Genomic DNA, 57671 nt, shown 5'->3' with positions numbered 1-57671 from the left:
AGTGCTTTTCCCAGCGTGCCGGTGATGATGTCGACACGGCCCATCACCTCACAATACTCATGGGTCCCGCGTCCGGCATTGCCCACAAAACCCACCGCATGCGAATCATCCACCATTACCAGCGCGGAGAATTCATCGGCCAGATCGCAGATCGCCGGCAGGTTAGCAATCACGCCATCCATAGAGAACACGCCATCGGTCGCGATCACAATGTGACGAGCACCGTTAGCACGCGCCTCCTGTAAACGCGCCCGCAGCTGTTCCATATCGTTATTGGCGTAACGATAGCGCTGCGCTTTACACAGCCGGACACCGTCAATGATCGAGGCATGATTCAGGGCGTCAGAAATGATGGCGTCCTGCGCATCAAACAGAGTTTCAAACAGTCCGCCATTGGCGTCGAAACAGGAGGAGTAGAGGATCGCATCTTCCATTCCCAGAAATTCCGCCAGCCGTTTTTCCAGCAGCTTATGGCTATCCTGGGTGCCGCAGATGAAGCGCACTGATGCCATGCCAAATCCGTGCGAGTCCATCCCCTCTTTTGCCGCCTGGATCAGGGCGGGATGGTTAGCCAGCCCCAGATAGTTGTTGGCGCAGAAGTTGATCACCGCCGGATCGCTGCCGACGGCGATTTCCGTCTGCTGGGCAGATGTGATAATCCGCTCCTGTTTAAACAGGCCTTCCTGACGGGCAGTATCGAGTTGCTGACGAAGTTGTTGATAAAATTGCGCGGGCATTATTGCTCTCCTCAGATGGCAAAAATTTGGCACATCTTACTGAACAGCGAGCCTGACCACGATAAATCACCCAACAGAATGTCATTTTTGCAGCATAGTTCACGCCTTGGCGCATACCGCACAAATCGTTACAGAGTCATCTGGCTGTCTGCACCCTGATGAAATGTTATGATGTGAAGTATTCGTGTGTGAAACCTCCTGTTTCACCCCACAACGTTGAAGGTAACAACATGATTATCGTAACTGGCGGCGCAGGAATGATTGGCAGCAACATCGTCAAAGCGCTGAACGATCGCGGTCACACCGACATTCTGGTGGTGGATAATCTGAAGGATGGCACCAAGTTTGCCAACTTAGTCGACCTGGATATCGTCGATTACATGGACAAAGAAGAGTTCCTGATGAGCGTGATGGCGGGCGATGATTTAGGCCCGATCGAAGCGGTGTTTCATCAGGGTGCCTGCTCCTCCACCACCGAGTGGGATGGCAAGTACATGATGGAGAACAACTATCAGTACTCCAAAGAGCTGCTGCACTTCTGTCTTGAGCGCGAGATCCCGTTCCTTTATGCCTCTTCAGCAGCCACCTATGGCGGCCGCAACGAAAATTTCATTGAAGAGCGCCAGTATGAGCAGCCGCTTAACGTCTACGGCTACTCGAAGATGCTGTTCGATCACTACGTCCGTCAGATGCTGCCGGAAGCGAACTCTCCGGTGTGTGGTTTCCGCTACTTTAACGTCTACGGACCGCGTGAAGGCCACAAAGGCAGCATGGCGAGCGTCGCTTTCCATCTCAACACCCAAATCAGCAACGATGAAAATCCAAAACTGTTTGAAGGCAGCGACGGTTTCAAACGCGATTTCATCCACGTGGATGATGTGGCCGCAGTGAACCTGTGGTGCTGGGAGAACGGCGTCTCCGGCATTTATAACTGTGGTACCGGCCGCGCAGAATCCTTCCAGGAAGTGGCAGATGCGGTACTGAAATTCCATCAGAAAGGCCAGATTGAGTACATTCCGTTCCCGGAAAAACTCAAAGGACGCTATCAGGCATATACCCAGGCCGATCTGACCCGGCTGCGTGCCGCAGGCTATGACAAGCCGTTCAAAACCGTGGCGCAGGGCGTCGCTGAATATATGGCCTGGCTTAACCGTAACGCATAAAGGAAGCTGCTCCGGCGATGAAAATTCTGGTAATCGGCCCGTCGTGGGTCGGCGATATGATGATGTCGCAAAGTCTCTATCGCACGCTCAAGGCCGAGCATCCCGATGCGGTGATTGATGTGATGGCACCGGCCTGGTGTCGTCCCCTGTTGTCACGCATGCCGGAAGTAAATCAGGCGCTGGCGATGCCGCTTGGCCATGGCGCGCTGGAAATTGGCGAGCGTCGCCGGTTAGGCAAAACGCTGCGCGCCAGCCACTATGACCGCGCCTATGTGCTGCCGAATTCGTTTAAGTCGGCGCTGGTGCCGTTCTTCGCCGGGATCAAACGTCGCGTCGGCTGGCGCGGCGAAATGCGCTATGGCTTGCTGAACGATCTGCGGGTGCTGGATAAAGCCGCTTTCCCGCTGATGGTCGAACGCTACGTCGCGCTGGCCTATGACACGCCGGTCGCGTCGGCGCAGCAGCTGCCGCAACCGCTGCTGTGGCCGAAGCTGCAGGTCGGGGAGCAGGAGAAAATTGAAACCGCCGCGCAGTTTCAGCTGTCGGCGACGCGTCCGATCATCGGTTTTTGTCCCGGCGCCGAATTTGGTCCGGCAAAACGCTGGCCGCACTACCACTACGCTGCGCTGGCGCGACAGCTGATCGCAGAAGGATTCCAGATTGTGCTGTTTGGCTCGGCAAAAGATCGGCCGACCGGTGAGGAGATTATCGCCGCACTGCCGCAAGAAGCCCGCATTCACTGCCGTAATCTGGCCGGTGAAACCCAGCTGGAGCAGGCGGTAATACTGCTGGCACAGTGCCGGGCAGTGGTCAGTAACGACTCCGGGCTGATGCATATCGCCGCCGCGCTGGACCGTCCGCTGGTCGCGCTCTATGGGCCAAGCAGCCCCGACTTTACGCCACCGCTGGCTCGCCAGGCGCGGGTTATTCGCCTGATTAGCGGCTATCACAAAGTACGCAAAGGCGATGCCGAACAGGGATATCATCAGAGCCTGATCGACATTCAACCTGAGCGCGTGCATCAGACCCTTACCGAATTACTCGACGCGCCGCAGGAGGTGCCATGCACGTCCTGATCGTTAAAACCTCCTCAATGGGCGACGTGCTGCATTCGCTGCCAGCGCTGACCGATGCGATGCACGCTATTCCTGGCATCCGTTTTGACTGGGTGGTGGAAGAGAACTTTGCCCAGATCCCCGGCTGGCATCCTGCGGTGGATAAGGTGCTGCCGGTAGCGATCCGCCGCTGGCGCAAACACTGGTTTGGCAGCCAGCAACGTGAAGAGCGCGTGCTGTTTAAGCGCGCGTTACAGTCACGTCAGTACGATATTGTGATTGATGCGCAGGGGCTGATCAAAAGCGCGGCCCTGGTGACGCGGTTGTCAAAAGGCGTTAAGCATGGCCAGGATAGCCGCAGCGCCCGTGAACCGTTTGCCAGCTGGTGGTATGACGTGCGGCACGAGGTCAACAAGCAACAGCACGCCGTCGAGCGGACGCGCGAACTGTTTGCTAAAAGTCTCGGCTATGAGAAACCGCACGGCCAGGGCGACTATGCGATTGCCGGACATTTCCTGCATCACCTGCCTGCCGATGCCCAGCACTATCTGGTGTTTCTGCACGCCACGACGCGTGACAATAAGCACTGGCCAGAGTCGCACTGGCGACAGCTGATTGAACGGGTGCAACCAAGCGGATTGCGGGTTAAGTTGCCGTGGGGCGCAGAACATGAGCACCAGCGTGCGCAGCGCCTGGCTGAAGGATTTGACCACGTCGATGTGCTGCCGAAACTGACGCTGGAGGCGATTGCCCGGCAACTGGCTGGCGCGCGTGCGGTAGTGTCAGTCGATACCGGATTAAGTCACCTGACCGCCGCGCTGGATCGCCCTAACCTGACGCTGTATGGCCCGACCGACCCAGGCCTGATCGGCGGTTACGGTCAAAATCAACAGGCGCTGAGCGCCCCGAATCATAATCTGGCGGAGCTGACTGCCGACGCGGTGGCAGAGAAACTGCAGGCCGTTATTACGGAAAACAGGCCATGAACTATGTGTTGATCTATCTGCTGCTGGTGCCGTTTCGCACGCTGATGCGGCTGTTTTACCGGCCGACCGGGCGCAATCTAATCATCCAGACGGCAAAAATCGGTGATTTCATTAATATCACACCGATGCTGCGCGCGCTGGGTCAGTCCGAATTATTGATCAGTAAGGCGGTAGAACCGCTGGTGCGCCATGATGATACCGTCAGCCGCTATTTTCTGATCGAAGAGGCGAAGCGCAGCTTCTTTGCCAAGCTTAAACTGGCGTTCATCCTGATGAACCGCTATGACAATGTTTATCTGGTGCAGCCCAACAGCGTAAACCTGTTTTTTGCATCGCTGTGTAACGCGCCGAACAAACAGTTTCTGCGCACCTATGTGCGTAAGTCCTACCACGCGGTGTTCTATCGCAGCGCCAGCGGCATTGTGGATCATGCTAAAACCGATTTAACCCTCGACAGCTACCTGAAACTGATTAATCGCGAGTACCGCTATACCGATTTTCCTAAGCACGCCACGTCGCCGCTATGGCAGCCGCCCGCGCCGCCCGCTGCGCTGCTGACTCCGCGTGAAGGCATTAAAATCGGCATCAGTATTTCCGCTGGCAACCGGGCGAAAACTATTCCCGCCAGTGTCTGGCAGCAGCTGATGGAAGCGCTGGCCGACCTGCCCTGTACCTTTTATGTGTTCGGGCCGCCTGCTGAACAGCCGTGGCTGGATGAATTGCTGAGCTTAACCGGACCGAAAGAAAATATCGTGAGCCTGATTGGTGAGCTAAAACTAGAAGAGGTGCCCTGGGCCATCGCGCAGATGGATTTCTATATCTCATCTGACTCCGGCAATGCCTATATTGCCGATGCGCAACAGATACCGGTGATCATGCTTTATGGCCCTTGTGAAGTCAGGGAACAGCGTCCGGTCAACAATGTGCTGTTTATCGGGCCCGATAATGTTGCTGCGTCGACATTCGTTTTTGCCACGCGTTTTCGCTTTGATCAGCCTGCTGAAAAATTATTTGGGCTGGATCACGATAAACTGACTAGAATACAAGCGTTTATTACTCATAACCTGGAATAGTGAAGCGTAATGGCAATTACCCCTGTTGCTGATGCTGTTCAGCAAAGTAAGCTCCTGGTCAACACGCTCTCTGATACGGATGCAAATCCCGTGCACGTTGCCTTTGGCATCAACCACGCCTACGCGCGTGGTCTGGGCATTACGTTATTTTCACTACTCAGCCATCATCCTGATACCGCTTTCCACGCTCATATCTTTTCAGACTCGCTAAGCGAGCAGGATGTCGAAAAATTACGCTCGCTGGCGGCCGGTCATCGGCTGGCGATTACGCTACACATTTTCAACAGTGCCTGGGTCGATCAGTTGCCGGCGGTCGGACGCTATCCAAAAAGCATCCATTATCGTTTTTTGATCCCCGAAACCGTGGCGCGCTTCAGCGATCGGGTGATCTACATCGACGCCGATACGCTGGTGGTGGGTGACTATTCGCCGTTATTCACCCTGGATATTGCCGATTACACGCTGTGTGCCTGTAACGACACGCCACGGGCGCGTCAGAATCAGTGTCCGAAGCTCGGTCTCAAGGGCAACAACTACTTCAACTCCGGCTTTATGCTGATCAATATTCCACGCTGGATGGCGCGTCAGACCACGGCCCGCATTACCGAGGTGCTCGTCACCCGCGGAGCGGAGTTTGGTTTTCCCGATCAGGATGCGTTGAACATTGTGCTGGAAGATGAAGTACTGATCCTGCCGGAGCGTTACAACCACATTTACGACATCATCGCGAACAAGGTTTGGCACCGCTTCCAGGTTCCGAACGATACCGTGATGATTCACTACACCGGTAAATGCAAACCCTGGCATGCCTGGGGCGGTAGCGATCTTTCGTTGCTCTATTACGACTACTATCAGCGATCGCCGTGGGCCGCTCAGTCACTGGATTTACCGCAGCATTATAAAGAGATGAAGCGCTTCGCCCGGATTAAGTGGTATCAGAAGCAATATGCGGAAAGCGTCAGCTGGATGATGAACTATGTCCGACACAAGTTTTTCGGTTAGCGCGGCGCGGACAATTTTTGCTACCGGTTGTGTCACCTGACGTATCTGTGGCGTGACGGGCGTTCGCTATTCCACGTTTCAGGCATACCGCTTCAGGAAAAAGGGACTCTGCGTGCGTTTTTGTTAACAATTCCGGTGATTTACTTCAGCCTGGGCCAGAGTCAGTTTTATAATCATCAGTCACCCTATTTTATTTTGCTGGCCTGGACCTGGTTTATGATGATGAGGCAAACCCCTTTCGCTTTTCACTCTGCACAGGTGCAAACGTTGTCATGAGTGCCCTTCCCCTGTTGAGTATCATTACGCCTATGTACAACGCGGGCAGCATGTTTGATGAATTCATGCAGTCGCTGCTGGCGCAAACGCTGACGTCTCTGGAGATCATCATTGTCGATGACGGTTCAACCGACGGTTCCGGTGAGCGCGCCGACTATTACGCCCAACATCACTCCCACGTTCGGGTCATTCATCAGGAAAACGGCGGCGTCTCACGCGCGCGTAATGCTGGCCTGGCGATCGCGCAGGGGAAATATGTCACCTTTCCGGATGCTGATGACACCATGCAACCGGAAATGTACCAGACGCTGGTGACGCTGGCGGAACAGGACGATCTGGATGCGGCACAGTGCAATGCCGAATGGTATTTCAAACATAGCCAGCGGGTGAAGCCGCTGATTCCGCTGGACCGCCTGCGCAGTACCGGCGTACTGAGCGGTCCCGACTGGCTGAATACCGCGTTAAAAACCCACCGCTACATGCATGTGGTCTGGCTGGGCATTTACCGTCGTGCGCTGATTGAACAGCATCAGTTGCTGTTTGAGCCAGGGCTGCACCATCAGGACATTCCGTGGACCACTGAATTCATGTTGCTGGCGAAACGCGTGCGCTATACCGATGCGGTGCTGTACCGCTACTACATGCATGACGCCTCAATCAGCAACCGCAAGCGCACCGGCCAGCGTAATGTCGAATACCAGCGTCACTATCTGAAGATTGCCGCTATGCTGGAAGCGCTGAATCATCGCTACCGCGGCAAGGTAAAAATCTATCCTTCGTTCCATTATCAGGTGACGCATGAAGCGCTCAGCGTCTGTCATAGCGTACGTCGGGAGCCGGATAATGACGCACGCCGGGCGATTATCGCCGACCTGTTTGCCAGCCAGACGCATCGCCGAATGCTACGCAATGCCCGCGGGATTAAGCAGTGGTATCAGCTACTGCTGTGGCTGAGTCGTCTCTATCGCTGGCGTTACAAATAACCCTTGAGGCTGGCTTTATCCTAAAAAGGGTTTGCCCTACAATCGGTTCACTAAAATTTGAGAACAATTGTTTATGGCCAGTCCGATTCCAGCAAACGTCTCTCCGCAAAATATATTGCTCATCAAGCTGCGCCATCATGGCGACATGCTGCTGACGACGCCGGCGATCAACGCCCTTCGCCAGCGTTATCCGCAGGCCAGTATCGACGTGTTGCTTTATCAGGAAACGCGTCCGATGCTGGAAGCGCATCCGGATATCCGCCATCTGCACGTGATTGACCGTAAGTGGAAGCAGCAAGGTGGCTGGCGCAAGCTGGGCCATGAATATGCCTTGATTCGTGCGGTACGGGGTTGCCATTACGACCTGGTGATTAATCTGGCCGATCAATGGCGTGCCGCCCTGATCACCCTGCTCTCCGCCGCGCCGATACGCATCGGCTTCGCGTTTAAAAAGCGCGACAACCTGTTCTGGCGGCTGTGCCATAACCAGCTGGTGCCCACTCTCAATCACAGCAAACTGCATACCGTGGAGCAGAATATGTCCGCGCTGGCCCCGCTCGGCATCAGCAGCGAGGGCGCGCGGGTTTCGATGCACTACAGCGAAGCCGATCGTCAACACGTGCTCGCCAGACTGGCGGAGAAGCAGATCGCCTCGCCGTTTATCGTGGTGCAGCCGACCTCCCGCTGGGGCTTTAAATGCTGGGAAGAGGAGAGCGTTGCCGCCACCATCGACCAGCTGGCGCAGCCAGAACGTCCGGTGGTGCTGACCGCCGGACCGGATAAACACGAACTGGCGATGATCGAGCGCATTCAGGCCCTGTGCACCTCGCCGTATGTGGTGTCATTAGCAGGCCAGTTCACACTGCCGCAGCTGGCGGCGCTGATCGATCATGCCAGGCTGTTTATTGGCGTCGACTCCGCCCCGATGCATATGGCGGCCGCGCTGAACACACCCTGTATTGCGCTATTTGGCCCGACCAAGCTGCAGCACTGGCGGCCGTGGGGCGACAATAATCACGTCATCTGGGCGGGCGATTATGGTCCGCTGCCGTCACCGGACTCGATTGATACCAAAACTGACCAGCGTTATCTGTCTGCCATCCCGGTTAAGGATGTGGTCGCGGCGGCAAGGAGCTATCTGAATGAGTAAGTTACGGCTGGCGATTGTCCGGCAGAAATACCGACCTGATGGCGGTGCTGAGCGTTTTATCTCGCGAGCGCTGGAAGCGCTGGGCAGCGAACAGCTGGATCTCAACATCATCACGCGCAGCTGGCAGGGCACGCCGAATCCTGACTGGCACCTGCACATCTGTAACCCACCTAAACTGGGACGGGTCTCTCGCGAACGTGGATTTGCCCGTGCGGCCCGCGCCTGCTGGGAACGGGAAAAATTCGACATTGTGCAAAGCCATGAGCGCATCGCCGGTTGTAATATTTTTCGGGCCGGCGATGGTGTCCACCGCGTCTGGCTGGAACAGCGTGCGCGTATCGTTTCGTCCTGGCAGCGCCTGAGCGCCAGCCTCAGCCCTTACCATCGCTATGTGCTGCAGGCGGAAGCGGAGATGTTTAATTCGCCCACGCTGAAAGCGGTCATTTGTAACTCTGAGATGGTAAAACGCGACATCCTGCGCTGCTTCTCACTCGGTGCCGAAAAAATCCACGTCATCCATAACGCCATCGACAGCAGCCGTTTTCAGCCCGCAACTGACGCCACCCGCCACGCGACCCGTCAGCAGTTATCGCTGCCCGATAGCGCGACTGTGCTGATCTATGTTGGATCTGGTTTTGAGCGTAAAGGGCTGAAAGCGGCGATTGAAGCGCTGGCCGGCAGCAATCGCTATCTGATTGTGGTCGGTCAGGATAAACAGCTGCAGCGCTATCAGCAGCTGGCGAATCAGCTTAACTGTCTGGATCGCCTGCGTTTTGTCGGCGTACAGCAGGATGTGCAGCCGTTCTATCATGCGGCCGATGGTTTACTGCTGCCCACGCTCTACGATCCTTTCCCGAATGTGGTGCTGGAGGCGATGGCCTGTGGCCTGCCGGTAATTACCAGCACCGGCTGCGGCGGCGCGGAATTTATTACTGCCGGTCAGCAAGGTTTCGTCTGTGATGCGCTGGATATCAATGGACTGAATCAGGCGATTCAGGCGATACCGTCGCTTTCAGTCGACTCACGCATGGGCGAAGCGGCACGGCGCAGAATTGAACCTTATGGGCCGCAGCGACTGGCCAGCTCGCTGACTTCGCTGTATCAACAGGTGCTGCGAAGCAACTGACAATGTGGGATGAGTGGATGCAGGGTTTCTGATAACATGCCGCCATCTGATTTTAATCTGGTTTTAGACGCGAACGTGTCGTAACGGTAACTATGACGACCATTTACACCGCACTGCTCTATCTTATTCAGCCACTGATTTGGCTGCGCCTGTGGCTGCGCGGTCGTAAAGCGCCGGCCTATCGCAAACGCTGGGCAGAGCGCTATGGCTATTGTGTCGGCAAAGTTAAGCCAGACGGTATTGTGCTGCACTCGGTGTCGGTCGGCGAAACGCTGGCGGCGATCCCCCTGGTGCGTGCGTTGCGTCATCGTTATCCTACCCTGCCGATTACCGTCACCACCATGACACCAACCGGTTCAGAGCGGGCGCAATCGGCGTTTGGCAAAGATGTGCATCACGTTTATCTGCCTTATGACCTGCCAGGCTCGATTAATCGTTTCCTCGATACGGTCAACCCACGGCTGGTGATCATCATGGAAACCGAGCTGTGGCCCAATATCATCCGCATTCTGCATCAGCGCAATATTCCGCTGGTGATCGCCAACGCCCGTCTTTCGGCGCGTTCGGCAAAAGGCTACCGCAAGCTGGGCAAATTCATGCGCCAGCTGCTGCAGAGCATCACGCTGATTGCGGCGCAGAATAGTGAAGATGGCGACCGGTTCCTTGAGCTGGGCCTGAAGCGCTCGCAACTGGCGATTACCGGCAGCCTGAAATTTGATATCTCAGTGACGCCAGAGCTGGCGGCCAGAGCCGTCACGCTGCGCCGTCAGTGGGCACCGCGGCGTCCGGTGTGGATTGCCACCAGCACCCATGAAGGCGAAGAGGCGATCGTGCTCGATGCGCATCGCCGACTGCTGCAATCCTTCCCGGATTTACTGCTGATTCTGGTTCCCCGCCATCCCGAACGTTTCAACGATGCGCGCGAACTGACCCAGCAGCGTAACTTCAGCTTTATCCTGCGCAGCAGCGGTGAGATCCCTTCTGGCTCGACTCAGGTGGTGATTGGTGACTCGATGGGTGAACTGATGCTGCTGTACGGTATTGCCGATCTGGCATTTGTCGGTGGCAGCCTGGTTGAACGGGGCGGACATAACCCACTGGAGCCTGCTGCACATGCGATTCCGGTTCTGATGGGGCCGCACACCTGGAACTTCAAAGATATCTGCAGCAAACTGCAACAGGGCCAGGGCCTGATTACCGTCACCGACGTGATTTCGCTGGAAAAAGAGGTCACCAACCTGTTGCAGGATGATGACTATCGTCGTTATTACGGACGCCACGCGGTGGACGTGCTGCATCAGAACCAGGGCGCGCTGCAACGTCTGCTGCAGTTACTCGAACCCCATTTACCGCCACGGGCCCACTGATGCCAACACGCCAACGTCTTTCAGTGGTGATGATCGCCAAAAACGAAGCGGAACTGCTGCCTGACTGTCTGGCCTCCGTCAGCTGGGCCGATGAGATTATCCTGCTGGATTCCGGTAGCGAAGATAACAGCGTGGAAATTGCCACCCAGGCGGGCGCGCAGGTGTTTCGCAGCGATAACTGGCAGGGTTACGGCATACAACGCCAGCGCGCGCAGCGTTACGCCAGCGGCGACATGATTTTGATGATCGATGCCGATGAGCGCGTGACGCCAGAGCTGCGCGCCGCCATTGAGCAGGTATTGATCGCCCCACCCAGCCGCACGGTTTACAGCCTTGGCCGCAGCAACCTGTTTCTGGGCCGCTTTATGCGCCACAGCGGCTGGTATCCTGACCGCGTCATGCGGCTTTATCCCCCGACGTTGCACTACAATGACAACCTGGTGCATGAATCGCTGAACGCCGAAGACGCGCCGGTGGTGGCACTGAAGGGAGATCTGCAACACCTGACCTGTCGTGATTTGATCGCCTTTCAGCGCAAGCAACTGGCGTATGCCGAAGCCTGGGCGACGGAACGTTATCAGCGCGGTAAACGCTGCGGCCTGTTTTCTATCTTCAGCCATACGCTGGGTGCATTTGTAAAAACCCTGCTGTTACGCGCGGGCTTTCTGGATGGCAAACAGGGCTGGATCCTGGCGGTGGTTAACGCACAATATACCTTTAACAAGTATTCGGCGCTGTGGGCGCTGAATCACGCATCGGCAAAAGGGCGAGTATGAGTACTAAAGCCATTTATCCCGGCACCTTCGATCCCATTACGCTGGGACATCTCGATATTGTGACGCGGGCCGCGCAGATGTTTGATCGGGTAGTGCTGGCGATTGCCGCCAGTCCCAGCAAGAAGCCGATGTTCAGTCTGGACGAGCGTGTGGCGTTGGCGAGCCAGGTAGTGGCACATCTGCCTAACGTTGAGGTGGTCGGATTCAGCGATTTAATGGCAAATTTCGCCCGCTCTCAGCAGGCTAACGTGCTGGTTCGTGGACTGCGCGCGGTGTCGGACTTTGAATATGAAATGCAGCTGGCGCACATGAATCGTCACCTGCTGCCGACGCTGGAGAGCGTGTTTCTGATGCCGTCGGAAGGCTTCTCTTTTGTCTCCTCTTCGCTGGTCAAAGAGGTGGCGCGTCACGGTGGCGATGTTACCGCCTTCCTGCCCGCGCCAGTCTATCAGGCGTTACTGGCTAAATTAGCTTAGTGCTGGCAATTCGGGCACCAGTAAGTGCTGCGTTGCCCGTGTCTGCCGCTGATAATCGGCGTACCACATGCCCGGCACGGTTCCCCGGCCCGGCCATAAACCTGCAGCTGCTGCGCAAAATACCCCGGCTTACCGTCACTCTGTAAGAAGTCACGCAGCGTGGTTCCGCCCTGCTCGATGGAACGCAGTAGCACCGCTTTGATAGTATTGACCAGCACTCCGGCCTCTGACTGCGACAGACTGCCGGCAGGTCGATCGGGCAGGATCCCGGCAGTAAACAGCGACTCGCTGGCGTAAATATTGCCGACGCCGACCACCACTTTGTTATCCATCAGCCACTGTTTAATCAGCGTCCGTCTGCCGCGCGACTTTTCGAACAGATAAGCGCCATCAAATTGGTCGCTGAGCGGCTCCGGTCCCAGATGCGCCAGCACGCTGCTGCCGGCCAGATCGCTGCTCCAGAGCCAGGCGCCAAAGCGACGCGGATCGGTGTAGCGCAGCACTTTGCCATTGCTCATCACTAAATCAACATGGTCATGGGTGGCGGCCGGCAACTCTTCTGGCAGCACACGTAAACTGCCGGACATCCCGAGATGGATGATGATCCAGCCATGCGGCAGCTCCAGCAGCAGATATTTTGCCCGACGCTGCACGCTGAGTACCGGCTGATCGCTCAGCGACAGGATCTCCTGCGAAACTGGCCAGCGCAGACGTGAATTACGCACCACGGCGTGAAGGATGGTTTCACCGACCAAATGCGGTTCGATACCGCGACGGCTGGTTTCAACCTCTGGCAACTCTGGCATAACCTCTCCTCAGCGGATTGCACAAACAAAAAACCCGGCCGGAGCCGGGTTTTTAGCAGAACACTAAAATTACTTAATTTTAGCTTCTTTGTAGATCACATGCTGACGTACAACCGGATCGAACTTTTTCAGTTCCAGCTTCTCTGGTTTAGTACGTTTGTTCTTCGTGGTGGTATAGAAGTGACCTGTACCAGCAGAGGAAACCAGCTTGATCTTCTCACGAATACCTTTAGCCATGATTCAGTTCCTTAGTACTCTTAGTACTTCTCACCACGGGCACGCATGTCGGCTAACACCGTATCAATGCCCTTTTTATCAATAATACGCATACCTTTTACAGATACACGCAGAGTAACGAAGCGCTTCTCGCTCTCAACCCAAAAACGGTGTGAGTGCAGGTTCGGAAGGAAACGGCGTTTCGTCGCGTTCATTGCGTGGGAACGGTTGTTACCGGTCACCGGACGCTTTCCAGTTACCTGGCAGACTCGTGACATGTCTATTCTCCAAAAATCAAATCAGCTCGAGCTTTAAAAATTAGGTTTTGGCCGCCTCGTCAGGCTTGCAGCCCGCCAGGCGAGTTCCATGGAACCCGCTAAGCTGGCCTAACCGCCAAACCCGAGATTCTCAAAGGTGGCGTAGTATACGCCGCTCAGCCCAAGTGCTCAAGTCCCGAACAGATAAAGATCCCGAATGATCGGGTAAAAAGCCGCCACCTGGCGCGAATTTTTGCTGTGTTAAAGCCAGCCTCGCTCAGCAAACGAGACATATTCGCCATGACCTATCACCAGATGATCGAGCAAACGGATGTCGAGCAACTGGCAGGCTTCGCTGACTTTTCGCGTCACATCGCGGTCAGCCCGGCTCGGTTCCGCCATCCCGGAAGGGTGGTTATGCGCCAGAATCAGTGCGGCTGCATTGACCTTAAGCGCCTCCCGTACGATCTCGCGCGGGTGGACCTCTACGCTGTTGATGGAACCCGAAAACATCTTTTGCGCCACCAGCACCCGGTGCTGATTATCAAGAAACAGCACCATAAAGATCTCACGCTCCTGACGGGCTAACAGACTTTGCAGGTAATGCCGCGTGACCTGAGGATTTTCCATCGCACTTTCGCGGGCCAGCTGGCTGGCAAAAAAGCGCTTCGCCAGTTCCGCAATCGCGTGCAGCTGTGCCAGCTTGGCATCACCGACGCCCTTGATGCCGCTGAAAGCGGCTTTGCTGGCGGTCATAATGTGATAGAGCGAGCCAAACTCCTGCACGATCTGCTGCGCCAGCGCCATCACGTTCTGTCCCGGCGTGCCGGTTCGCAGAAACAGGGCCAGCAGCTCGACGTCACTCAGCGCCTGTGCGCCCTGCTGCTTTAGCTTCTCCCGCGGTGCCATACTTTTCATCTGCATTCTCCCTGTGGCGAACGTCAGAGTGACCCATCTGGCGCAACGCCACCATCAGCAGCGTGACTTTTTACGAGATGGCTCGCAAACGCAGGCAGTGAAAAGGCGCGTCGCTGCTTTTGTGATAAAGTCCGTGCATTCGCCGCGGCAGGCGGCAGACAGTTTAGTGAGGCCAACATCATGATGGGATTAGCCGGTAAAAAAATTCTTCTTGGCGTGAGTGGCGGGATTGCCGCCTACAAAGCACCTGAGCTGGTGCGGCGCCTGCGCGATCGCGGTGCCGATGTCCGCGTGATGATGACGGACGGCGCTAAAGCGTTTATTACGCCGCTCAGCCTGCAGGCGGTTTCCGGTTATCCGGTATTTAACGATCTGCTCGACCCGGCGGCAGAAGCGGCAATGGGGCATATTGAGCTGGCCAAATGGGCTGATTTAATTGTGCTGGCCCCGGCAACCGCCGACCTGATTGCCCGAATTACCGCCGGCATGGCCAACGATCTGGTCACCACCGCCGTACTGGCCACCGCATCGCCGGTGGCAGTGGTGCCGGCGATGAATCAACAGATGTATCGCACGGCAGTGACCCAGCAAAATCTGCAGGCGCTGCAGCAGCGCGGCGTACTGATTTGGGGACCTGACAGCGGCAGCCAGGCCTGTGGCGACGTCGGACCGGGCCGGATGCTCGATCCGCTGGCAATCGTCGACCATGCAATACAGTGGGCCACGCCCGTCAACGATCTGCAACATCTCAACATTATGATTACCGCCGGTCCCACCCGCGAGGCACTGGACCCGGTGCGTTACATCACCAATCACAGCTCCGGCAAAATGGGTTTTGCTATCGCAGCCGCAGCGGCCCGACGCGGTGCCACCGTTACGCTGGTCAGCGGGCCGGTGACGCTGCCTGCGCCTGCGGGGGTAAAACGGGTCGATGTCACCAGCGCGCTGGAAATGCAGGCGGCGGTGATGGCCGAGATAGATAAACAACATATTTTCATTGCAAGCGCAGCCGTGGCAGACTACCGGGCGGCCGACATTGCGGCCGAAAAAATCAAGAAACAGGGCGGTGATGATAACGTCACGCTGCAACTGATAAAAAATCCCGATATTGTTGCCGGCGTCGCCGCGTTACAGGAGCACCGGCCTTTCGTGGTTGGATTTGCTGCTGAAACCCAGAATGTGGAAGAATACGCCCGGCAAAAACGGGTGCGCAAGAATCTGGACCTGATCTGCGCTAACGACGTTGCTAAAGCCGGACAAGGGTTCAATAGCGACACCAATGCTCTTCACCTTTTTTGGCAGGATGGAGAAAAGCGCTTACCGCTCAGCGATAAGTCTCTCCTTGGCCAACAATTATTAGACGAGATTGTCAGCCGTTATGATGAAAAAAATAGACGTTAAAATCCTTGATGCGCGCGTCGGTAAAGAATTTCCGCTGCCGACCTACGCCACCTCGGGTTCCGCTGGGTTAGATTTACGCGCCTGCATCGACGATGTTCTCGACATCGCACCAGGCACCACCACGCTGGTTCCGACCGGCCTGGCGATTCACATTGCCGATCCTGATCTGGCTGCGGTCATCCTGCCGCGCTCGGGCCTCGGCCATAAACACGGCATCGTGCTGGGTAATCTGGTGGGACTGATCGACTCCGACTATCAGGGACAGTTGATGGTCTCAGTATGGAACCGTGGCCAGGAAAGCTTCTCGCTGCAGCCGGGCGACCGCATGGCACAGCTGGTTTTTGTCCCGGTGGTGCAGGCCGAGTTTAATCTGGTGGAAGACTTCGACGCCAGCTTGCGCGGCGAAGGCGGCTTCGGTCACTCAGGCCGTCAATAACCAACGCTACCGACTTTCACTTACGCCAATTATTTTTTCTCATCGCCATGAGACGTGTGCTTGTGGCAGATGCGTAGGTGTTGCCTGTTTAAGGTGAATTTCAGGGGTCTTTTAGGTCATGGCAGAAAAAAAAGTCGCGAAGCGAAATCGTCGCGAAGAGATTTTGCAGGCGCTGGCGCAAATGCTGGAGTCAGGTGATGGCAGTCAACGGATTACCACTGCCAAACTGGCAGCCACGGTCGGCGTGTCAGAAGCGGCGCTCTATCGTCACTTCCCCAGTAAGACACGGATGTTCGACAGCCTGATTGAGTTTATCGAAGACAGTCTGATTACCCGCATCAATCTGATCCTGAAAGATGAGAAAGAGACCATGACGCGCCTGCGTCTGATCGTGCAATTGATTCTGGGATTTGGTGAGCGTAATCCGGGGCTGACGCGTATTCTGACCGGTCATGCGCTGATGTTTGAGCAGGATCGCCTGCAGGGGCGCATCAATCAACTGTTTGAGCGGATTGAAGTGCAGCTGCGCCAGGTGATGCGTGAGCGCAAAATGCGTGAGGGTGAAGGCTTTCAGTCTGATGAGACGCTGCTGGCGAGCCAGCTACTGGCGTTTTGTGAAGGTTTACTGTCGCGTTATGTCCGCTCGGAGTTTCGCTTTAGTCCGACCGCAGACTTTGAAGCTCGCTGGCCGCTGATTGCTGCCCAGATGGTATAACGGGAAGGCGGGCATCACGCCCGCCTTCTGTTTAAATGCCGTAGGCTTTTTGATACGCCCGCACCTGGGCTAAATGATCCGCCATCTCAGGCTTCTCTTCCAGCCACACAATCAGATCAGCCAGCGTAATGATTGCGGTCACGGTGCAACGATAATCACGTTCCACTTCCTGAATCGCCGACATGTCACCCCGTCCACGCTCCTGGCGATCAAGCGAAACCAGCACGCCAGCCAGCGTCGCGTTGTGCGCACCGATGATATCCATCGACTCACGAATCGCGGTACCCGCGGTGATCACATCATCCACCAGCATCACTTTGCCCTGCAGGGGACTGCCAACCAGTAATCCGCCTTCGCCGTGATCTTTGGCCTCTTTACGGTTAAAGCAGTAAGGCACATCGCGGTCGTGGTGATCGGCGAGTGCGACCGCAGTGGTGGTCGCAATCGGAATACCTTTGTAGGCCGGACCGAACAGCAGGTCGAAATCGACGCCGCCATCCACCAGTGCCTGCGCGTAGAAGCGTCCCAGCAGCGCTAAATCCCGTCCACTGTTAAACAGACCGGCGTTAAAGAAATAGGGGCTTTTACGCCCGGACTTTAAAGTGAACTCACCGAACTTCAGCACCTGCTTGTTCAGGGCGAAGTCAATAAACTGACGCTGCCAGGCTTTCATTTCTCACTCCTCAAATAAAGAAAAGGCGACTCTGTGGTCGCCTGTTACATCAATTTTCCAGCGCTGCTTTCTGCGCCTGAATTAACTCTTCAATTCCGCCGCGTGCCAGCGCCAGTAGCGTCAGCAGCTCTTCATGGCTGAACGGCTCGCCTTCGGCAGTGCCCTGCACCTCGATCATGCGGCCATCTTCCATCATCACCACGTTCATGTCGGTTTCTGCTGCAGAGTCTTCAACGTATTCCAGATCGCACAGCGCTTCGCCCTTAACGATGCCGACCGAAATTGCCGCCACCATCCCTTTCATCGGGTTAGCTTTCAGCTTGCCGCTGGCGACCAGCTTGTTCAGCGCATCGGCCAGCGCCACGCAGGCTCCGGTGATTGATGCGGTGCGCGTGCCGCCATCGGCCTGGATCACGTCACAGTCGAGCGTAATGGTAAATTCACCCAGCGCTTTCAAATCCACCGCGGCGCGCAGTGAACGGGCGATCAGACGCTGAATCTCCAGCGTACGTCCGCCCTGCTTGCCTTTTGCGGCTTCACGCGCCATGCGGCTGTGGGTTGAACGCGGTAGCATGCCATATTCGGCGGTAATCCAGCCCTGGCCCTGGCCTTTAAGGAAACGCGGAACCCCTTCGTCTACGGAGGCAGTGCAGAGCACTTTGGTTTCACCGAATTCCACCAGAACGGAACCCTCTGCGTGTTTGGTGTAATTGCGGGTCAATGTGACTGGACGCACCTGTTGTGCGCTACGGCCTGCTGGACGCATGGGTAATCTCCGGCTTGCTAATGATTGGCTGCGCATTATACGGACTTCCTTGCCCGCTGTCTCTTGCGCTGGTCCGCCGCATCATCAGATGAAATTCCCGGCTGACTGTGGCTAAATGCGCGTTCCTTTCTCTCTGATTAAATAAATTATGGCCGCCATTCTTCATTTCCTGCTGGCGCTGGGGGTGATCTTTGCCCTTGCGCTGCTGGTCAGTCATGACCGTAAACAGATTCGCCTGCGCTATATCGTTCAGCTGATTGTGGCAGAAGCCGCACTCGGCTGGTTCTTTCTTCATTCAGCCAGTGGCCTGGCGCTGGTCGGATCGGTGGCGGGCTTCTTTGAAACACTGCTCGGCTTTGCCGCACAGGGCACAGAATTCGTCTTTGGCGGGATGAGCAAACAGGGGCTGGCATTTATTTTCCTCGGCGTCCTCTGCCCGATTGTGTTTATTTCGGCCTTAATCGGCATATTGCAGCACTGGCGCATCCTGCCGCTGCTGATTCGGTTTATCGGGACCCTGCTGTCGAAAATTAACGGCATGGGTAAGCTGGAGTCCTTTAACGCCGTCAGCACGCTGATCCTCGGCCAGTCGGAAAACTTCATCGCGTATAAAGGTATTCTGGGCGATATTCCGCCGCGCCGGCTTTACACCATGGCGGCGACCGCAATGTCCACCGTCTCGCTGTCGATTGTTGGCGCTTATATGTCGATGATCGAAGCCAAATATGTGGTCGCGGCGCTGCTGCTTAATATGTTCAGCACCTTCATTATCCTGTCGATCATTAACCCGATGAAGAGCCAGGATCAGCAGCCCATCGCTCTCGATAAACTGCATGAAGATCAAAGCTTCTTTGAGATGCTGGGTGAATACATTCTGGCTGGCTTTAAAGTGGCGATGATTATTCTGGCAATGCTGATCGGCTTTATTGCGCTGATCGCGGCCGTGAATGCGCTGTTTGCCGCCGTGTTCGGTTACAGCTTCCAGCAGTTGCTCGGCTACCTGTTTTATCCATTTGCCTGGCTGATTGGCATTCCGACTGCCGATGCACTGCAGGCGGCCAGTATTATGGCGACCAAGCTGGTGGCGAATGAGTTTGTGGCGATGATTGAACTGCAAAAAGTCGCGTCAGGCATGAGCGCACGCGGACTGGGTATTCTGTCGGTGTTTCTGGTCTCGTTCGCTAACTTCGCCTCTATTGGCATTGTAGCGGGTGCGATCAAGGGACTGAACGAGCAGCAGGGCAACGTGGTCTCACGTTTTGGCTGGAAACTGGTGTACGGCTCGACACTGGTGAGCCTGCTGTCGGCCGCCTTTGCCGGTCTGTTTATCTGATAGCCAACGGCGGCAAGTCTGCCGCCGTTTCCCGCCTCAGAACCCGACACAGACGGGTGCATCAACCCGCATCACCGACTCCTGACCAAAGCGCTTTTTATACAGGGTGCGTAGCGCTTCAATATTGGCATTCGCAGTCGAATCAAAGCCGTGGATCAGCATCAGCGCTTTGCTGTTTTCGCGCGCCAGCTGGCCATTGTCGCCCAGCCACTGTCCCCTGGCGTCATATACCGATAACCCCGCTCTGAAGCGTGGTGTTACCTCGTTATCCACGAAGTTCATCCACTCAAGTGAACTCACCGTTCCCCCCTGTGGCTTGCTCAGACCAAACCACAGCGTGGTCTGCATCATGACGTCACCGCCGGCGCAAATCGGCTGGGGTTTAGTTGGCGGTGAAGGGGGAGCCTGACAACCCGCCAGCATCAGAGCCAGCGCAACGGGAACAGCAATAACGCGAAACATAGATCGGCATCCTCACATAGTCGGCCAGCCATCATCATAAGTGCCTGTGGTATAAAGCGGAAATGATTCGTTATTTCGCCGTGAGACGCTTATGCCTGTTATGCCGTGGCTGCCCTCGCTATACTTCCCCTCATCTTTCCGAAAATGAGTACCGCTTATGATCCGCAGTATGACCGCTTATGCCCGCCGCGAAGCTAAAGGCGAATGGGGCAGCGCCGCCTGGGAGCTGCGTTCCGTGAACCAACGTTATCTGGAAACCTATATCCGTCTGCCGGAGCAGTTCCGCGGACTGGAGCCGGTGATCCGCGAGCGCATTCGCCAGCGTCTGACGCGCGGCAAGATTGAGTGCAACCTGCGTTATGATGCCGATCCCAGTGCTCAGGGCGAACTGATGCTGAACGAAGCGCTGGCGAAACAGCTGGTGCAGGCCGCTAACTGGGTGAAGATGCAAAGCGATGAAGGCGCGATTAATCCGCTGGATATTCTGCGCTGGCCGGGTGTGATGTCTGCTCAGGAGCAGGACCTGGACGTGATCAACCAGCAGTTGTTGCAGGCGCTGGACGGCGCGCTGGATGATTTCATTGCGGCACGCGAAAGCGAAGGTACCGCACTGAAAGCGATGATTGAGCAGCGTCTGGAAGGCGTCTCACAGGAAGTCAGCAAAGTCCGCGCACAGATGCCTGAAGTGATCAAATGGCAGCGTGAACGGCTGGTCGCCAAGCTGGAAGATGCCGAAGTGCAGCTGGAAAATAATCGCCTTGAGCAGGAACTGGTGATGATGGCGCAGCGTGTTGATGTCTCCGAAGAGCTGGACCGGCTGGATGCTCACGTTAAAGAGACCTATAACATTCTGAAGAAGAAAGAGGCAGTTGGCCGTCGTCTGGACTTCATGATGCAGGAGTTTAATCGCGAGTCGAATACGCTGGCATCGAAGTCTATCAATGCAGAAATCACGACCTCCGCGATTGAGCTGAAGGTGCTGATTGAGCAGATGCGCGAACAGATCCAGAATATCGAGTAACGTTTCCCTTATCAAAGCGCCCGCCGGGGCGCTTTGTTTCCTTTAAGCGATTTGCCTCAAAAGCCGATAACGCCTTTTTGCCTGCTGGTCACTTTTTCGGCGCTATCCGCGTAATAATTACGTAAAGTTAGATAAATAATAATTTCCAGACTGTTCTGCCAGCCCAAAAATTCATGGAAAAACTTTTATCTACGTTTCGATTAACTGGCTGAATTTAATTATTATTTTTCCTAAAACCTCTTTTTTTAGCCCCCTTTTCCCGTCGATCCATGAAACAGGTCAATCCTGTAGATTCCTGGTATTACCTGTCTTTCAAGGCACTTTTTGATAAAGTGTTGGTCGAAATCAGTACAGCTGTACCGCCTGGAGACTTATGGAAGTGTTCTTTATGCGATACATCCATTTATCTCATGAAGGTTAGTAATGAAAAACACCGGAAAATTTAGCAGTTCGCTGCTGCATCCGCGTTATTGGTTTACCTGGTTCGGCCTGGGAATACTCTGGCTGCTGGTTCAGCTTCCTTACCCTGTTCTTATGCGCCTTGGTGCCGGTGCCGGTAAAATTTCCCGTCATTTCCTGCAGCGCCGCGAGCGCATTACCCGTCGCAACATCGAACTCTGCTTCCCCGGTATCAGTGAAGAGAAAACCGAGCGAATGATCGCGGGCAACTTTGCTTCACTGGGCATGGCGCTGGCCGAAACCGGCATTGCCTGGTTCTGGTCCGATCGCGCGGTCAAACGCCTGTTTACCGTCTCCGGTCTGGCAAATTTACACTCTGCGCAGAATGAAAAGCGTGGCGTGATGCTGATTGGCGTGCATTTTATGTCGCTGGAACTGGGCGGTCGCATCAGTGGTCTGTGTCAGCCAATGATGGCGATGTATCGTCCACACAATAATCTGGCGATGGAGTATGTTCAGACCAAAGGCCGGATGCGCTCTAATAAAGCGATGATCGATCGCCGCGACCTGCGCGGTATGGTGCATGCGCTGAAGCAGGGTGAATCAGTGTGGTTTGCGCCCGATCAGGACTACGGCCCGAAAGGCAGCACCTTCGCTCCGCTGTTTGCCGTGGAGAAAGCTGCAACCACCAACGGCACCTTCGTGTTATCGCGTCTGGCTAAACCGGCAATGGTGCCGATTATGCTGATCCGTAATCCTGGTAACGATGGCTACCATTTGATTATCGAACCGATGCTGGAAAATTATCCTCACACCGACGAGTCGGCTGCGGCTGCCTATATGAATAAGGTGATCGAAAACCAGATTCTGCGCGCACCAGAACAGTACCTCTGGCTGCATCGCCGCTTTAAAACCCGTCCGCCGGGTGAAGCATCACTCTACGTCTGAGTCCGATCCCAAAGCAGGCCCCGCGCCTGCTTTGTTGTTTTATCTCGCAGCCAACCTCCGCTCACCGCTCCCTTTTCTCCCGCGTCTCACTGCACGACCCCCACGCTCTTAGCTTTGAATGACGCGCTGGCATCAGACCTCTATTTGAGGAATGATGAATACTCACCCGCAAGCCAGAGTTGAAATATCATATGGATATCAATACCGCTGAGCAGTGGCAGCGCCCACTGATTGATGACCGCCTGACACCTTACATCGAAGTAGACGCAGCGCGTCTGGAGCAGAACCTGCAACAGATGCAGCGCAAGGCTGATGCAGCCGGCGTCGCATTTCGTCCTCATATCAAAACCCACAAAAGCGTCTGGATTGCCCGGCGTCAGCTGGCATTGGGTGCCCGGGGCGTAACGGTCTCTAAACCGAGTGAAGGTGTCAGTTTTATTCTGGGCGGCATTCGTGATCTGCTGTTGGCCTATCCGGTGGTGCAGGCGCAGAGCGTGGCAGAACTACTGCGCCTGGCGGTACAGCATCAGGCGAAAATCACCCTGATTGCCGATACGCTACAGGGCGTTGCGGCTATTGCGGATGCCAGGCAACAGCAACCCGACTGCGACCTGTCAGTGGCGATCAAAGTTGACGTCGGATTACATCGTATCGGCGTTAATCCGCATACCGATCAGGCCGTAGTGATTGCACAGGCGCTGCGAGAGAAAGGATTACGTTTTGCCGGGCTGATCTCTCATGCCGGCCACGCCTATGGCGCCGGCAACCCGGCAGCCATCGCGGAGATTGCCCACCAGGAGGCGGCGTTGATGCAGCAGCTACAGGCGACGCTTCAGGCTGCGGTTTTTACCGACTGTCCGATCTCTGTCGGTTCCACCCCCACTGCGCTGGCAGCTAATGTTGCTCCCGGCATTGATGAAATCCGTCCCGGCAATTATGCACTGCTCGATCTTACCGCCTGCCGCCTCGGCCTGAGCCGGGTCGACCAGTTGGCGCTGAGTGTGATCAGCCGGGTAGTGGCGGTAAACGAGCATTTCGCGATTATAGATGCCGGCTCGAAAATGCTGAGTTCAGATAAAGGCCCTCACGGCACCAACGCCAGCGGGTTCGGCATCGCGGTTGATGCAATCGGCAAGACCTATGAAATCGCCAAACTATCCGAAGAGCATGGTTTTCTGCTCTGTCCGCAGCACCGCCCTGAAGTCGGCAGCTTAGTGCGCATCTTCCCGAACCACAGCTGTGCGGTGATGGCGCAATCAGATGCGTTTATCCTGCGCCATGAACAGGGTGATGCAGAGCAACACGCCGTTTCCGCGCGCGGCAATTTCATCTGATTGCATCGCAGGCAACAGCCCACGTTGTTGCCTGCGGTTTGTACGAAACCCTGTCCACCCCACACTTCTGTCGTCGCAACATTTTACCTGGCGTAGCCGCATGCTTTAATGCCCTTTTCCGCTACCCTGCCGGAGGTAACATGCTCTCCTCTCGTACTCTGAGCCTGACGATTCCACGACACTGGTTAGATCTATATGAAACCATCTGGAAACCCGAGTTCTTTCCAAAATGGGCATCCGGCTTAACCAGCAGCACCTTCGAACCTGAAGGAAATCGCTGGCGCGCCAAAGGACCACAAGGCACGGTGAAGATTCGCTTCACTCCCCATAATCCGTTTGGCGTAATGGATCACTGGATTGACACCGGCTTTGGCAAAGAGATTTATATGCCGATGCGGGTGATCGCTAACGAACAGGGTGCCGAAGTGGTGGTGACGGTCTACCGCCAGCCATTAACCTCAGAAGAAAAATTTAAGCAGGATATTGAATGGGTTAGCAAAGATCTCGAAAAGCTCAATCAATTGCTGACTCAGTAAATCAAGGAGTTAGCGCGTTTTTTCTGCTGTATTTAAGGCTGGCCGTTAATGAAAAAAAATACAAAAATATTGCGTCAAAAAGCATAAAGCCCTTAGCTGATTACCTGTACTGTTTATCAATCTATCAACAGTTATGCTTAAGCATTGTCGCCAGGAAAACTCCTGGCAGTATCACCACAACCTCCCTTGCAATGCCTGATTTCATGCCGTTTTTTCAGACACCCGTCGCATCCTTTGCCGGTGATATACATTAATCCTTAATAAATATTTATTACGCTGCTGTCAGGTATTTAATATTTATCATGCATAGAGTGAAACCATTAATTCCTGCGGTCGCGTTATCAGAGTTTTCTTATGGTGTTAATTTAAATAAAACAATGTATAAATCACTCCACACACAGCAATACCCATAATGATAAAGCAGGAAAAAAGACATGGACCGCTCGACCTATCCTTTGTTATCAGAAAAAGAATTTGTTGAGATTGCCGGCAGGATGCTGGCAGGAGAATATAAAACTACAACAGGATTTATTCGTGATCTGGCGGACTTCTTATTAACAGCGGGAGATTCCGCCATGACACGAAACCGCGAATATTCCAGGGATATCTATTTTTTATCCGAGCATCATTTGATTGAATCCATAATAACATGGCAAGCCTGGCAAGGTATTTCAGGACTTCGGCCGGAAAAGTTGCACTAACTAACGGTGTCACAGCAACCTCATTGCCGTTACACGAACATTTAATTCTCACAGAGTACCTCTACTCTAACGAGCATATTATGGCAATACGTGAAAGCAGTCTGAATAGCGCAAAATGGTCTCTCCTCTCTTCGATTAAGATTATTGGCATTGGCGTGTTGCAGCTTTCTTTACTGGCGCAAATTCTGCAGGCAAATGAACTGAACCTGCTGGCCATTGCAGTGCTGGCGTTACTGGCTATCGATACCCTGGCCGATCGGGGCTTCTCGAATACGATAATCCGCCGTTGTATGCTCTCTATCAACGATCTCTCGATCCTGTATTGGGGCAATATGTTGATGGGTGCAGCGGTGTTTGGTCTGTTATTTGTCAGCAGCCATCTGCTTAATCGGATGTTTGATCAGCCTGAACTGGCTTTAATGCTGGAGATGGTGTCTGTGGTGTTTATTATTATCCCCCAGGGTCAGCAGTACCGTGCAATATTACAACGTGAAAAACAATATACCCGTATCGCATTTGCTGAAACCTCTTCGGTATTAGCCGGGCTGAGCGTCACTTTATTTACCGTCTGGCTGACTCCCTCAGTACTCTGCGCAATCTGGGGTTATCTGGCGATGGCATCAATTCGCATGCTGATTTATTGCTACTATGGTCGTTCATGGTTCCAACCGGAATACCGTTTTAGCCTGAAAAAATTCTCTCAGATTCGTGCAAGAAACAAATAATAAAGCAAGTCTGTATGGTGGGCTCTGAGCATCCTCAGGGATGCGTTGGCGTGCTGTGAACCAGCACGCTTTTTCTTTTTTTAATGTACGGCATTATTCCGCGGCTGAGAATAATCGTTCTCGCTGACCTGCAGACCCACGGATGACGTTATAAAATCCCTGCACCCGCTGTCGGGCATTAATAAACCAGGCTAATGCCGTCGTATCGGATTCCCGCTTTACCATTCAGGCACGCCCTTCCCGTTCTCAACCGTACTCATCGCAGTCAGCGTACCGATATGTGCCAGAACGCAGCGTCCGCTCTTCACCGCTATTTCAGATTGAAGCAGGATGACAGAGACCTCTGTCGTACAGCCTGCTACTCCGGGTTCAGTGAACCGCAGAGATAACACCTCGCTCGGTGGATTACGGCTGATGAATTTTTCTTATCCATAACGGGACACGCCTCCAGCCGCTTAGCTGATATGTCTGATTTTAAATGACTCAGCCATAAACTGAGCTAATCCCAACCGCCTGACACCATAAAATCTCAGTCGCCGTTTATTACGCTATACCTTAGCCTAGCCGCCGTCTAACTGGAGCCTGCTATGTTACTGACTGTTCTTTACATCATCGGCATCACCGCCGAGGCCATGACCGGTGCGCTGGCTGCTGGCCGCCGTAAGATGGATCTGTTCGGCGTCATCATCATCGCCTCAGTCACCGCGATTGGCGGCGGTTCAGTTCGCGATATTCTGCTCGGTCACTATCCGCTGGGCTGGGTTAAACATCCCGAATACATCATGATTGTTGCCGCTGCTGCGGTGATCACTACCTTTACTGCGCCGTTAATGACGCATCTGCGCAAAGTGTTCCTGGTACTGGATGCGCTTGGCCTGGTGGTTTTCTCTATTATTGGCGCTCAGGTTGCGCTGGATTCCGGTCATGCAATGATTATTGCCGCCATCAGCGCCGTAATTACCGGCGTATTCGGCGGCGTTCTGCGCGATATGTTCTGCAACCGCATTCCCCTGGTGTTTCAGAAAGAGCTGTATGCGGGTATCGCCTTCGTTTCAGGCTGGATGTACATCCTGCTGCTGAAAACCACGCTGGCGCACGAAGCGGTGATCATCATTACGCTGCTGTTCGGTTTTTTTGCCCGTTTACTGGCGCTGCGTTTCCGCCTCGGCCTGCCGATTTTCAACTATCCCCACCCGGAACACTGAGGCGGCAGGAATGCCCTGCTGCTGCAAAAAGGCGATCAGTGATTGCAGCCCAGCATGGTGAAACTGGTCGACAAGGCGCTGAGCCAGCGCAGCGCCGACGCCCGGTAAAGTTTGCCATGCCGCCGCATCCCGTTGTATCAGGTCGTCCCAGTATTGATCGGGCAGCGCATCCGCGGCTTTGCGGGGCAGTGAAACGCCCAGTGCGCTAATCCAGCGTCGCAGCGGTTGCTGGCGGGTCAGATTGAAACGGTGCCAGAGTTGTCCGGCACGCACGGAAGAGATGCCTGCCGCCATAGCGATCTGTTCAGGCGTTAAGGTGAGCCAGGAAAACAGATGCGGCATGCTGCCGCTTTCCAGCAACTTCAGCCAGGTATTGCGCTGCACATCCGCAATATTCAGCACCGACTTTCGACTCAGCCAATGCAGTTTCGCCAGCATCTGCTTCTGACAGGCGGCGCTAAAGCGATAACAGCTCAGCGGGGAATAACGCGTTTCGTCGGGTGGCTGCGGGTACTGACGCTCCACTACCCGCCAGATAACGCGATCCAGCCGGGGTACCCCCTGGCCGGCCAGGCTCACAATCACCTGATCGCCTGGAATAACGTCGCTTTCCCGCCAGCGACGCAGCGAGCCAATATTCACCCGCCTGACCGTTTTATCATCCAGCTGAACGGGCTGCAGATTCAGTACCACCGCGATTTTCCCGGTGCGGCCAATCGGAAAATCGACCGATAGCACTTCGGTAGCGATCTCAGGCGGCTGGTATTTCCAGGCAACCGCCCATTCTCCCTCTCCGGGTCGCCAGTTTTTGCCGGCAGGCCGTGACGTCTGATGAATCACCACGCCGTCCGTGACAAACGGCAGCCCGTCATGAAACCAGCGCTCACGCCAGCTCGCGACCTGTTCTTCATCCCTGACCGGCTGACTCCACTGCGCGGCCATGCCCAGTCCCCACTGACTCAGCTGTGCCAGCCGATCGCGCATCTGCGCCGGGCCGTCCGGCCATGCCCAGATAAAAATATTCAGGCGCGATAACAGCGGAACAGGCTGTTTACTCATCATGGCTCCGGCGACCTTTGAGCGAGCGTTTTTACCGCCGTCCTCCGCCTGATGGTGATCGGTCATCGTCAGGAACAGTTCTCCCTGCAATACAATCTCCGCGCGATCGCTGTTTATTCGTTGGGGAATGGCAGGAATCAGGGCGGCTTTATTCAGCCACTCCTCACCGCGCAACCCATCGCCACGACTCAACAGTGAAACCAGACGGCCATCGCGATAGACCAGTGAAACCGCCAGCCCATCCACTTTGGGCTGGACCCACAAATCGTGGCGATCCTGCATCCAGTAGGCCACCGCCAGTTTGTCAGGCAGCTTTTTTACCCCCGTATGGGCTACAGGATGCAGATGCTCACCGTTATCAGGCAGCTGCGCCGCGTAACCTGCCTGGGGAGAGCGGAAGCAGTGCAGCCACTGGTTGAGGCGCGACTGCAGATTATCGTAATCCGTATCGCTGACCGCACTAAGGCCCTGCCCATAATAAGCCTGATCCCAGTGCTGAAGTTGCTGCTGCAGCTGGCCGATTTCAGTCGCTGCACGCGCCGGCGTCCAGGCGGGACACATCGCGCTGTAAGCGGGCATCACCGCAAAGAATAGGACAACCAGCAATCCGCCAAATCCTTTCATAATGTGTCTCCTGACGTTTTGCGTCATTCAACACAGAGACGTAAGCGTCAGCCAGAGACAGTGATCCAATCCGGAACAGATCGCCGCGTAATCCGTCACTCATTACGTTCAGTCGACACTGATTTGCGCAGCAACGCGCAAAAGTTTAGCCGTTGCCGCTGCGCAAACGCTGCGTGGCGCCGGGAAGCTGTGTATACTGTGCAGGAAATCGACTCCGCTTTTAATCAATTCAAGAAAACCATGGCTCAAGGCACGCTCTATATTGTTTCTGCTCCCAGCGGCGCAGGTAAATCCAGCCTGATTCAGGCTCTGTTAAAGACCCAGCCGTTGTATGATACGCAGGTGTCTGTTTCGCACACCACCCGCGGCATGCGGCCGGGTGAAACCCATGGCGAACACTATTTTTTTGTTGAAAAACATGAATTTGAGAAAATGATTGCGGAAGACGCTTTCCTCGAACATGCTAAAGTTTTCGACAATTATTACGGCACCTCACGCCAGGCTATTGAGCAGGTCCTTTCGACCGGTGTTGACGTATTTCTCGACATCGACTGGCAGGGTGCGCAGCAGATTCGCGCCAAAATGCCCAGCGCCCGGAGTATTTTTGTCCTGCCGCCTTCGAAAGAAGAGCTCGATCGCCGTCTGCGCGGCCGTGGCCAGGATAGCGAAGAGGTGATCACCCGCCGCATGGCACAGGCCGTGGCGGAAATGAGTCACTATGCCGAATATGATTATTTAATTGTGAATGATGATTTTGATCTGGCGCTGTCCGATCTGAAAACCATTATTCGCGCAGAACGTCTGCGTATGGCGCGTCAGAAGGCGCGTCATGATGCTTTAATCAGCAAACTGTTGGCAGTCTGAATTCAGTTTCAGTATGATGCCCAGTCATTTCTTCATCTGTGGAGTAGCACACCTATGGCACGCGTAACCGTTCAGGACGCAGTAGAAAAAGTTGGTAATCGTTTTGACCTGGTGTTGGTCGCTGCACGTCGTGCACGTCAGATGCAGGTAGGCGGCAAAGATCCGCTGGTTCCCGAAGAGAACGATAAACCTACCGTTATCGCCCTGCGCGAAATCGAAGAAGGTTTGGTCACCAATCAGATTTTAGATGTGCGTGATCGTCAGGAACAGCAAGAGCAGGAAGCCGCTGAATTACAGGCCGTTACCGCTATCGCTGAAGGTCGTCGTTAACAGCCACCTGCAGGTCACCCTTGTATCTGTTTGAAAGCCTCAATCAACTGATTGAAAAATACTTGCCAGAGGAGCATATCAAGCGCCTCCAGCAAGCTTACCTTGTCGCACGTGATGCCCACGAGGGACAGACACGCTCCAGCGGTGAGCCTTATATCACCCATCCGGTTGCCGTGGCCTGTATTCTGGCGGAAATGAAGCTCGACCATGAAACATTGATGGCCGCGCTGCTGCATGACGTAATCGAAGATACGCCCGCCACTTACCAGGATATGGAACAACTCTTCGGTAAGAGCGTCGCGGAGCTGGTCGAAGGTGTTTCTAAGCTGGATAAGCTGAAATTTCGCGACAAGAAAGAGGCTCAGGCAGAGAACTTCCGCAAGATGATTATGGCGATGGTGCAGGATATCCGCGTCATTCTCATCAAGCTGGCTGACCGCACTCACAATATGCGCACCCTCGGCGCATTACGCCCGGATAAACGTCGCCGTATCGCGCTGGAAACGCTGGAAATTTACAGTCCTCTGGCGCATCGTCTGGGTATTCATCACCTCAAAACAGAACTCGAAGAACTCGGTTTCGAAGCTCTTTATCCGAACCGTTATCGGGTGATCAAAGAGGTGGTGAAGGCGGCACGCGGTAACCGTAAAGAGATGATCCAGAAGATTCTTTCTGAGATCGATGGCCGTCTGCAGGAAGCGGGCATTCCCTGCCGCGTCAGCGGTCGTGAAAAGCATCTTTACTCGATCTACCGCAAAATGACGCTGAAAGAGCAGCGTTTTCACTCGATCATGGATATCTATGCCTTTCGCGTTATCGTGAAAGATCTGGATACCTGCTATCGCGTTCTGGGCCAGATGCACAGCTTATATAAGCCGCGTCCGGGCCGGGTCAAAGATTACATCGCCATCCCCAAAGCGAACGGCTATCAATCGCTCCATACCTCAATGATCGGTCCACATGGTGTGCCGGTTGAAGTGCAGATTCGCACCGAGGATATGGATCAGATGGCGGAAATGGGGGTCGCTGCGCACTGGGCTTACAAACAGGCGGGCGAAAGTGGCACCACGGCACAGATTCGTGCTCAGCGCTGGCTGCAAAGCCTGCTGGAGTTGCAACAGAGCGCCGGCAGTTCGTTTGAATTTATTGAAAGCGTGAAGTCCGATCTCTTCCCTGATGAGATCTACGTCTTCACGCCTGAAGGCCGCATCGTTGAGCTGCCGACAGGCGCCACGCCGGTGGATTTCGCCTATGCGGTGCACACGGATATTGGCCATGCCTGCGTTGGCGCTCGTGTCGATCGCCAGCCTTATCCGCTGTCGCAGTCACTGGCCAGCGGCCAGACGATTGAGATCATCACCGCACCGGGCGCCCGACCTAACGCCGCCTGGCTTAACTTTGTCGTCAGCTCCAAAGCCCGCGCCAAAATCCGTCAGTTACTGAAAAACCTCAAACGCGAAGACTCGGTCAATCTGGGCCGTCGCCTGCTGAGCCATGCGCTGGGCGGTAGTCGTAAACTGGCGGAAATCCCACCTGAGAATATCAGGCAGGAGCTGGATCGCATGAAGCTGACCTCGCTGGATGATCTGCTGGCGGAGATTGGTCTTGGCAATGCGATGAGCGTGGTGGTGGCGAAAAATCTGCTGCAGGCTGACAGCAAAGCGATCAGCAACAGCAAACGCGGCAAGCTGCCGATCAAAGGCGCTGATGGCGTGCTGATCACCTTCGCCAAATGCTGCCGACCGATTCCCGGCGATCCGATTGTTGCGCACGTCAGTCCCGGCAAGGGCCTGGTGGTGCACCACGAATCCTGTCGAAACATTCGCGGTTACCAGAAAGAGCCGGAAAAATTCATGCCGGTTGAATGGGACAAAGTGACTGAGCAGGAGTTTGTGGCCGAAATTAAGGTCGATATGTTTAACCATCAGGGCGCACTGGCCAACCTGACGGCGGCGATTAACACTGCCGGTTCTAACATTCAGAGCCTGAACACCGAAGAGCGCGATGGCCGGGTTTACAGCGCCTTTATTCGTCTGACCGCCCGCGATCGCGTCCATCTGGCCAATATCATGCGTAAAATTCGCGTGATGCCGGATGTGATCAAAGTTCACCGTAACCGTAATTAGTGCATGAACGATCAACGTTTTGCCCGAATTCAGGCGATGCTGGCGCTGCGCCAGCACGATCTCACGGTCTGCATGGAGCAGGTGCATAAACCACATAACGTCTCCGCAGTGATCCGCACCGCCGATGCGGTGGGTATTCATGAAGTGCATGCGGTCTGGCCGAGCCAGCGGATGCGCACCCAGGCGTCCGCCTCTGCCGGCAGCAACAGCTGGGTAAAGGTGGTGACGCATCGCACGATTGGCGACGCCGTAGCACAGCTTAAACAGCAGAAGATGCAGGTTTTAGCCACGCATCTGTCAGCCGACGCCGTCGACTTCCGCGAGATTGATTATACCCGCCCCACCTGCATCCTGATGGGTCAGGAAAAAACCGGCATTACCGATGAAGCCCTGGCGCTGGCCGATCAGCAGATTATTATTCCGATGGTCGGTATGGTGCAGTCGCTGAACGTCTCGGTGGCCTCCGCCCTGATCCTGTATGAAGCCCAGCGCCAACGGCAGAACGCCGGCCTTTACCAGCGTGATTACAGCCTGCTGGATGAGGATGAGCAGCAGCGTCTGCTGTTCGAAGGCGGTTTTCCGGTGCTGGCGCGCGTCGCCCGGCAGAAAGGCTTGCCTTATCCGCGCATCAACGCCGAAGGTGACATTGAGGCTGACGCCAGCTGGTGGGCCACTATGCAATCAACCGGTAAAAGTAAAAGATGAAAGGCCGCCTGCTGGATGCCATTCCGCTCAGTACCCTGACCGGCGTCGGTGCCAGCCAGGCAGCAAAGCTGGCCAAAATTGGCCTGCACACCATTCAGGATCTGCTGCTTCACCTCCCGCTGCGTTACGAAGATCGTACCCAACTCTACGCCATTGATGATCTGCTGCCCGGTATCTGGGCCACGGTAGAAGGCGAAGTGCTACATTCCGACATTACTTTTGGCCGCCGCCGGATGATGGTGTGTCAGATCAGCGATGGCAGCGGCGTGCTGACTCTGCGCTTCTTTAACTTCAATGCCGGCATGAAAAACAGCCTGGCACCGGGACGTCGCGTTACCGCCTACGGTGAGATCAAACGCGGCCAGCGCGGTGCCGAGATTATCCATCCTGAGTACCGTATCCAGGGCGAACACAGCAATGTGGCGCTGGAGGAGACGCTGACGCCGGTCTACCCCACCACTGAAGGCATCCGACAGGCTACGCTGCGTAATCTCACCGATCAGGCGCTGACGCTGCTGGAGAGTTGCCCGATTGCCGAGCTGCTGCCTCAGGAGCTGAGCGGCGGCTTAATCAGCCTGCCCGATGCGCTACGCACGCTGCATCGTCCGCCCCCCGATCTCAAACTGAGCGAACTGGAGAGCGGTCGCCATCCGGCACAGCGGCGTCTGATTCTGGAAGAGCTGCTGGCGCATAACCTCAGCATGCTGGCGGTACGCGCCGGTGCGCAGCGCTATTACGCCTTGCCGATGCCGGCGCGCCATGACCTGAGCGATCGCTTGCTGGCCGCGCTGCCGTTCTCGCCCACCGGCGCGCAAAAGCGGGTGGTGGCAGAGATCGAGCATGACCTGGCCAATGACTTCCCGATGATGCGGCTGGTGCAGGGCGATGTCGGCTCCGGTAAAACGCTGGTGGCGGCATTATCAGCGCTGAACGTGATTGCGCACGGTAAACAGGTCGCCCTGATGGCCCCGACTGAACTGCTGGCTGAACAGCACGCCAGCAACTTCCGCCAGTGGTTTGCGCCGCTGGGGATTGAAGTCGGCTGGCTGGCTGGAAAACAGAAAGGAAAAGCACGTCAGGCTCAGCAGGATGCCATTGCCAGCGGACAGGTTGCCATGGTGGTCGGCACCCATGCGCTGTTCCAGGAGCAGGTGCAATTTAACGGTCTGGCGCTGGTGATTATCGACGAGCAGCACCGTTTTGGCGTCCATCAACGCCTGGCGCTGTGGGAAAAGGGCGAGGAACAGGGCTTCCATCCGCATCAGTTGATCATGACGGCAACACCGATCCCCCGCACCCTGGCGATGACCGCCTATGCCGATCTCGATACCTCGACGATTGATGAGCTGCCGCCGGGACGCACACCGGTTACCACGGTCGCCATTCCCGATACCCGCCGCGATGAGATCATTGCGCGGGTCGAGCATGCCTGTCGCGAAGGCCGTCAGGCGTACTGGGTCTGTACGCTGATTGAAGAGTCGGACCTGCTGGAGGCGCAGGCGGCGGAAGCCAGCTGGGAAGCCCTCAAAACCGCACTGCCCGACCTCAATATCGGTCTGGTACACGGCCGGATGAAACCGGCTGAAAAGCAGGCGGTGATGCAGGCGTTTAAAGCCAATCAGCTGCAACTGCTGGTCGCGACCACGGTGATCGAAGTGGGCGTAGACGTGCCCAATGCCAGCCTGATGATTATCGAGAACCCGGAGCGGTTAGGCCTGGCGCAGCTGCATCAGCTGCGTGGACGGGTCGGCCGTGGCGCGGTTGCCTCGCATTGCGTGTTGCTCTATAAAGCCCCGCTGAGCAAAACCGCCCAGAAGCGATTGCAGGTGTTACGTGACAGCAATGACGGCTTCGTGATTGCGCAGTTTGACCTGGAGATTCGCGGGCCTGGCGAGCTGCTGGGCACCCGCCAGACCGGCAACGCCGAGTTCAAAGTGGCGGATTTACTGCGTGACCAGGCGATGGTGCCTGAAGTCCAGCGCGTGGCGCGACATATCCACCAGCACTATCCGGAACAGGCCAGCGCCCTGATTGAACGCTGGCTGCCGGAGAACACCCGTTACACCAACGTCTGATCGGCGTTTTTTATCCTCGCCGGGCAAACGATTGCTTTTAGCCAGCGGATGATTACAATCGCCACACTATTTTTCGGGAACAGTAGAAGATGTCCACCAATCCGCAGCCAGATCAACCCTCTACCCATCACAGTGAACTGATCTATCGTCTTGAAGATCGCCCACCGCTGCCGCAAACGCTGTTCGCCGCCGGTCAGCATCTGTTAGCCATGTTTGTTGCCGTGATCACTCCTGCCCTGCTGATTTGTCAGGCTCTGGGCTTGCCTGCCCAGGATACCCAGCACATCATCAGCATGTCGCTGTTCGCGTCGGGCGTGGCGTCGCTGCTGCAAATCAAAACCTGGGGACCAGTGGGTTCAGGCCTGTTATCGATTCAGGGCACCAGCTTTAACTTCGTCACGCCGCTGATTATGGGCGGGATGGCGCTGAAAAATGGCGGTGCTGATGTGCCTGCCATGATGGCAGCGCTGTTTGGCACGCTGATGGTCGCCTCCTGTACTGAGATGGTGCTGTCACGCGTTCTGCATCTGGCGCGCCGGATTATTACGCCGCTGGTCTCCGGGATCGTGGTGATGATTATTGGTCTGTCGCTGATTCAGGTCGGACTGACGTCGATTGGCGGCGGCTTTGGCGCCATCGCCGACCACAGTTTTGGTGCCCCGAAAAATCTGCTGCTGGCAGGTGCGGTGCTGCTGGTGATCGTGCTGCTGAATCGCCAGAAAAATCCCTATCTGCGCGTCGCCTCACTGGTAATCGCGATGGCGGTCGGCTATTTGCTGGCCTGGGCGCTGAATATGTTGCCCGCCGCCAGCACGCCAGCCGATCAACCGCTGATTGCGGTGCCGACGCCGCTCTATTACGGGCTGGGCTTCGACTGGAACCTGCTGATTCCGCTGATGCTGGTGTTTATGGTGACCTCGCTGGAGACCATTGGCGACATCACCGCGACGTCGGATGTCTCCGAGCAGCCGGTGAGCGGTCCGCTCTACATGAAGCGTCTGAAGGGCGGCGTGCTGGCTAACGGCCTTAATTCCTGCGTGTCAGCGCTGTTCAACACCTTCCCCAACTCCTGCTTCGGCCAGAACAACGGCGTCATCCAGTTAACCGGCGTCGCCAGCCGCTACGTCGGCTTTGTGGTGGCGCTGATGCTGATTGTGCTGGGCCTGTTCCCGGCGGTCAGTGGACTGGTGCAGCATATTCCTGAGCCGGTGCTGGGCGGTGCCACCATTGTGATGTTTGGTACCATCGCCGCCTCCGGCGTGCGCATCGTGTCACGCGAGCCGCTCAACCGTCGCGCAATTATGATTATCGCGCTGTCGCTGGCGGTAGGACTGGGCGTATCGCAGCAGCCGCTGATCCTGCAATTTGCGCCTGAGTGGTTGAAAACCCTGCTCTCTTCCGGCATTGCGGCGGGTGGGATTACCGCTATCGTGCTTAACCTGATTTTTCCGCAAGAGAAGTAAGGCTCACGACGGGCTTCGGCCCGTCTGCTATTTAGTCGGATTTACATCCAGGCTGTTGAGCTGTAACGGTAATTCAGGCATAACAACCTCTCACCGGATTTAACTCGGGAAGGATGCTATGAAATTTCTTGGAAAGTTTTTCCTCACCTTACTTTTGCTGCTGCTGTTCATCCTGGTGGTGATCTATGTGCTGCTGCAAACACAGTGGGGTGCAGGCTGGTTTAGCCGATGGGTGAGCGACAAAACGGAGTGGCATCTCTCCCTGAGTAAAATTGAGCACAACTTCTCCTCACCCTCTCACGTCATTCTGGATGACTTCAGCTTTGGTCACGATGGTCAGCCTGCGGTTCTGGTGGCAAAACGCGTTGATCTGGGCCTGGCACTGGTGCAGTTCAGCGATCCGCTGCACTTCAGCAGCATCGAACTGCGTGACGGCGAAGTTAATCTGGCCAACCTGACGCCCACAAGCGCGTTGCCGATTCAGGCTCAGCGCCTGCAACTCAACAACATGCGTATCGACAGCCCCAACAGTGCGCTGCCGCTGTTCGCGCGGCAGGTGAACGGCGGTATTCTGCCGTGGAAACCCACCGCCAGCGATATGCTGGGCCGTGATGCCCGCTTCCAGATGAGTGCAGGCAGCATGACGCTGAATAAGGTGCCCGGCGAAAATGTGCTGATTCAGGGAAGCGTCTCGCAGGGCCGGATGGTGTTCAACAATGTCGGTGCCGACCTGGCGCGAGGCTCGATGACCGGCAACGGCGAGCGTGACGCGCAGGGCAACTGGAAAATTAACCAGCTGCGGCTGAATGATATTCGACTGCAGACCGCCAGCAGCCTGAAAGAGTTTCTGCGTAATGCAGACGCGGTACCGTCGATTGCGATTACCCGGCTGGATGTTACCGATGCGCGTCTGCAGGGGCCTGACTGGGCGGTGACCGATCTTGATCTGACCCTGCGCAATCTTAACTGGCAGGGCAATGACTGGCAGAGCAATGACGGTTCGCTGGCGCTGAATGCCAGCAACTTTATTAACGGCGGGCTGGAGCTTAACGATCCGATCGTCAATCTGGACTTTTCTCCGCAGGGTATTGCGCTGACACAGTTCAGTTCACGCTGGGTCAACGGTGTGATCCGGGCAGAGGGTGACTGGTCGCGCGCCGATAAACGCCTGACGCTGAAGACCCTTGCCGTCGCCGGGCTGGAGTATACCCTGCCGCAGGACTGGCGCGATCGCTGGCAGGCACCCCTGCCTGACTGGCTCGACAGCGTGCTGGTGACGCGTTTCACCTCAAACCGTAATCTGATTATCGATATCAACCCGGCGTTTCCTTTCCAGCTGACGTCGCTGGATGGCAGCGGCGAGAACCTGTTGCTGGCTCGTCAGCATCAGTGGGGCATCTGGTCTGGTAAACTGAGCCTGAATGCGGCGGAATCGACCTTTAATCGCACCGATCTGCGTCATCCTTCGATTACGCTGAGTGCTGACCCGCAGCAGATTCAGGTGACTGAGCTAAGTGCTTTCAGCGATAAAGGATTGCTGGAAGGGCATGCGACGGTTGGCCAGCAACCCGATCGTCCGCTGGCGTTACAGCTGACGGGCCGTGCCGTGCCGGTGAATGTGTTGCAGAACTGGGGATGGCCGGCGCTGCCGTTAACCGGTGACAGCAACCTGCAGTTGCAGCTGAATGCCGCGTTAAAAGCCGGTCAGCCGCTGCGGCCGACCACCAATGGCAGTTTGTCGGTGACCACCGACAGCCAGCAGTTACAGCAGACCCTGCAGGCTGGTCAGGTGCGATAACAAAACAGGGCCGGTTTTACCGGCCCTGTTCATCAGTTAATCCGCGCGCCGGAACCGCCCTCTTCCAGCGGTCCGTCAGGATCGGCCGGCAGCACGATGTAAACCCCTTCAAACACCGCCCCGCGCTCTTCATCCCCGAACAGCTCCACTTCAAGCTGCACACGCGCTTTACGGCCTCGCGCCAGACGATCGAGATCGCCGCTTAACGAGCCGAGATCGGCGATGGCGCCCGGACGACCGCTGATCGGCTGGCTGTAACGAATATGCGCATCCGCCAGAATGATGGTGCCACCAAGATGACGTTCACGCAGCAACAGCCAGATTAATCCCCAACCGGTGAGCGTCGCCAGAGAGAACAGGCTGCCCGCGAACAGCGTCTGATGCGGATTCTGGTTGCCCGCTTCCGGCATGGTGGTAATAAATTTCTGGCCGGTATACTGCAGAATGCGCACCCCCATTTTTTCGCTTAGCGGGATATGCGCATACCAGGCCTGCTGCAGCTGACCGCACCAGTCGGCGCGATGTAGAATATCGTCCAGCGTCACCACCGGCTTGATCATCAGAAAATGGCGTACCGGCGTGGTCTGTGGAGCGGTGATCTCACCCTGGTTGACGTAGCCCAGCTTGGCGAAAAAGGCGACGGCGTCTTCACGCGCGCTACAGGTAACGCGCTTAGCCCCTTCCTGACGCGCCACCGACTCCAGCGTCATCGCCACCAGCGTACCCAGACCTTTGCCCTGTACCGAGGGATGGACCGCCATAAAGCGAATCGCCGCTTCATTGTCGGCATTGATATACAGACGTCCTACCGCGACCGGCTGCCCCTGTTCATCCACCACCATCTGATGATGGGCTAAGGCATCCCAGGCATCCCGCTCGGAACCCTGCGGCTGGCGCAGCGGTTTTCGTAACATTTCCCAGCGGAACTGGTAATAGATATCCAGCTCTTCCGCCGTCTGGGGCACGCGAAGATGATACATAAAATGTTTCTCTCGTTCGGAGCTTGCGTGGCTCATCCCTTGCCGCTCGGCTGACGATCTCACACCTGCAACCAAAACGTTACAGGACCATCATTCACCAGCGCGACCTGCATATCCGCAGCAAAGCGGCCATTTTCAGTGGTGATGCCCTGCCGACGACAGCAGTCGCTGAAATACTCATACAGGCGTTCAGCTTCCGCCGGTTCCGCGCCGCCGGAAAACGAGGGACGCATCCCCTTTTGCGTATCCGCCGCCAGGGTAAACTGCGAAACCACCAGCACGCTGCCGCCTGCCTGTTTGACGCTCAGGTTCATTTTGCCCTGCTCATCACTGAAGATGCGATAACCCAGTACGCGTTCTGCGAGACGTTCCGCACGCTGTGCGTCATCGCCTTTTTCCACGCCCAGTAACACCAGTAATCCGGCACCGATTTCACCTGTCACCACGTGATCGACGCTGACGCTGGCGCGCTGCACGCGTTGAATCAATGCAATCATGTTTCCTCGCGTTCTTTTTCTCTGTGCTGTTGTTTTAACTGACGATAGTCGGCTAATGCGACAGTAATTTCCGCACCTAACAACACAATACACCAGGTCCAGTAGACCCAGAGGAACAGAATCGGGATCACGGCCAGTACGCCGTAGATCAGCTGATAAGAGGGGAACATAGTAACATAGAGCGCGAAAGCCTTTTTACCCAGCTCAAACAGCGCGCCCGCCACCAGCGCGCCAATCAACGCATCGCGCGGCGGCACCCGTTGGGTAGGAACGATACTGTAGAGCAGCCAGAAGGCGAACCAGGAGAGCAGTAACGGGAAGATGCGCAGTACCTGATCGACCAGGCTGGTCACGCCGGTGGCGTTTATCCAGCGCAGTGACAGCAGATAGGAACTGATGGCCAGGCTGGCGCCCGCCAGCAGCGGACCGAGCGTCAGGATCATCCAGTAAACCGCAAAAGAGTAGACCATCGGCCGCTTCTTATCGCTGCGCCAGATGGTATTGAGTGCAGTATCGACCGAATGCATCAGCAGCAGCGCCGTGACGATCAGGCCGACTGCGCCGACCGCCGTCATCCGATTGACGTTGGCCACAAACTGCTCAAGGTAGCGCTGCAGCGTGTTACCCGCAGCCGGCATCAGGTTAGTAAAGATGAAGTGCTTTAACTGCACGCTGATATCGGAGAACACCGGAAACGCCGCAAACAGGGCGAAGACCACCGCAATCAGCGGCACCAGCGCCAGTAATGAGACGAAGGCCAGATTCCCGGCCTGGGTCGTCATGCCATCCTCATCAACCCGTTTCCACAGCAGTTTGAGCCACAGCCAGAACGCATGTAGCCCGGGACGAAATTTACGTGACGTCATGGGTTAAGGCTGACCTGCGAACCAGTCAGGCACCGTTTTGCTGTCAGTAACCAGCACGCTTTTAATCCCCAGCGCCCGCGCCGCGTCAATATTCTGCTGGTTATCGTCAAAGAATACCGCCTGGTCGGCGCTGACGCCTTCCGCTTCCAGCACGTGCTGATAGATCCGCGCTTCGGGCTTACGCATTCCCAGCTCCTGCGACAGATAGAGCGCATCGGCCGCGTGCTGCACGTCCGGGTACTGAGTCGGCCAGAAGGCGCAATGCAGCTTGTTGGTATTGGAGAGGATCACTACCCGATGCCCCTCCAGCCGCAACCGGTTCATCAGCGCCAGCGTTTCAGGCCGCACGTCGACAAACACCGCCTGCCAGCCGGCGGTGAACTGCTCGTAGCTCAGGGCTATCTCCAGCTTTTCACACAGCGCTAACGCGAAATCCTCATCGCTGATTTCACCCCGTTCATGCTGTTCAAAGGCCTCATCCATCTCGAAATGACTTTGCAGTGACGCCAGCGGCACGCGGCTAAGGTCACTCCAGACACCTAACACGCGGTTAAAATCGATATCAATGATCACATTGCCCAAATCAAAAATGTACAACATGGTGCGCCTCCTTCGGTTCCCTGGAGTATTCACTCTAGCGGCAAAAGTGCAGGCTGAACAGCTAACCTCAGAGAGAAAAACGCAAACGCTGACCGGCGCGTGATGCGCCTGTCAGGCAACACCACTTATCGCTGGCCTGGTGGCAACAGACAGGAATAGCAGGCAAAAAAAAAGCCCCGATAACGGGGCTTTTCATCAATTAAAGGCGCAGATTATGCGTCTTTAGGACCACGTGAAGCACGTTTACGGTCGTTTTCAGTCAGGTGACGTTTACGGATACGCACGGACTGTGGCGTAACTTCTACCAGTTCGTCATCATCGATGAACTCGATCGCCTGCTCCAGCGTCATCTTGATTGGCGGCACCAGAGTAGTCGCTTCATCCGTACCAGAAGCACGCATGTTGGTCAGCTTCTTACCGGTCAGACAGTTGACTGTCAGGTCGTTAGAACGGCTGTGAATACCGATGATCTGGCCTTCATACACTTCTGCACCGTGACCCAGGAACAGCTTACCGCGGTCCTGCAGGCCGAACAGCGCGAACGCAACGGCTTTACCCTGACCGTTAGAGATCAGTACGCCGTTCTGACGCTGGCCCACTTCGCCCGGACGAATATCGTCGTAGTGGCTAAAGGTGGAGTACAGCAGACCGGTACCTGAGGTCATGGTCATGAATTCGTTACGGAAGCCGATCAGGCCACGGCTTGGGATCACGTAGTCGAGACGTACGCGGCCTTTGCCATCCGGATCCATGTTTTTCAGATCGCCCTTACGCTCACCCATGGCTTGCATGACTGAACCCTGGTTGTTCTCTTCGATATCCAGCGTTACGTTCTCGAATGGCTCTTGTTTACGGCCATCGATTTCGCGGAAGATAACTTTCGGACGGGATACCGCCAGTTCGAAACCTTCACGACGCATGTTTTCGATCAGAACAGACAGGTGCAGCTCACCACGACCTGATACGCGGAACGCGTCAGCATCTTCGGTTTCTTCAACACGCAGCGCCACGTTGTGTACCAGTTCTTTGTTCAGACGCTCAAGGATCTGACGTGAAGTCACGTACTTACCTTCTTTACCGCAGAACGGTGAGGTGTTGACGTTAAAGAACATGGTTACCGTTGGCTCATCCACGCTCAGCGCTGGCAGCGCCTGAACATTTTGTGGATCGCAAATGGTGTCAGAGATATTCAGCTCGCCCAGACCGGTGATGGCGATGATGTCGCCCGCTTCAGCCAGGTCGCTGTCGATACGCTCCAGACCCAGGTGAGTCAGCACTTTACCGACTTTACCGTTACGGGTTTTACCTTCGCTATCGATAATGGTGACTTGCTGGTTAGGCTTCACTTTACCGCGCTTGATGCGGCCGATACCGATAACACCCAGGTAGTTGTTGTAGTCCAGCTGCGAGATTTGCATCTGCAGTGGCGCTTCAGCTTCAACCTGTGGTGGAGAAACGTGGTCAACAATCGCCTGATACAGCGGAGTCATATCGTCCGCCATATCGGTGTGCTCCAGACCTGCAATACCATTCAGCGCCGAGGCGAAAATGATAGGGAAGTCGAGCTGCTCGTCGGTCGCGTCGAGGTTAACGAACAGGTCGAATACCTGATCAACAACCCAATCCGGACGCGCGCCAGGACGGTCAACTTTATTGATAACCACAATCGGCTTCAGACCATGCGCGAACGCTTTTTTGGTCACGAAGCGAGTTTGCGGCATAGGGCCATCCATCGCATCTACAACCAGCAGCACCGAGTCCACCATGGACATGACGCGCTCAACTTCACCACCGAAGTCGGCGTGTCCTGGGGTATCAACGATGTTGATACGGTAGTCATTCCACTTAATGGCGGTGTTTTTTGCGAGGATGGTAATCCCACGCTCTTTCTCCAAATCATTGGAGTCCATCACGCGCTCGGTTGCTTCGGTACGGGCATCAAAAGTACCGGATTGTTGCAGCAGTTTGTCAACCAGGGTGGTCTTTCCATGGTCAACGTGCGCGATGATGGCGATGTTACGCAAATTTTCGATCACAGCTTTGCCTCAGGCATTAGAAATAGCGCGCTATTGTACACGGATTAAGCGGAAGACTGAACACGATCACACTTTTCACTGAAAGTTTATTGCATTGCCGCAAATTCGCACTGTTCCCGGTGCAGAAAATGCACTAAGTTGGGCTGTTGCACCACTTTAGTGCTTAACGATCGACCAAAAGCACCATAATAGTGCACTGAGACTATCGTGGTGCAGCGACCGGAGGACAAAAAGGTGCACCACAGGGCGATTTAACCGACACGGAGAAAGTTGGCACAGAATTCGCTTTATCTCTTTTAAGCGCAAACGCCAGTCAGACGACGGTTGAAGAGCGTGCCGGAATAGCCAGGTCAGGGATGGCAGTAGTCAGAAACGCATTCCCGGCAACGACGTTCCCTCACCATGTAGACAATGACCATTTCCAGGAGAGTTGAGTATGTCCGCTGAACACGTTCTCTCGATGATGAACGAGCATGAAGTTAAGTTTGTTGACCTGCGTTTTACCGATACCAAAGGTAAAGAACAGCACGTTACTATCCCTGCTCACCAGGTTAACGCTGACTTCTTCGAAGAAGGCAAAATGTTCGATGGCTCCTCCATCGGTGGCTGGAAAGGCATTAACGAATCAGACATGGTGCTGATGCCTGACGCTACTACGGCGGTCATGGATCCTTTCTTTGAAGATTCTACGCTGATCATCCGTTGTGACATTCTCGAGCCTGGCACCATGCAGGGCTACGATCGTGACCCACGCTCAATTGCTAAGCGCGCTGAAGATTTCCTGCGTTCTTCCGGCATCGCTGACACCGTGCTGTTTGGGCCAGAGCCTGAATTCTTCCTGTTCGATGACATCCGTTTCGGTTCATCGACCTCCGGTTCACACGTTGCTATCGACGATATCGAAGCGGCCTGGAACACCGGCAAAGAGTACGAAGGCGGTAACAAAGGTCACCGTCCAGGTCTGAAAGGCGGCTACTTCCCGGTGCCACCGGTTGACTCATCACAGGACATCCGTTCTGCCATGTGTCTGACGATGGAGCAGATGGGTCTGGTGGTTGAAGCGCATCACCACGAAGTGGCGACTGCGGGTCAGAACGAAGTGGCAACCCGCTTCAATACCATGACCAAAAAAGCCGACGAAATTCAGATCTACAAATATGTCGTGCACAACGTGGCCCACGCCTACGGCAAAACGGCGACCTTTATGCCGAAGCCAATGTTTGGCGACAACGGTTCAGGTATGCACTGCCATATGTCACTGTCTAAAGGCGGCCAGAACCTGTTCTCCGGTGACAAATACGGCGGCCTGTCTGAAATGGCGCTGTTCTACATCGGCGGTATCATCAAGCACGCGAAAGCGATCAACGCGCTGGCGAACCCGACCACCAACTCCTACAAGCGTCTGGTCCCTGGTTACGAAGCCCCGGTTATGCTGGCGTACTCTGCCCGCAACCGTTCAGCCTCAATCCGTATCCCGGTTGTAGCCAGCCCGAAAGCACGTCGTATTGAAGCGCGCTTCCCGGACCCAGCGGCTAACCCATACCTGGCATTCACCGCACTGCTGATGGCTGGCCTCGACGGCATCATCAACAAGATCCATCCTGGCGATGCGATGGATAAAAACCTGTATGACCTGCCACCGGAAGAAGAAGCTGAGATTCCAAAAGTTGCTGGCTCGCTGGAAGAAGCGCTGAACGCCCTGAACGAAGACCGCGAGTTCCTGACTCGTGGCGGCGTGTTCACCGACGAAACCATCGACGCTTACATCGAATTGCGTAAAGCAGAACTGGACCGCGTCCGCATGACGCCACATCCGGTAGAGTTCGAGCTTTACTACAGCGTTTAATTGGTCAGACGTTTTTGTTGCCGTGGAAACTTTCAGCCCATCTTCGGATGGGCTTTTTTCTCCGCGAATTCACCGTTCATTCGCCTTCATTTCGGCTTAAAGACTAAAATGCACTAACTTAGTGCAGAGGAACGCTGTATGGCAACTGGCTCTCTGCCCGATGCAGGGCAGATTCTCAACGCGTTAATCAACAGTATTTTGTTGGTGGATAACGACCTGGTTATCCACTATGCCAATCCGGCGGCGCAGCAATTACTGGCGCAAAGCTCACGTAAATTGTTCGGCACGCCGTTACCGGAACTGACCGGCTACTTTTCGCTGAATATTGAGGTGATGCGCGAGAGTCTTGAGGCTGGCCAGGGATTTACCGACAGTGAAGTCACGCTGGTAGTCGATGGACGCGCGCACATCATGTCGCTGACCGCCCAGCGTTTGCCCGATGGCTTACTTCTGCTGGAAATGGCGCCGATGGATAATCAGCGTCGTCTCAGTCAGGAACAGTTACAGCACGCTCAGCAGGTAGCCGCGCGCGATTTGGTGCGCGGCCTGGCGCATGAAATCAAAAATCCGCTGGGTGGATTACGCGGTGCCGCCCAGTTGTTATCACGCGCCCTGCCCGATCCGTCGCTGAACGAATATACCAAAGTGATTATTGAACAGGCGGACCGGTTGAGAAATCTGGTCGATCGCCTGTTAGGGCCGCAGCAGCCCGGCATGCACATCACCCAAAGCATTCACCAGGTGGCTGAGCGCGTAGTGAATCTGGTGTCGATGGAGCTGCCGGATAACGTCTCTCTGGTGCGTGATTACGATCCCAGCCTGCCGGAACTGCCACACGACCCCGATCAGATTGAACAGGTGTTACTCAACGTCGTCCGTAATGCGCTGCAGGCGTTAGGCGACGAGGGCGGCACCATTATTATTCGCACCCGTACCGCGTTCCAGCTCACGCTGCACGGCACGCGTTACCGTCTGGTGGCGCGGATTGATATTGAAGATGATGGCCCCGGCATTCCCGCCCAGCTGCAGGATACGCTGTTTTATCCGATGGTCAGCGGCCGGGAAGGCGGAACCGGTTTAGGCCTCTCCATCGCCCGTAGCCTGATTGATCAACATTCAGGAAAAATAGAATTTAACAGTTGGCCGGGACACACCGAGTTTTCGGTTTACCTGCCCATTCGCCAGTGAGGTTTCTATGCAACGAGGGATAGTCTGGATCGTCGATGACGATAGCTCCATCCGCTGGGTGCTTGAACGCGCGCTCACTGGAGCCGGTTTAAGCTGTGCCACCTTTGACAGCGCAAAAGAGGTGCTGGATGCCCTCTCGACCAAAACCCCGGACGTTTTATTATCAGATATCCGCATGCCCGGTATGGATGGTCTGGCGCTGCTGAAGCAGATTAAACAGCGTCACCCGATGCTCCCGGTCATCATAATGACGGCCCACTCCGATCTGGATGCTGCGGTCAGCGCCTACCAGCAAGGGGCGTTTGATTACCTGCCTAAGCCGTTTGATATTGATGAGGCGGTTGCGCTGGTAGAGCGTGCCATCAGTCACTATCAGGAGCAGCAACAGCCGCGTAATCAGCCGGTCAGCGGACCGACCACCGATATCATTGGTGAGGCCCCGGCAATGCAGGACGTGTTCCGCATTATTGGCCGCCTGTCGCGATCCTCCATTAGCGTGCTGATCAACGGCGAGTCCGGTACCGGTAAAGAGCTGGTGGCGCATGCGCTGCATCGCCACAGCCCACGGACCAAAGCACCGTTTATCGCGCTGAATATGGCCGCTATACCGAAAGACCTGATTGAATCAGAACTGTTCGGTCATGAAAAAGGGGCCTTTACCGGCGCTAACCAGATTCGCCAGGGCCGCTTTGAGCAGGCAGATGGCGGCACGCTGTTTTTAGATGAGATCGGCGACATGCCGCTTGATGTGCAGACCCGTCTGTTACGCGTGCTGGCCGACGGTCAGTTTTATCGCGTCGGCGGCTATGCGCCGGTCAAAGTCGACGTGCGTATCATCGCCGCAACCCACCAGAATCTGGAGCTGCGGGTGCAGGAAGGCAAGTTCCGTGAGGATCTGTTTCATCGCCTGAATGTGATCCGGGTGCATTTGCCGCCACTGCGTGAGCGCCGGGAAGATATTCCGCGGCTGGCGCGTTACTTCCTGCAGGTTGCCGCGCGTGAGCTAGGGGTGGAGGCGAAGATCCTGCATCCGGAAACCGAAGCCGCGCTCACCCGTCTGCACTGGTCAGGTAACGTGCGTCAGCTGGAGAATACCTGTCGCTGGCTGACCGTAATGGCGGCGGGTCAGGAAGTGTTGATTCAGGATCTGCCTGCCGAACTGTTTGAGTCCAGCACGCCGGAAAATCCGGTGCAGTCGCTGCCGGACAGCTGGGCAACCCTGCTGGCACAGTGGGCCGACCGCGCGCTGCGTTCCGGTCATCAGAATCTGTTGTCAGAAGCGCAACCAGAGATGGAGCGCACGCTGCTCACAACCGCCCTGCGCCATACTCAGGGTCATAAGCAGGAAGCTGCCCGGTTGCTGGGTTGGGGACGTAATACCCTGACGCGCAAACTGAAAGAACTGGGGATGGAATAAGCATCCTGATACGGGCTGAGGGATCTCAGCCCGTTTTCAGATCACCCGTGAAAACTGCTGCTGACGCGCTCTCTGACGCAGGTAGCGATCAAAACACATACAGATATTGCGGATCAGCAAGCGTCCCACCCCCGTCACCTGCAAGCCGGTCGCCGCTTGCACCACCAGCCCATCCGCCACTAACGGTTTCAGCAGCGCCAGGTCTTCGGCAAAGTAGTCGGCAAATCGGATACCCCACTGGGTTTCAACCGCCGCAAAGTCGAGCGAAAAGTTGCAGATCAGGGTTTTAATCACCTCACGACGCAGACAGTCATCATCGGTTAACGCTACGCCACGCCACAGGCCGTTGCCCTGCTGCTCTACGCTGCTGTACCAGCTATTGAGCACTTTCTGGTTCTGGGCATAGCTGTCACCAATCATGCTAATGGCAGAGACGCCAAGCCCGAGTAAATCGCTGTCGCCCTGAGTAGTGTAGCCCTGGAAGTTACGGTGCAGCTCTCCTTCGCGCTGGGCAATGGCCAGTTCATCCTGCGGCTTCGCAAAATGATCCATGCCAATGAACTGGTAACCCTGCTGCGTCAGTGTGGCGATGGTCTGTTGCAGAATATCCAGTTTTTGCTGTGCCGACGGCAGTTCGTCATCTTTGATTTTACGTTGGGCAGCGAACAGCGCGGGCAGATGCGCGTAGTTGAATACGCTTAGCCGATCGGGATTCAGCGCCAGCACCCGCTCCAGGGTGAAGGCGAAGCTGTCCGGCGTCTGGAGCGGTAAACCGTAGATCAGATCGATGCTGGTTGAGCTGAAACCCTGCTCGCGCGCCCGAGCCATCAGTCCGAAGATGACCGCTTCATCCTGTACCCGATTGACCCGCTGCTGCACCGCTTTGTTAAAGTCCTGCACGCCCATGCTCAGGCGATTGAACCCCAGCGCGCGCAGATGATCGATAACATCCAGCTCAATTTCGCGTGGATCGACCTCGATCGACATTTCGGCATCGTCCGCCACCGTAAAATGCTGCTTCAGCACGGCCACCAGCCGGCTAATCTGCGCCTTATCGAGAAAGGTCGGTGTGCCGCCGCCCCAGTGCAGTTGCCGCACCTGACGCTGACGGAACAGCGGTGCCCGCTGAATAATTTCCTGCTCAAGCACATCCAGGTAGCGGTCCGCTTTATGACGCTGGCGCGTGACTATTTTATTGCAGCCACAGAAGTAGCAAAGACGATGACAGAAAGGAATATGGACGTAGAGCGACAGAGGACGTTCTGGATAGCGCGCTACCGCACGCAGGAAATCAGGCTCGGCATACTGCTCGCTGAACTCCAGCGCAGTGGGATAGGAGGTATAACGTGGCCCGGCGTAATTGTATTTCTCAATCAGCGCCTGGTCCCAATCAATCTGCAGCGATGGCATGCTCACTCCTTCCGGTGACGTCGTCTAAGAGAAGGTCGCGATGAAGAAGGGATGAAAGGTGAGCGGGACGAAACCCGACGTAAACGTTGCTTCAGACGCGACAGGCGACGTAGTTTAAACAATAACCACAGCAGATAACATGTCGTCAGCAGCGCGAAAATTGATCCAGGCCAAAACATTGTCGTTTACCTGAGAGGGGCGGCATGCGGAAACCGCATGCCGATCAAATTGGCTTAGTTACCTTTCAGCAGACGGTACATATCTTCTTCCGCCTGCTCGTCATCGCCGTCATCCATGGCGATGCCTAACTGCTCCATCAGTTCGTCGATGCGATCGAGTGCTGCGTCCAGCCAGCCCTGGTCTTCTGCCGACAGCGTTTCGCCATTTTCCAGCCGATCCAGCAGCGCATCCAGACGTTCGTCATTTTCCAGCTTCGCCAGCTCTTCTTCCGGTGTCAGGCGTGCTTTTTTCTCAGCCGCGGGTTTTGCCACGCTTTTCTTCACTTTAGCGGATGCAGTCTGGCCATCGGCAATCAGCGCGACCGGTTTTTTGCTACCGATACGCGGATCTTTAACATTGCTGCCCTGGCGGCCACCGTTGTTGTCCGACGCTGTCGGATTTGCACGGCTGCCTGACGCATGGCCGCGATGCTTTTTATCACGTTTACGATCGCGTGCTTCGTTATTAATATCTTCACGCGATTTGCGTTTGGCTTTGACGGCAGGTTTGCCGTGCGCAGCTCGTGCAGGTTGCTTCATAGTGTTCGGTCCCGGCTTTTTTATTCAGTATAGAATTGCGGCGAAATCTAGCAGAAAGTAGCCAAAGAAAAAAGGCGACAGCTCAAGCTGTCGCCTTATTTCATACCTTCATACGAAGGAATCATGTTTTAAGTCCTTTTCGGCTCGTAACATCCCGGTCAATCCCGCGCCTGCTCAACACCTGAGCTTTTCCTTATCCCTGTCCGGTCCGCAATCCCTGACCATTTCCACTCCATCGCTCTTTGCCTTCCTGACATCCCTGAACGCATCTTCCTGATGTGTGCTGCCGTGCACTGCACACTAATGTAGACCAACTGGTAAAACCCTCAAGTAAGCGGCAGGGTTAGTTGCTGGAAAAAAACACTACATATTCATAATTAACTGAATAGTAATGTTTTTTATTTTTAGTAATTAAAGTAAATAACGACATAACGGGCAACGTCTATGGCAAATCTCTTACAAAAAAGGCGACCGCCAAGCGGTTGAGCACTTTCGCGCCATAACGCGTATAATCGGCGCCATTGCCCTAATGCGTTTTCTGGAGTGTCACTTTGTCTGAACTGAATTATCACGTAACCCATTTTGTCCTGAGCGCGCCGGATATCCGCCATCTTCCCGCCGATACCGGGATCGAGGTCGCCTTTGCTGGCCGCTCCAACGCCGGCAAGTCCAGCGCACTGAACACCTTAACCAACCAGAAAAGCCTGGCGCGTACCAGTAAAACGCCGGGCCGCACCCAGTTGATTAACCTGTTTGAAGTCTCGGAAGGGAAACGGCTGGTCGACCTGCCGGGTTACGGCTATGCCGAAGTGCCAGAAGAGATGAAGCTGAAATGGCAACGTGCATTAGGTGAGTATCTGCAAAAACGACAGGCGCTGAAGGGTCTGGTGGTGTTGATGGACATCCGTCATCCGCTTAAGGATCTGGATCAGCAGATGATTCAGTGGGCAGTGGAAAGCAGCATCCCGGTACTGTTGCTGCTGACCAAGGCTGATAAGCTTGCCTCGGGCGCGCGTAAAGCGCAGCTGACGATGGTGCGTGAAGCGTCACTGGCCTTTATGGGTGATGTGCAGGTCGAACTGTTTTCGTCGCTGAAGAAGATTGGCGTGGATAAAGTACGGCAGAAGCTTGATGGCTGGTTCACCAACCTTGAGCCCGCACGCGACGATCAGGAAGCAGACGAGTAAACCGGACCGGTACATTCCGTCCGTTGAGGCTGTAAAAAGCCCAATAAAAAACGCCCCAGTCACAGAATGACTGGGGCGGCTAAATTCAGCCAAATCCGATTACGTGAAGTAAAAGGTCTGAAAGATAGAACATCTTACCTCTGTACCCTACGCCTCGAACTTTACCTGATTTTTTCTGAGCCACAAAGGCTTTTTTGTCGCTTACTTACATCAAACAGAACTTTTTTTACCATGTACGTCACAAAAACGGCTTCGCGATGTAGTTTAATGACATAAAAAGTGCTTAGCCGATAAGTAGTTAGTGATCTCCTTCAGACTGTGGCGCCATTGCCCGTGGCTGAAGCGATTAAGTAAACGATTTACTTATGCCTCATGCCAGACCCGCAATGACGCCGCAACGCCAGCGCATTGATGCAGATTAGTGGGCTTCATCCCAGTTATCGCCCACCCCAACTTCCACCAGCAGCGGCACGTCGAGCTGCACACTGCCTTCCATCAATGCCTGAATTTTCTTGCTGGCGGCCTCAACGGCCTCAGCCTTGATCTCAAATACCAGTTCATCGTGAACCTGCATAATCATTCTGACGCCGCTCTCTTTTTCCTGCTCTAACCAGCCATCAACTGCAATCATCGCACGCTTGATAATGTCTGCCGCCGTTCCCTGCATTGGCGCATTGATCGCCGCACGCTCCGCGGCTTTACGTCGCATCGCGTTGCTGGATTTAATATCCGGCAGCCACAGCCGGCGCCCTTCGAGGGTTTCGACATAGCCTGTACTGGCGGCCAGCTGGCGGGTATTTTCCATGTAGCGCAGCACGCCTGGATAGCGTTCAAAGTAGAGATCCATATACTTTTTCGCTTCGCCGGCACCGATGTTCAACTGGCGAGACAAGCCAAATGCGCTCATGCCATAGATCAGACCGAAGTTGATCGCTTTGGCGCTGCGGCGCTGTTCTCCACTGACCTTGTCCAGCGCGACGCCAAACACCTCAGCAGCGGTTGCCCGGTGGATATCTTCGCCCTGGGCAAACGCATCCAGCAATCCTTTATCCTGCGAGAGATGCGCCATGATGCGCAGTTCAATTTGTGAGTAGTCGGCCGCAACGATGCGATTCCCTTTGCCAGCAATAAAAGCCTGGCGGATGCGGCGTCCTTCGTCATTACGTACCGGAATGTTTTGCAGGTTAGGATCGGTCGAGGATAAGCGTCCGGTCGCGGTAACCGCCTGATGATAAGAGGTATGAACCCGCCCGCTGACCGGGTTGATCATCAGCGGTAATTTATCAGTGTAGGTGGACTTCAGTTTGGATAAGCCGCGATGTTCCAGAATCACTTTGGGCAACGGATAATCGAGCGCCAGCTCAGCTAAGACTTCTTCGCTGGTTGAAGGTGCGCCGCCCGGGGTCTTTTTGGTCGGTTTAATGCCCTGCTTTTCAAACAGGATAACCTGCAACTGTTTAGTCGAAGAGAGATTAAACGACTCGCCCGCCAGTTCATGCGCCTTGAGCTCCAGTTCAGCCAGCCGGGACGTAAGCTCTTTCGAGTGCTGCGCCAGAATAGCCTGATCGATCAACACGCCATTACGCTCGATACGCGAGATCACGGTGAGCAGCGGCATCTCAATTTGCTCAAATACTTTTTTCGGGCCCGCTTCTTTCTCCAGCTCTGGCCACATCTTCAGATGCAGCTGTAAGGTGACGTCGGCATCTTCCGCGGCATAATGCCCCGCCTGTTCGAGGGCGATTTGATTAAACGTCAGCTGATTTTTGCCTTTGCCGGCAATCTCTTCAAACGTGACGGTTTTGTGGTTCAGCCAGCGTGCGGCCAGGCTATCCATATCGTGTTTGCCGACCACGCTGTTGAGAATGTATGACTCCAGCATGGTATCGAACTTAATACCGGCCAGTTCAATGTCGTAGTTCTTCAATACGCCGCGATCGTATTTGAGATTCTGACCAACCTTCCAGGCGCTGGCATCTTCCAGCAGTGGCTTAAGCTGTGCCAGCACGGCAGCGCGGTCGAGTTGTTCAGGCGCATCCAGATAGTCATGTGCCACTGGCAGATAGGCTGCCTCACCCGGTGCTACCGCAAAACCGATGCCCACGATAGTGGCGCTCAGGGTATCCAGCGAATCGGTTTCCAGATCAAAGGCGAACACCTCGCTGCGCTTTAGTTTCTCCAGCCAGCTTTCAAAGGTCGCCTGATCGAGGATAGTGATGTAGCCATCAGCCGATAAAATGCTGCTGGTCTCCACCACTGCCACCGGCTCATCAGGCAGCCCTTTTTGCGCCTGAGGATTGCTCTTTTTACCCTGCAGCCATTTCCCGTCCTGCAGATCGTTCAGCCAGCGTTTGAACTCATAACGGCTGAACAGCGTCTGTAACGCCGCCACGTCCGGTTCGGTCACCGTCAGTTCTTCGCAAGGCAGCGGCAGCTCAACGTCGGTTTTGATGGTCGCCAGCTGGTAAGAGAGAAACGCCACGTCACGGTTCTGTTCAAGTTTTGCCGCCATGGTTTTGGCACCACGGAACGAGAGTTCGGCCACTTTATCCAGGTTGTCATAGATCGAACGCATGCCGCCCAGTCCCTGCAGCAGCGCCTGCGCGGTCTTCTCGCCCACGCCAGGAACGCCAGGGATGTTATCTGAGCTATCACCCATCATGGCGAGGAAATCGATAATCAAAGCAGGCGGCACGCCATACTTCTGCTCGACCTCTTCCGGTCCGAGGATAGTGTTGGTCATGGTGTTAATCAGCGTGATACCCGGCGTCACCAGCTGCGCCATATCTTTATCACCAGTGCTGATCAGCACCGCCCGGCCTTTTTTCTCGGCCTCAAGCGCCAGGGTACCGATAACATCATCAGCCTCAACGCCGCTGACTGCCAGCAGCGGTAATCCCATTGCGCGCACCATCTCGTGCAGCGGTTCGATTTGCGCTCGCAGATCGTCCGGCATCGGTGGCCGATGCGATTTGTAGTGCTCAAACAGCTCGTCGCGAAAAGTTTTGCCTTTAGCATCAAACACCACAGCAACATGACTTGGGCTATATTGCGTCAGCAGGCTTTTCAGCATATTAAGCACGCCATACATGGCGCCTGTGGGTTCACCTGCACTATTGGTCAGCGGCGGGAACGCGTGGTACGCGCGATAAAGATAGGATGAGCCATCAACCAGAATCAGGGGATTTTCTGCGATTTGCGCCATAAGTCTGTCTATTCTTCGTTGCCATGGATTGGTCTATAAGGATGCCACAGCTTGGCAAGAATGGTGAAATAAGGCGAGCAGCGTCTGGCGTTTTTAACGCTTTTGAGTGAAGGATCGCAACGATCGTTCTGTGGATAACTTTGTGCGTAAAAATTATAACGCGCTGTTTTTTAGGTGTTTAGATAAAAACCGCCCGATTTAAATCATTAAATTTCAATCATTTATCTTATTTCCGTGACCCGATCGCCATTTTTAATTACGTGATCCCTTGTGTGGATATTAAATTTATGCCCAGGAGATGGATAAAAATGCTGTCGCCGATCGCAGGGCAAAAAAAACGCCAGCAGCGCTGGCGTTTAGCGGTCAGGCAGCAGGTTACTTCTGGCTGACCAGGAATTTCACGACGTTCGCGTAATCGGCAACGAAATTATCCATAGAGCTGGTATCGAGACCGCCGTTATTGACCATATATTTGCCATTAACGAAAATCGCCGGTACGCCACGCAGATCAACATCAGCGGCTGCTTTCTGCTGCTGAGCAACCAGCGCTTTTACTGCAAAGCTGTTCCAGGCAGCATCATAATCCGCCGCAGAAATGCCAGCCGCGGTGATAAAGGTCTGTTTCAGGCTGGCAGGATCGGTGATGGTCTGCGTTTTCTGGATACCATCAAAGATCGGCGCGGTGACTTTATCTTCCACACCTAACGCCATTGCAACAGCCCAGGCCTGAGTCACCACCGGTCCCAAATCGCCGCCGAGGAAATCAACGTGGTATTTCACCATCTTAGTCTCAGCAGGCAGATTCTTTTTCACCGCATCATTGACGTGATAAATACGTTCGAACTGATAGCAGTGCGGGCAGAAGAAGGAGAAAAACTCCATCACCTGAGGTTCGCCTGCAACGGGCTTCTGCAGACTGACGTATTGTTTCCCCTCGGTGAATTGTGCAGCAGACGCGCTGAACGCCAGCACTAAACCGATCAGTGCAAACCAAATCTTTTTCATCGTGAAAAACTCTCCTGACTACTTCATTAAAATTGCGGGGTCAGCTGCAAAGGAGGTTCCTGCAACAGCTTCTCCTGCTCGGTAAAAAGCGAAATCTGCCGGCGCCAGAAATCTTCATCTGTCATCCAGGGGAAGGCGCGCGGAAAAGCGGGATCCTGCCAGCGTCGGACTACCCAGGCCAGATAATAAACCATGCGCATCGCGCGTAAAGGCTCAATCAGTGACAATTCATTAATATCAAAGTCACTGAATTCACCGTACGCCTCCAGCAGGATATCCCACTGAATACGCTGTTCCTGCCGATCCCCGCTGATCAGCATCCACAGATCCTGCACTGCCGGACCGTTACGGGCATCGTCCAGGTCGACAAACAGTGGCCCGTCACGCCACAGGATATTACCGGGATGACAGTCACCGTGTAATCGTAGCGGCTGCCACGTACTATGCCAGCGCTGCTGTAACGTGTGCCCCAGCTTGTCGACCGACTGAAGCAGCGCATCTTTCAGTGAAGCAGGTACTAATGCACACTGTTCCAGCACCGCACGAGGCTGATGGAGATATTCATCCAGGCCGATAGTCGGCCGCTGGCTGAACAGCGCTTTACAGCCGGTCTGATGAATCCGACCCAGAAAGCGACCTACCCACTCCATCTGATCTTCATTATCAGTTTCATACTGCCGCCCGCCAAGGCTGGGGAACACTGCAAAAAAGAAGCCGGCGTGACTCTGCAAGGTGTTGCCCTGTAAAATCAGCGGTGCCGCGATCGGTACTTCGTCAGCCAGCAGATCAAGCGCATACTGATGCTCTTCGACAATCTGCTCTGCACGCCAGCGCTGTGGGCGATAGAATTTAGCCACGTAACGGCGTTTCTCATCATCACTAAATTGATAAACACGGTTTTCATAGCTGTTCAGCGCTGTCAGTCCTGATTCGACGCGTATGCCTGTTTCCCACAGCGCATCCAGCAGCACGTCGGGATTCAACGTCTGAAAGTTAAACGCAGCGTCGCTCATCATTTTACCTGTCGTGGCCGGTGTATTTAGCCACCAAGGATAACACTACTCGTCATCTTTAATGACACCCCGTGCGCGTAGCAACGCTGTTTTGAAATCAACTTCGTGATCTTTTTTCAGCCCCGGTATCTCATCATGGCTGCCTGCGTCGCGCATTTTGAGATGGTAAATCAATACGTCATCGGTTAATTCACTTAATGGGCCACGGAATCCAGCTTCCTGTGCCAGTTTCTGTAAGAATGCGATGAGGTTAAGATCGGGTTCTTTTTGCCAGGCGGGTTGTAACAGTTCCATCAATTCGTTCAGACGATGGCATTTCATATCACTTACTCCCGTTTTCAGTATGTCATTAGCGAGGATAATGCCATGACAATGTTAACCGGCGTGATTCTGGCCGGGGGTCAGGGCCGCCGTATGGGTGGTCAGGACAAAGGATTGGTACCACTGAATGGCAAGCCACTGTATCAGCATGTCCTTGAACGGCTAAGGCCACAAGTCGACATTGTGGTGATTAACGCGAATCGCAATATTGATCGTTATCAGTTAAGCGGATGTCGGGTCGTGCAGGACGTGTTTGCAGATTACCCGGGCCCGCTGGCGGGGATCTATAGCGCATTACGCGCTATTGAGGGGGACTGGGCGGTGTTCAGTTCCTGCGATACACCTGCTATCCCGCTTAACTTTGTTGAGCAGCTGGTGCAACAACGCGGCGACGCCCCAGCAGTGTGGGTACGCTCACAGGAGCGCGATCATCCTACGCTGGCGCTGATCCACCGCGATGTTGCTGCGCCACTGCAGGCCTATCTCCAGGCCGGTGAACGCCGCCTGATGCAGTTTTTACGCCATCAGGGCGGACATGCGGTGCTGTTACCGGATGACGAATCCGCCTTTCACAACATCAATACCCCGGATGATCTGGATAAGAGATTTTAATATGTCGCTACCTTTACTGGCTATCACCGGCTGGAGTGGAACCGGAAAAACAACGCTCCTACAGCAACTTATACCGATCCTTAGCCATCAGGGCATACGTAGCGGTTTGATCAAGCATACGCATCATCAGATGGAGGTGGATACACCTGGCAAGGATAGCTATCTCCTCAGGAAAGCCGGGGCGAATCAGGTTATCGTGGCCAGTTCACAGCGCTGGGCATTAATGTGTGAAACACCTGATGAAGGGCACATTGATCTGCCTTACCTGGTGAGCCGGATGGAACATTCTCTACTGGATCTGGTGCTGGTAGAAGGATTCAAAAATGAGGCAGTGCCAAAAATTGTGTTGTGGCGCGCCGGTATCAAAGGTGGCGTAGATGAGCTGCTGGATGAACAGGTGATCGCCGTCGCCAGCGATCAGGCTCTTGCATTGTCGGTACCGGTACTGGATTTAAACCAGCCGGTAGTGATTGCGGCGTTCATTGCTGACTGGCTAAAAGCCCGCTGATGTACGTTTTTGACAGGATTTTAGGATCTGCAGACGTAAAAAAGCCCCGCACTTTCGTGCGGGGCTTCTTCACTCGTTTGATGCCTGGCAGTTCCCTACTCTCGCATGGGGAGACCCCACACTACCATCGGCGCTACGGCGTTTCACTTCTGAGTT

Annotated in this window: 56 protein-coding genes and 1 rRNA gene (1 of these 57 running past the window's edge); 35 read left to right on the top strand and 22 right to left on the bottom strand. The window is 55.1% G+C overall.

Translation table 11 applies throughout. The features are described 5' to 3' along the window. A protein-coding gene (locus AABB92_RS21550; protein WP_031375591.1) for a glycine C-acetyltransferase crosses the window boundary here: on the bottom strand, positions 1 to 737 show its 5' portion. 460 nt of this gene lie to the left of the window's left edge; the window shows 737 of its 1197 coding nt (coding positions 1-737); it begins with the start codon at positions 735 to 737; its stop codon lies off the left edge, out of view. Positions 738 to 967: 230 nt separating this feature from the next. On the opposite strand from AABB92_RS21550, the gene rfaD reads away from it, so the two are divergent. From rfaD to coaD, 11 genes are all read left to right on the top strand, one after another. Further along, the gene (gene rfaD, locus AABB92_RS21545; protein WP_031375590.1) at positions 968 to 1900 is read left to right on the top strand and encodes an ADP-glyceromanno-heptose 6-epimerase; all 933 of its coding nucleotides are present in this window, start codon (positions 968 to 970) and stop codon (positions 1898 to 1900) included. Between the two features lie 17 nt (positions 1901 to 1917). Further along, complete coding sequence (gene rfaF / locus AABB92_RS21540; protein WP_046289516.1) at positions 1918 to 2976, top strand: ADP-heptose--LPS heptosyltransferase RfaF; 1059 nt, start codon at positions 1918 to 1920, stop codon at positions 2974 to 2976. Next, positions 2964 to 3941, top strand: coding sequence for a lipopolysaccharide heptosyltransferase RfaC (gene rfaC / locus AABB92_RS21535; protein WP_046289515.1), 978 nt, complete (start codon positions 2964 to 2966; stop codon positions 3939 to 3941). The genes rfaF and rfaC overlap by 13 nt, the downstream gene beginning before the upstream one ends. After that, positions 3938 to 5014: a glycosyltransferase family 9 protein gene (locus AABB92_RS21530; RefSeq protein WP_031375139.1), complete on the top strand. Its 1077-nt coding sequence runs from the start codon at positions 3938 to 3940 to the stop codon at positions 5012 to 5014. Before rfaC ends, AABB92_RS21530 begins: the two co-directional genes overlap by 4 nt. A 9-nt stretch (positions 5015 to 5023) precedes the next feature. Further along, positions 5024 to 6016, top strand: coding sequence for a glycosyltransferase family 8 protein (locus AABB92_RS21525; RefSeq protein WP_031375140.1), 993 nt, complete (start codon positions 5024 to 5026; stop codon positions 6014 to 6016). Positions 6017 to 6225: 209 nt separating this feature from the next. After that, the gene (locus AABB92_RS21520) at positions 6226 to 7275 is read left to right on the top strand and encodes a glycosyltransferase (RefSeq protein ID WP_046289514.1); all 1050 of its coding nucleotides are present in this window, start codon (positions 6226 to 6228) and stop codon (positions 7273 to 7275) included. A gap of 73 nt (positions 7276 to 7348) precedes the next feature. After that, positions 7349 to 8425: a putative lipopolysaccharide heptosyltransferase III gene (gene rfaQ / locus AABB92_RS21515; RefSeq protein ID WP_031375142.1), complete on the top strand. Its 1077-nt coding sequence runs from the start codon at positions 7349 to 7351 to the stop codon at positions 8423 to 8425. Further along, positions 8418 to 9551 carry a glycosyltransferase family 4 protein gene (locus AABB92_RS21510; protein ID WP_031375143.1) on the top strand — a complete coding sequence of 378 codons (1134 nt, stop codon included), beginning with the start codon at positions 8418 to 8420 and terminating at the stop codon, positions 9549 to 9551. The genes rfaQ and AABB92_RS21510 overlap by 8 nt, the downstream gene beginning before the upstream one ends. Before the next feature lie 92 nt (positions 9552 to 9643). Next, positions 9644 to 10918: a lipid IV(A) 3-deoxy-D-manno-octulosonic acid transferase gene (waaA, locus tag AABB92_RS21505; protein ID WP_031375144.1), complete on the top strand. Its 1275-nt coding sequence runs from the start codon at positions 9644 to 9646 to the stop codon at positions 10916 to 10918. Continuing rightward, positions 10918 to 11694 carry a glycosyltransferase family 2 protein gene (locus tag AABB92_RS21500; protein ID WP_031375145.1) on the top strand — a complete coding sequence of 259 codons (777 nt, stop codon included), beginning with the start codon at positions 10918 to 10920 and terminating at the stop codon, positions 11692 to 11694. Before waaA ends, AABB92_RS21500 begins: the two co-directional genes overlap by 1 nt. Then, positions 11691 to 12170, top strand: coding sequence for a pantetheine-phosphate adenylyltransferase (gene coaD, locus AABB92_RS21495; protein WP_031375146.1), 480 nt, complete (start codon positions 11691 to 11693; stop codon positions 12168 to 12170). The genes AABB92_RS21500 and coaD overlap by 4 nt, the downstream gene beginning before the upstream one ends. Here the strand turns inward: coaD and mutM are convergent. The 4 genes from mutM to radC all read right to left on the bottom strand — a co-directional run bounded on the left by mutM (position 12167) and on the right by radC (position 14367). Further along, complete coding sequence (gene mutM / locus AABB92_RS21490; protein WP_031375147.1) at positions 12167 to 12976, bottom strand: bifunctional DNA-formamidopyrimidine glycosylase/DNA-(apurinic or apyrimidinic site) lyase; 810 nt, start codon at positions 12974 to 12976, stop codon at positions 12167 to 12169. The genes coaD and mutM overlap by 4 nt on opposite strands. Before the next feature lie 69 nt (positions 12977 to 13045). After that, entirely contained in the window at positions 13046 to 13213 is a 168-nt protein-coding gene (gene rpmG / locus AABB92_RS21485) for a 50S ribosomal protein L33 (RefSeq protein WP_001051798.1), read from the bottom strand. Positions 13214 to 13233: 20 nt separating this feature from the next. Beyond that, positions 13234 to 13470: a 50S ribosomal protein L28 gene (gene rpmB, locus AABB92_RS21480; RefSeq protein WP_006121249.1), complete on the bottom strand. Its 237-nt coding sequence runs from the start codon at positions 13468 to 13470 to the stop codon at positions 13234 to 13236. A 240-nt stretch (positions 13471 to 13710) separates the two neighbouring features. Continuing rightward, positions 13711 to 14367, bottom strand: coding sequence for a RadC family protein (radC, locus tag AABB92_RS21475; RefSeq protein WP_031375148.1), 657 nt, complete (start codon positions 14365 to 14367; stop codon positions 13711 to 13713). Positions 14368 to 14547: 180 nt separating this feature from the next. On the opposite strand from radC, the gene coaBC reads away from it, so the two are divergent. The 3 genes from coaBC (at position 14548) to slmA (ending at position 16919) form a co-directional block, all read left to right on the top strand. After that, positions 14548 to 15768, top strand: a complete 1221-nt coding sequence (gene coaBC / locus AABB92_RS21470) for a bifunctional phosphopantothenoylcysteine decarboxylase/phosphopantothenate--cysteine ligase CoaBC (RefSeq protein ID WP_046289513.1) — start codon at positions 14548 to 14550, stop codon at positions 15766 to 15768. Beyond that, positions 15746 to 16204 (top strand): dUTP diphosphatase, encoded by a 459-nt coding sequence (gene dut / locus AABB92_RS21465; protein ID WP_031375149.1) that lies wholly within the window; start codon positions 15746 to 15748, stop codon positions 16202 to 16204. Before coaBC ends, dut begins: the two co-directional genes overlap by 23 nt. 118 nt (positions 16205 to 16322) lie before the next feature. Then, positions 16323 to 16919, top strand: a complete 597-nt coding sequence (slmA, locus tag AABB92_RS21460; protein WP_031375150.1) for a nucleoid occlusion factor SlmA — start codon at positions 16323 to 16325, stop codon at positions 16917 to 16919. A 31-nt stretch (positions 16920 to 16950) separates the two neighbouring features. Here slmA and pyrE read toward each other — a convergent pair whose 3' ends face one another. Beyond that, complete coding sequence (gene pyrE, locus AABB92_RS21455) at positions 16951 to 17592, bottom strand: orotate phosphoribosyltransferase (protein WP_046289512.1); 642 nt, start codon at positions 17590 to 17592, stop codon at positions 16951 to 16953. Between the two features lie 49 nt (positions 17593 to 17641). After that, a complete protein-coding gene (gene rph / locus AABB92_RS21450; protein ID WP_031375152.1) occupies positions 17642 to 18358 on the bottom strand; it encodes a ribonuclease PH in 717 nt (238 codons plus the stop codon). A 148-nt stretch (positions 18359 to 18506) separates the two neighbouring features. On the opposite strand from rph, the gene AABB92_RS21445 reads away from it, so the two are divergent. Next, positions 18507 to 19691, top strand: coding sequence for a NupC/NupG family nucleoside CNT transporter (locus tag AABB92_RS21445; RefSeq protein WP_031375153.1), 1185 nt, complete (start codon positions 18507 to 18509; stop codon positions 19689 to 19691). 36 nt (positions 19692 to 19727) lie between these two features. On the opposite strand, the gene AABB92_RS21440 is transcribed toward AABB92_RS21445, so the two are convergent. Next, on the bottom strand, positions 19728 to 20153 hold the full coding sequence (locus tag AABB92_RS21440; RefSeq protein WP_031375154.1) for a DUF3574 domain-containing protein: 426 nt from the start codon (positions 20151 to 20153) through the stop codon (positions 19728 to 19730). Positions 20154 to 20310: 157 nt separating this feature from the next. Here AABB92_RS21440 and AABB92_RS21435 point away from each other — a divergent pair, with 157 nt between their 5' ends. The 7 genes from AABB92_RS21435 (at position 20311) to AABB92_RS21405 (ending at position 27022) form a co-directional block, all read left to right on the top strand. After that, complete coding sequence (locus AABB92_RS21435; RefSeq protein ID WP_031375155.1) at positions 20311 to 21174, top strand: YicC/YloC family endoribonuclease; 864 nt, start codon at positions 20311 to 20313, stop codon at positions 21172 to 21174. Positions 21175 to 21597: 423 nt separating this feature from the next. Next, positions 21598 to 22521 (top strand): kdo(2)-lipid IV(A) palmitoleoyltransferase, encoded by a 924-nt coding sequence (lpxP, locus tag AABB92_RS21430; RefSeq protein WP_031375156.1) that lies wholly within the window; start codon positions 21598 to 21600, stop codon positions 22519 to 22521. 191 nt (positions 22522 to 22712) lie between these two features. After that, entirely contained in the window at positions 22713 to 23855 is a 1143-nt protein-coding gene (locus AABB92_RS21425; RefSeq protein ID WP_031375157.1) for an alanine racemase, read from the top strand. Positions 23856 to 23995: 140 nt separating this feature from the next. After that, positions 23996 to 24391: a hypothetical protein gene (locus tag AABB92_RS21420; protein WP_046289511.1), complete on the top strand. Its 396-nt coding sequence runs from the start codon at positions 23996 to 23998 to the stop codon at positions 24389 to 24391. Between the two features lie 434 nt (positions 24392 to 24825). Further along, a complete protein-coding gene (locus tag AABB92_RS21415) occupies positions 24826 to 25092 on the top strand; it encodes a hypothetical protein (RefSeq protein WP_031375158.1) in 267 nt (88 codons plus the stop codon). A gap of 80 nt (positions 25093 to 25172) precedes the next feature. Beyond that, positions 25173 to 25817, top strand: a complete 645-nt coding sequence (locus AABB92_RS21410; RefSeq protein WP_031375159.1) for an oligosaccharide flippase family protein — start codon at positions 25173 to 25175, stop codon at positions 25815 to 25817. Between the two features lie 587 nt (positions 25818 to 26404). Further along, a complete protein-coding gene (locus AABB92_RS21405) occupies positions 26405 to 27022 on the top strand; it encodes a trimeric intracellular cation channel family protein (RefSeq protein WP_031375160.1) in 618 nt (205 codons plus the stop codon). Here the strand turns inward: AABB92_RS21405 and ligB are convergent. Continuing rightward, positions 26960 to 28705 carry an NAD-dependent DNA ligase LigB gene (gene ligB / locus AABB92_RS21400; protein ID WP_031375161.1) on the bottom strand — a complete coding sequence of 582 codons (1746 nt, stop codon included), beginning with the start codon at positions 28703 to 28705 and terminating at the stop codon, positions 26960 to 26962. The genes AABB92_RS21405 and ligB overlap by 63 nt on opposite strands. A 240-nt stretch (positions 28706 to 28945) precedes the next feature. On the opposite strand from ligB, the gene gmk reads away from it, so the two are divergent. From gmk to AABB92_RS21365, 7 genes are all read left to right on the top strand, one after another. Continuing rightward, the gene (gene gmk / locus AABB92_RS21395) at positions 28946 to 29569 is read left to right on the top strand and encodes a guanylate kinase (RefSeq protein ID WP_031375162.1); all 624 of its coding nucleotides are present in this window, start codon (positions 28946 to 28948) and stop codon (positions 29567 to 29569) included. A gap of 54 nt (positions 29570 to 29623) precedes the next feature. Further along, a complete protein-coding gene (gene rpoZ, locus AABB92_RS21390; RefSeq protein WP_003851346.1) occupies positions 29624 to 29899 on the top strand; it encodes a DNA-directed RNA polymerase subunit omega in 276 nt (91 codons plus the stop codon). 20 nt (positions 29900 to 29919) lie between these two features. Continuing rightward, positions 29920 to 32025: a bifunctional GTP diphosphokinase/guanosine-3',5'-bis pyrophosphate 3'-pyrophosphohydrolase gene (gene spoT / locus AABB92_RS21385; protein ID WP_031375163.1), complete on the top strand. Its 2106-nt coding sequence runs from the start codon at positions 29920 to 29922 to the stop codon at positions 32023 to 32025. Positions 32026 to 32028: 3 nt separating this feature from the next. After that, positions 32029 to 32730, top strand: a complete 702-nt coding sequence (trmH, locus tag AABB92_RS21380; protein WP_031375164.1) for a tRNA (guanosine(18)-2'-O)-methyltransferase TrmH — start codon at positions 32029 to 32031, stop codon at positions 32728 to 32730. After that, positions 32727 to 34805, top strand: coding sequence for an ATP-dependent DNA helicase RecG (gene recG, locus AABB92_RS21375; protein ID WP_031375165.1), 2079 nt, complete (start codon positions 32727 to 32729; stop codon positions 34803 to 34805). The genes trmH and recG overlap by 4 nt, the downstream gene beginning before the upstream one ends. Positions 34806 to 34894: 89 nt before the next feature. After that, positions 34895 to 36268, top strand: coding sequence for a nucleobase:cation symporter-2 family protein (locus tag AABB92_RS21370; RefSeq protein WP_046289510.1), 1374 nt, complete (start codon positions 34895 to 34897; stop codon positions 36266 to 36268). Positions 36269 to 36386: 118 nt separating this feature from the next. Then, on the top strand, positions 36387 to 38066 hold the full coding sequence (locus AABB92_RS21365; protein ID WP_031375166.1) for an AsmA family protein: 1680 nt from the start codon (positions 36387 to 36389) through the stop codon (positions 38064 to 38066). Positions 38067 to 38098: 32 nt separating this feature from the next. Here AABB92_RS21365 and fabY read toward each other — a convergent pair whose 3' ends face one another. The 5 genes from fabY to typA all read right to left on the bottom strand — a co-directional run bounded on the left by fabY (position 38099) and on the right by typA (position 43045). After that, positions 38099 to 39046 (bottom strand): fatty acid biosynthesis protein FabY, encoded by a 948-nt coding sequence (gene fabY / locus AABB92_RS21360; protein ID WP_046289509.1) that lies wholly within the window; start codon positions 39044 to 39046, stop codon positions 38099 to 38101. 59 nt (positions 39047 to 39105) lie between these two features. After that, positions 39106 to 39543, bottom strand: coding sequence for a D-aminoacyl-tRNA deacylase (gene dtd / locus AABB92_RS21355; RefSeq protein ID WP_031375168.1), 438 nt, complete (start codon positions 39541 to 39543; stop codon positions 39106 to 39108). Further along, positions 39540 to 40409, bottom strand: coding sequence for a virulence factor BrkB family protein (locus AABB92_RS21350; RefSeq protein ID WP_031375169.1), 870 nt, complete (start codon positions 40407 to 40409; stop codon positions 39540 to 39542). Before AABB92_RS21350 ends, dtd begins: the two co-directional genes overlap by 4 nt. A 3-nt stretch (positions 40410 to 40412) precedes the next feature. Beyond that, positions 40413 to 41009, bottom strand: coding sequence for a glucose-1-phosphatase (gene yihX, locus AABB92_RS21345; RefSeq protein WP_031375170.1), 597 nt, complete (start codon positions 41007 to 41009; stop codon positions 40413 to 40415). A 212-nt stretch (positions 41010 to 41221) separates the two neighbouring features. Then, positions 41222 to 43045: a ribosome-dependent GTPase TypA gene (gene typA / locus AABB92_RS21340; protein ID WP_046289508.1), complete on the bottom strand. Its 1824-nt coding sequence runs from the start codon at positions 43043 to 43045 to the stop codon at positions 41222 to 41224. A gap of 436 nt (positions 43046 to 43481) precedes the next feature. Here typA and glnA point away from each other — a divergent pair, with 436 nt between their 5' ends. The 3 genes from glnA (at position 43482) to glnG (ending at position 47496) form a co-directional block, all read left to right on the top strand. Continuing rightward, positions 43482 to 44891, top strand: a complete 1410-nt coding sequence (gene glnA / locus AABB92_RS21335; RefSeq protein WP_031377263.1) for a glutamate--ammonia ligase — start codon at positions 43482 to 43484, stop codon at positions 44889 to 44891. Positions 44892 to 45029: 138 nt separating this feature from the next. After that, entirely contained in the window at positions 45030 to 46079 is a 1050-nt protein-coding gene (gene glnL / locus AABB92_RS21330; protein ID WP_046289507.1) for a nitrogen regulation protein NR(II), read from the top strand. 7 nt (positions 46080 to 46086) lie between these two features. Continuing rightward, positions 46087 to 47496, top strand: a complete 1410-nt coding sequence (gene glnG / locus AABB92_RS21325) for a nitrogen regulation protein NR(I) (RefSeq protein ID WP_031377264.1) — start codon at positions 46087 to 46089, stop codon at positions 47494 to 47496. 36 nt (positions 47497 to 47532) lie between these two features. Here the strand turns inward: glnG and hemN are convergent, their stop codons facing one another. Then, a complete protein-coding gene (hemN, locus tag AABB92_RS21320; protein ID WP_031377265.1) occupies positions 47533 to 48906 on the bottom strand; it encodes an oxygen-independent coproporphyrinogen III oxidase in 1374 nt (457 codons plus the stop codon). Between the two features lie 233 nt (positions 48907 to 49139). Next, a complete protein-coding gene (gene yihI, locus AABB92_RS21315) occupies positions 49140 to 49664 on the bottom strand; it encodes a Der GTPase-activating protein YihI (protein ID WP_031377266.1) in 525 nt (174 codons plus the stop codon). Positions 49665 to 50215: 551 nt separating this feature from the next. On the opposite strand from yihI, the gene yihA reads away from it, so the two are divergent. Next, positions 50216 to 50851 carry a ribosome biogenesis GTP-binding protein YihA/YsxC gene (gene yihA, locus AABB92_RS21310; RefSeq protein WP_031377267.1) on the top strand — a complete coding sequence of 212 codons (636 nt, stop codon included), beginning with the start codon at positions 50216 to 50218 and terminating at the stop codon, positions 50849 to 50851. 85 nt (positions 50852 to 50936) lie between these two features. Here the strand turns inward: yihA and spfP are convergent, their stop codons facing one another. The 5 genes from spfP to AABB92_RS21290 form a co-directional block, all read right to left on the bottom strand. Continuing rightward, positions 50937 to 50984: a small protein SpfP gene (spfP, locus tag AABB92_RS23530; protein ID WP_071892919.1), complete on the bottom strand. Its 48-nt coding sequence runs from the start codon at positions 50982 to 50984 to the stop codon at positions 50937 to 50939. Between the two features lie 285 nt (positions 50985 to 51269). Next, on the bottom strand, positions 51270 to 54056 hold the full coding sequence (gene polA / locus AABB92_RS21305) for a DNA polymerase I (protein WP_031377268.1): 2787 nt from the start codon (positions 54054 to 54056) through the stop codon (positions 51270 to 51272). A gap of 375 nt (positions 54057 to 54431) precedes the next feature. After that, positions 54432 to 55061: a thiol:disulfide interchange protein DsbA gene (gene dsbA / locus AABB92_RS21300; RefSeq protein WP_031377269.1), complete on the bottom strand. Its 630-nt coding sequence runs from the start codon at positions 55059 to 55061 to the stop codon at positions 54432 to 54434. Positions 55062 to 55087: 26 nt separating this feature from the next. Beyond that, entirely contained in the window at positions 55088 to 56074 is a 987-nt protein-coding gene (locus AABB92_RS21295; RefSeq protein WP_031377270.1) for a serine/threonine protein kinase, read from the bottom strand. Positions 56075 to 56119: 45 nt separating this feature from the next. After that, positions 56120 to 56395, bottom strand: coding sequence for a YihD family protein (locus AABB92_RS21290; RefSeq protein WP_031377271.1), 276 nt, complete (start codon positions 56393 to 56395; stop codon positions 56120 to 56122). A 45-nt stretch (positions 56396 to 56440) separates the two neighbouring features. Here AABB92_RS21290 and mobA point away from each other — a divergent pair, with 45 nt between their 5' ends. Together mobA and mobB are read left to right on the top strand one after the other, a co-directional pair. Next, on the top strand, positions 56441 to 57007 hold the full coding sequence (gene mobA, locus AABB92_RS21285) for a molybdenum cofactor guanylyltransferase MobA (protein ID WP_031377272.1): 567 nt from the start codon (positions 56441 to 56443) through the stop codon (positions 57005 to 57007). A gap of 1 nt (position 57008) precedes the next feature. Further along, complete coding sequence (gene mobB, locus AABB92_RS21280) at positions 57009 to 57515, top strand: molybdopterin-guanine dinucleotide biosynthesis protein MobB (RefSeq protein WP_031377273.1); 507 nt, start codon at positions 57009 to 57011, stop codon at positions 57513 to 57515. A gap of 82 nt (positions 57516 to 57597) precedes the next feature. Here the strand turns inward: mobB and rrf are convergent. Then, positions 57598 to 57671, bottom strand: a 5S ribosomal RNA gene (gene rrf, locus AABB92_RS23500); the annotation flags it as partial.

Source organism: Pantoea brenneri, assembly GCF_038594305.1.
GTDB classification, from domain to species: domain Bacteria; phylum Pseudomonadota; class Gammaproteobacteria; order Enterobacterales; family Enterobacteriaceae; genus Pantoea; species Pantoea brenneri.
This window is presented reverse-complemented; position numbering and strand designations above follow the sequence as displayed.

Coding starts and splice junctions, on each gene's coding strand:
- mobB (WP_031377273.1), top strand. CDS start 57,009: ATGTCGCTACCTTTACTGGCTATCACCGGCTGGAGTGGAACCGGAAAA.
- recG (WP_031375165.1), top strand. CDS start 32,727: ATGAAAGGCCGCCTGCTGGATGCCATTCCGCTCAGTACCCTGACCGGC.
- AABB92_RS21410 (WP_031375159.1), top strand. CDS start 25,173: ATGGCAATACGTGAAAGCAGTCTGAATAGCGCAAAATGGTCTCTCCTC.
- waaA (WP_031375144.1), top strand. CDS start 9,644: ATGACGACCATTTACACCGCACTGCTCTATCTTATTCAGCCACTGATT.
- polA (WP_031377268.1), bottom strand. CDS start 54,056: ATGGCGCAAATCGCAGAAAATCCCCTGATTCTGGTTGATGGCTCATCC.
- glnA (WP_031377263.1), top strand. CDS start 43,482: ATGTCCGCTGAACACGTTCTCTCGATGATGAACGAGCATGAAGTTAAG.
- mobA (WP_031377272.1), top strand. CDS start 56,441: ATGACAATGTTAACCGGCGTGATTCTGGCCGGGGGTCAGGGCCGCCGT.
- rfaD (WP_031375590.1), top strand. CDS start 968: ATGATTATCGTAACTGGCGGCGCAGGAATGATTGGCAGCAACATCGTC.
- AABB92_RS21445 (WP_031375153.1), top strand. CDS start 18,507: ATGGCCGCCATTCTTCATTTCCTGCTGGCGCTGGGGGTGATCTTTGCC.
- AABB92_RS21350 (WP_031375169.1), bottom strand. CDS start 40,409: ATGACGTCACGTAAATTTCGTCCCGGGCTACATGCGTTCTGGCTGTGG.
- AABB92_RS21295 (WP_031377270.1), bottom strand. CDS start 56,074: ATGAGCGACGCTGCGTTTAACTTTCAGACGTTGAATCCCGACGTGCTG.
- coaBC (WP_046289513.1), top strand. CDS start 14,548: ATGATGGGATTAGCCGGTAAAAAAATTCTTCTTGGCGTGAGTGGCGGG.
- AABB92_RS21500 (WP_031375145.1), top strand. CDS start 10,918: ATGCCAACACGCCAACGTCTTTCAGTGGTGATGATCGCCAAAAACGAA.
- fabY (WP_046289509.1), bottom strand. CDS start 39,046: ATGTATCATCTTCGCGTGCCCCAGACGGCGGAAGAGCTGGATATCTAT.
- ligB (WP_031375161.1), bottom strand. CDS start 28,705: ATGAAAGGATTTGGCGGATTGCTGGTTGTCCTATTCTTTGCGGTGATG.
- mutM (WP_031375147.1), bottom strand. CDS start 12,976: ATGCCAGAGTTGCCAGAGGTTGAAACCAGCCGTCGCGGTATCGAACCG.
- rpmG (WP_001051798.1), bottom strand. CDS start 13,213: ATGGCTAAAGGTATTCGTGAGAAGATCAAGCTGGTTTCCTCTGCTGGT.
- rpoZ (WP_003851346.1), top strand. CDS start 29,624: ATGGCACGCGTAACCGTTCAGGACGCAGTAGAAAAAGTTGGTAATCGT.
- glnL (WP_046289507.1), top strand. CDS start 45,030: ATGGCAACTGGCTCTCTGCCCGATGCAGGGCAGATTCTCAACGCGTTA.
- AABB92_RS21290 (WP_031377271.1), bottom strand. CDS start 56,395: ATGAAATGCCATCGTCTGAACGAATTGATGGAACTGTTACAACCCGCC.
- AABB92_RS21440 (WP_031375154.1), bottom strand. CDS start 20,153: ATGTTTCGCGTTATTGCTGTTCCCGTTGCGCTGGCTCTGATGCTGGCG.
- radC (WP_031375148.1), bottom strand. CDS start 14,367: ATGAAAAGTATGGCACCGCGGGAGAAGCTAAAGCAGCAGGGCGCACAG.
- AABB92_RS21530 (WP_031375139.1), top strand. CDS start 3,938: ATGAACTATGTGTTGATCTATCTGCTGCTGGTGCCGTTTCGCACGCTG.
- dtd (WP_031375168.1), bottom strand. CDS start 39,543: ATGATTGCATTGATTCAACGCGTGCAGCGCGCCAGCGTCAGCGTCGAT.
- pyrE (WP_046289512.1), bottom strand. CDS start 17,592: ATGAAAGCCTGGCAGCGTCAGTTTATTGACTTCGCCCTGAACAAGCAG.
- AABB92_RS21435 (WP_031375155.1), top strand. CDS start 20,311: ATGATCCGCAGTATGACCGCTTATGCCCGCCGCGAAGCTAAAGGCGAA.
- AABB92_RS21415 (WP_031375158.1), top strand. CDS start 24,826: ATGGACCGCTCGACCTATCCTTTGTTATCAGAAAAAGAATTTGTTGAG.
- AABB92_RS21405 (WP_031375160.1), top strand. CDS start 26,405: ATGTTACTGACTGTTCTTTACATCATCGGCATCACCGCCGAGGCCATG.
- dut (WP_031375149.1), top strand. CDS start 15,746: ATGATGAAAAAAATAGACGTTAAAATCCTTGATGCGCGCGTCGGTAAA.
- AABB92_RS21365 (WP_031375166.1), top strand. CDS start 36,387: ATGAAATTTCTTGGAAAGTTTTTCCTCACCTTACTTTTGCTGCTGCTG.
- yihI (WP_031377266.1), bottom strand. CDS start 49,664: ATGAAGCAACCTGCACGAGCTGCGCACGGCAAACCTGCCGTCAAAGCC.
- yihX (WP_031375170.1), bottom strand. CDS start 41,009: ATGTTGTACATTTTTGATTTGGGCAATGTGATCATTGATATCGATTTT.
- trmH (WP_031375164.1), top strand. CDS start 32,029: ATGAACGATCAACGTTTTGCCCGAATTCAGGCGATGCTGGCGCTGCGC.
- lpxP (WP_031375156.1), top strand. CDS start 21,598: ATGAAAAACACCGGAAAATTTAGCAGTTCGCTGCTGCATCCGCGTTAT.
- dsbA (WP_031377269.1), bottom strand. CDS start 55,061: ATGAAAAAGATTTGGTTTGCACTGATCGGTTTAGTGCTGGCGTTCAGC.
- AABB92_RS21370 (WP_046289510.1), top strand. CDS start 34,895: ATGTCCACCAATCCGCAGCCAGATCAACCCTCTACCCATCACAGTGAA.
- hemN (WP_031377265.1), bottom strand. CDS start 48,906: ATGCCATCGCTGCAGATTGATTGGGACCAGGCGCTGATTGAGAAATAC.
- AABB92_RS21420 (WP_046289511.1), top strand. CDS start 23,996: ATGCTCTCCTCTCGTACTCTGAGCCTGACGATTCCACGACACTGGTTA.
- AABB92_RS21525 (WP_031375140.1), top strand. CDS start 5,024: ATGGCAATTACCCCTGTTGCTGATGCTGTTCAGCAAAGTAAGCTCCTG.
- AABB92_RS21510 (WP_031375143.1), top strand. CDS start 8,418: ATGAGTAAGTTACGGCTGGCGATTGTCCGGCAGAAATACCGACCTGAT.
- rfaF (WP_046289516.1), top strand. CDS start 1,918: ATGAAAATTCTGGTAATCGGCCCGTCGTGGGTCGGCGATATGATGATG.
- AABB92_RS21425 (WP_031375157.1), top strand. CDS start 22,713: ATGGATATCAATACCGCTGAGCAGTGGCAGCGCCCACTGATTGATGAC.
- slmA (WP_031375150.1), top strand. CDS start 16,323: ATGGCAGAAAAAAAAGTCGCGAAGCGAAATCGTCGCGAAGAGATTTTG.
- rph (WP_031375152.1), bottom strand. CDS start 18,358: ATGCGTCCAGCAGGCCGTAGCGCACAACAGGTGCGTCCAGTCACATTG.
- glnG (WP_031377264.1), top strand. CDS start 46,087: ATGCAACGAGGGATAGTCTGGATCGTCGATGACGATAGCTCCATCCGC.
- gmk (WP_031375162.1), top strand. CDS start 28,946: ATGGCTCAAGGCACGCTCTATATTGTTTCTGCTCCCAGCGGCGCAGGT.
- rfaC (WP_046289515.1), top strand. CDS start 2,964: ATGCACGTCCTGATCGTTAAAACCTCCTCAATGGGCGACGTGCTGCAT.
- rpmB (WP_006121249.1), bottom strand. CDS start 13,470: ATGTCACGAGTCTGCCAGGTAACTGGAAAGCGTCCGGTGACCGGTAAC.
- coaD (WP_031375146.1), top strand. CDS start 11,691: ATGAGTACTAAAGCCATTTATCCCGGCACCTTCGATCCCATTACGCTG.
- rfaQ (WP_031375142.1), top strand. CDS start 7,349: ATGGCCAGTCCGATTCCAGCAAACGTCTCTCCGCAAAATATATTGCTC.